The organism is Mucilaginibacter sp. A5337 (assembly GCF_059690695.1).
Window position 1 is genome coordinate 680,300 of the sequence record NZ_JCAWEC010000005.1, and the last position, 57,671, is coordinate 737,970.

Annotated in this window: 45 protein-coding genes, 2 pseudogenes and 2 riboswitches (1 of these 49 cut by a window edge); of the genes and pseudogenes, 37 read left to right on the forward strand and 10 right to left on the reverse strand. The window is 43.4% G+C overall.

Annotated elements, in window-relative coordinates:
• Positions 1 to 281 precede the first annotated feature (281 nt).
• From AC59JO_RS20065 to AC59JO_RS20135, 15 genes are all read left to right on the forward strand, one after another.
• Positions 282 to 878 carry an RNA polymerase sigma factor gene (locus AC59JO_RS20065; RefSeq protein ID WP_497307461.1) on the forward strand — a complete coding sequence of 199 codons (597 nt, stop codon included), beginning with the start codon at positions 282 to 284 and terminating at the stop codon, positions 876 to 878.
• A gap of 74 nt (positions 879 to 952) precedes the next feature.
• Positions 953 to 2,086 (forward strand): FecR family protein, encoded by a 1,134-nt coding sequence (locus tag AC59JO_RS20070; RefSeq protein WP_497307463.1) that lies wholly within the window; start codon positions 953 to 955, stop codon positions 2,084 to 2,086.
• Between the two features lie 163 nt (positions 2,087 to 2,249).
• Entirely contained in the window at positions 2,250 to 5,777 is a 3,528-nt protein-coding gene (locus AC59JO_RS20075; RefSeq protein WP_497307465.1) for a TonB-dependent receptor, read from the forward strand.
• Positions 5,778 to 5,788: 11 nt separating this feature from the next.
• On the forward strand, positions 5,789 to 7,192 hold the full coding sequence (locus AC59JO_RS20080) for a RagB/SusD family nutrient uptake outer membrane protein (protein WP_497307467.1): 1,404 nt from the start codon (positions 5,789 to 5,791) through the stop codon (positions 7,190 to 7,192).
• Between the two features lie 48 nt (positions 7,193 to 7,240).
• Positions 7,241 to 8,515: a ComEC/Rec2 family competence protein gene (locus AC59JO_RS20085; protein WP_497307469.1), complete on the forward strand. Its 1,275-nt coding sequence runs from the start codon at positions 7,241 to 7,243 to the stop codon at positions 8,513 to 8,515.
• 16 nt (positions 8,516 to 8,531) lie between these two features.
• Positions 8,532 to 9,437: a glycerophosphodiester phosphodiesterase family protein gene (locus AC59JO_RS20090; RefSeq protein ID WP_497307471.1), complete on the forward strand. Its 906-nt coding sequence runs from the start codon at positions 8,532 to 8,534 to the stop codon at positions 9,435 to 9,437.
• Between the two features lie 190 nt (positions 9,438 to 9,627).
• A complete protein-coding gene (locus AC59JO_RS20095; RefSeq protein WP_497307473.1) occupies positions 9,628 to 9,858 on the forward strand; it encodes a hypothetical protein in 231 nt (76 codons plus the stop codon).
• 99 nt (positions 9,859 to 9,957) lie between these two features.
• Positions 9,958 to 10,197: a zincin-like metallopeptidase domain-containing protein gene (locus AC59JO_RS20100; RefSeq protein ID WP_497307560.1), complete on the forward strand. Its 240-nt coding sequence runs from the start codon at positions 9,958 to 9,960 to the stop codon at positions 10,195 to 10,197.
• Positions 10,198 to 10,447: 250 nt separating this feature from the next.
• Complete coding sequence (locus AC59JO_RS20105; RefSeq protein ID WP_497307475.1) at positions 10,448 to 11,851, forward strand: S41 family peptidase; 1,404 nt, start codon at positions 10,448 to 10,450, stop codon at positions 11,849 to 11,851.
• A gap of 74 nt (positions 11,852 to 11,925) precedes the next feature.
• On the forward strand, positions 11,926 to 12,531 hold the full coding sequence (locus AC59JO_RS20110) for an RNA polymerase sigma-70 factor (protein ID WP_497307477.1): 606 nt from the start codon (positions 11,926 to 11,928) through the stop codon (positions 12,529 to 12,531).
• Between the two features lie 267 nt (positions 12,532 to 12,798).
• Complete coding sequence (locus AC59JO_RS20115) at positions 12,799 to 13,827, forward strand: FecR family protein (protein ID WP_497307478.1); 1,029 nt, start codon at positions 12,799 to 12,801, stop codon at positions 13,825 to 13,827.
• Between the two features lie 252 nt (positions 13,828 to 14,079).
• Entirely contained in the window at positions 14,080 to 17,220 is a 3,141-nt protein-coding gene (locus AC59JO_RS20120; protein ID WP_497307480.1) for a TonB-dependent receptor domain-containing protein, read from the forward strand.
• Positions 17,221 to 17,628: 408 nt separating this feature from the next.
• Positions 17,629 to 18,996, forward strand: coding sequence for a beta-helix domain-containing protein (locus AC59JO_RS20125; protein ID WP_497307482.1), 1,368 nt, complete (start codon positions 17,629 to 17,631; stop codon positions 18,994 to 18,996).
• A gap of 94 nt (positions 18,997 to 19,090) precedes the next feature.
• A complete protein-coding gene (locus AC59JO_RS20130; RefSeq protein WP_497307484.1) occupies positions 19,091 to 19,864 on the forward strand; it encodes a hypothetical protein in 774 nt (257 codons plus the stop codon).
• 466 nt (positions 19,865 to 20,330) lie between these two features.
• Positions 20,331 to 20,576 (forward strand): CBU_0592 family membrane protein, encoded by a 246-nt coding sequence (locus AC59JO_RS20135; protein WP_497307486.1) that lies wholly within the window; start codon positions 20,331 to 20,333, stop codon positions 20,574 to 20,576.
• On the opposite strand, the gene AC59JO_RS20140 is transcribed toward AC59JO_RS20135, so the two are convergent.
• Positions 20,562 to 21,170, reverse strand: a complete 609-nt coding sequence (locus AC59JO_RS20140; protein ID WP_497307488.1) for a TetR family transcriptional regulator — start codon at positions 21,168 to 21,170, stop codon at positions 20,562 to 20,564. The genes AC59JO_RS20135 and AC59JO_RS20140 overlap by 15 nt on opposite strands.
• Before the next feature lie 181 nt (positions 21,171 to 21,351).
• Here AC59JO_RS20140 and AC59JO_RS20145 point away from each other — a divergent pair, with 181 nt between their 5' ends.
• The 5 genes and pseudogenes from AC59JO_RS20145 to soxC all read left to right on the forward strand — a co-directional run.
• On the forward strand, positions 21,352 to 24,561 hold the full coding sequence (locus AC59JO_RS20145; RefSeq protein ID WP_497307490.1) for a SusC/RagA family TonB-linked outer membrane protein: 3,210 nt from the start codon (positions 21,352 to 21,354) through the stop codon (positions 24,559 to 24,561).
• A 36-nt stretch (positions 24,562 to 24,597) separates the two neighbouring features.
• Positions 24,598 to 26,388, forward strand: coding sequence for a RagB/SusD family nutrient uptake outer membrane protein (locus AC59JO_RS20150; RefSeq protein WP_497307492.1), 1,791 nt, complete (start codon positions 24,598 to 24,600; stop codon positions 26,386 to 26,388).
• Between the two features lie 7 nt (positions 26,389 to 26,395).
• Positions 26,396 to 27,316, forward strand: coding sequence for a metallophosphoesterase family protein (locus tag AC59JO_RS20155; RefSeq protein WP_497307494.1), 921 nt, complete (start codon positions 26,396 to 26,398; stop codon positions 27,314 to 27,316).
• Between the two features lie 10 nt (positions 27,317 to 27,326).
• Positions 27,327 to 28,568, forward strand: a complete 1,242-nt coding sequence (locus AC59JO_RS20160; protein ID WP_497307496.1) for an alkaline phosphatase family protein — start codon at positions 27,327 to 27,329, stop codon at positions 28,566 to 28,568.
• Positions 28,569 to 29,306: 738 nt separating this feature from the next.
• Positions 29,307 to 30,272 (forward strand): annotated as a pseudogene (soxC, locus tag AC59JO_RS20165) (sulfite dehydrogenase); the annotation flags it as partial.
• Between the two features lie 42 nt (positions 30,273 to 30,314).
• Here soxC and AC59JO_RS20170 read toward each other — a convergent pair.
• From AC59JO_RS20170 to AC59JO_RS20185, 4 genes are read right to left on the reverse strand one after another with little or no spacing between them, the layout of a single operon-like run.
• Positions 30,315 to 31,622: a cation:proton antiporter gene (locus tag AC59JO_RS20170; RefSeq protein WP_497307498.1), complete on the reverse strand. Its 1,308-nt coding sequence runs from the start codon at positions 31,620 to 31,622 to the stop codon at positions 30,315 to 30,317.
• Positions 31,623 to 31,634: 12 nt separating this feature from the next.
• A complete protein-coding gene (locus AC59JO_RS20175; RefSeq protein WP_497307500.1) occupies positions 31,635 to 32,453 on the reverse strand; it encodes a serine O-acetyltransferase in 819 nt (272 codons plus the stop codon).
• 17 nt (positions 32,454 to 32,470) lie between these two features.
• Entirely contained in the window at positions 32,471 to 34,399 is a 1,929-nt protein-coding gene (locus tag AC59JO_RS20180) for a family 2A encapsulin nanocompartment cargo protein cysteine desulfurase (RefSeq protein ID WP_497307502.1), read from the reverse strand.
• Positions 34,383 to 35,303 carry a family 2A encapsulin nanocompartment shell protein gene (locus tag AC59JO_RS20185; RefSeq protein WP_497307504.1) on the reverse strand — a complete coding sequence of 307 codons (921 nt, stop codon included), beginning with the start codon at positions 35,301 to 35,303 and terminating at the stop codon, positions 34,383 to 34,385. Before AC59JO_RS20185 ends, AC59JO_RS20180 begins: the two co-directional genes overlap by 17 nt.
• A gap of 145 nt (positions 35,304 to 35,448) precedes the next feature.
• Positions 35,449 to 35,557: riboswitch (SAM riboswitch) on the forward strand.
• 197 nt (positions 35,558 to 35,754) lie between these two features.
• On the opposite strand from AC59JO_RS20185, the gene AC59JO_RS20190 reads away from it, so the two are divergent.
• The 10 genes from AC59JO_RS20190 to AC59JO_RS20235 all read left to right on the forward strand — a co-directional run bounded on the left by AC59JO_RS20190 (position 35,755) and on the right by AC59JO_RS20235 (position 47,477).
• On the forward strand, positions 35,755 to 36,201 hold the full coding sequence (locus AC59JO_RS20190; RefSeq protein WP_497307506.1) for a protein-disulfide reductase DsbD domain-containing protein: 447 nt from the start codon (positions 35,755 to 35,757) through the stop codon (positions 36,199 to 36,201).
• Positions 36,202 to 36,343: 142 nt separating this feature from the next.
• Complete coding sequence (locus tag AC59JO_RS20195; RefSeq protein ID WP_497307508.1) at positions 36,344 to 36,532, forward strand: hypothetical protein; 189 nt, start codon at positions 36,344 to 36,346, stop codon at positions 36,530 to 36,532.
• Positions 36,533 to 36,631: 99 nt separating this feature from the next.
• A riboswitch (SAM riboswitch) is annotated at positions 36,632 to 36,743 on the forward strand.
• Positions 36,744 to 36,965: 222 nt separating this feature from the next.
• Positions 36,966 to 38,285: a peroxiredoxin family protein gene (locus tag AC59JO_RS20200; RefSeq protein WP_497307510.1), complete on the forward strand. Its 1,320-nt coding sequence runs from the start codon at positions 36,966 to 36,968 to the stop codon at positions 38,283 to 38,285.
• A 31-nt stretch (positions 38,286 to 38,316) separates the two neighbouring features.
• Positions 38,317 to 39,642 (forward strand): peroxiredoxin family protein, encoded by a 1,326-nt coding sequence (locus AC59JO_RS20205; RefSeq protein ID WP_497307512.1) that lies wholly within the window; start codon positions 38,317 to 38,319, stop codon positions 39,640 to 39,642.
• Positions 39,643 to 39,725: 83 nt separating this feature from the next.
• Complete coding sequence (locus tag AC59JO_RS20210; RefSeq protein WP_497307514.1) at positions 39,726 to 40,400, forward strand: YceI family protein; 675 nt, start codon at positions 39,726 to 39,728, stop codon at positions 40,398 to 40,400.
• Positions 40,401 to 40,591: 191 nt separating this feature from the next.
• Complete coding sequence (locus tag AC59JO_RS20215; RefSeq protein WP_497307516.1) at positions 40,592 to 41,554, forward strand: cytochrome-c peroxidase; 963 nt, start codon at positions 40,592 to 40,594, stop codon at positions 41,552 to 41,554.
• A gap of 102 nt (positions 41,555 to 41,656) precedes the next feature.
• Positions 41,657 to 44,425, forward strand: a complete 2,769-nt coding sequence (locus AC59JO_RS20220) for a TonB-dependent receptor (protein WP_497307518.1) — start codon at positions 41,657 to 41,659, stop codon at positions 44,423 to 44,425.
• Positions 44,426 to 44,435: 10 nt separating this feature from the next.
• Complete coding sequence (locus AC59JO_RS20225) at positions 44,436 to 45,278, forward strand: DUF4397 domain-containing protein (RefSeq protein WP_497307520.1); 843 nt, start codon at positions 44,436 to 44,438, stop codon at positions 45,276 to 45,278.
• A 101-nt stretch (positions 45,279 to 45,379) separates the two neighbouring features.
• The gene (locus AC59JO_RS20230) at positions 45,380 to 46,120 is read left to right on the forward strand and encodes a superoxide dismutase (protein WP_497307522.1); all 741 of its coding nucleotides are present in this window, start codon (positions 45,380 to 45,382) and stop codon (positions 46,118 to 46,120) included.
• A gap of 1 nt (position 46,121) precedes the next feature.
• Positions 46,122 to 47,477 (forward strand): hypothetical protein, encoded by a 1,356-nt coding sequence (locus AC59JO_RS20235; RefSeq protein ID WP_497307524.1) that lies wholly within the window; start codon positions 46,122 to 46,124, stop codon positions 47,475 to 47,477.
• A gap of 59 nt (positions 47,478 to 47,536) precedes the next feature.
• Here the strand turns inward: AC59JO_RS20235 and AC59JO_RS20240 are convergent, their stop codons facing one another.
• Positions 47,537 to 48,421, reverse strand: a complete 885-nt coding sequence (locus AC59JO_RS20240; protein ID WP_497307526.1) for a PhzF family phenazine biosynthesis protein — start codon at positions 48,419 to 48,421, stop codon at positions 47,537 to 47,539.
• A gap of 107 nt (positions 48,422 to 48,528) precedes the next feature.
• Here AC59JO_RS20240 and AC59JO_RS20245 point away from each other — a divergent pair, with 107 nt between their 5' ends.
• From AC59JO_RS20245 to AC59JO_RS20275, 7 genes and pseudogenes are all read left to right on the forward strand, one after another.
• The gene (locus AC59JO_RS20245) at positions 48,529 to 48,885 is read left to right on the forward strand and encodes a winged helix-turn-helix transcriptional regulator (protein WP_497307528.1); all 357 of its coding nucleotides are present in this window, start codon (positions 48,529 to 48,531) and stop codon (positions 48,883 to 48,885) included.
• A gap of 160 nt (positions 48,886 to 49,045) precedes the next feature.
• Entirely contained in the window at positions 49,046 to 49,642 is a 597-nt protein-coding gene (locus tag AC59JO_RS20250) for a hypothetical protein (RefSeq protein ID WP_497307530.1), read from the forward strand.
• 32 nt (positions 49,643 to 49,674) lie between these two features.
• Positions 49,675 to 50,091, forward strand: a complete 417-nt coding sequence (locus tag AC59JO_RS20255) for a hypothetical protein (RefSeq protein ID WP_497307532.1) — start codon at positions 49,675 to 49,677, stop codon at positions 50,089 to 50,091.
• Positions 50,092 to 50,100: 9 nt separating this feature from the next.
• Positions 50,101 to 51,324 (forward strand): peroxiredoxin family protein, encoded by a 1,224-nt coding sequence (locus AC59JO_RS20260; RefSeq protein WP_497307534.1) that lies wholly within the window; start codon positions 50,101 to 50,103, stop codon positions 51,322 to 51,324.
• A gap of 118 nt (positions 51,325 to 51,442) precedes the next feature.
• Entirely contained in the window at positions 51,443 to 52,354 is a 912-nt protein-coding gene (locus tag AC59JO_RS20265) for an SAM hydrolase/SAM-dependent halogenase family protein (protein ID WP_497307536.1), read from the forward strand.
• A gap of 75 nt (positions 52,355 to 52,429) precedes the next feature.
• Positions 52,430 to 55,150, forward strand: coding sequence for a TonB-dependent receptor (locus AC59JO_RS20270; RefSeq protein ID WP_497307538.1), 2,721 nt, complete (start codon positions 52,430 to 52,432; stop codon positions 55,148 to 55,150).
• Positions 55,151 to 55,398: 248 nt separating this feature from the next.
• A pseudogene (locus tag AC59JO_RS20275) lies at positions 55,399 to 56,112 on the forward strand (integrase core domain-containing protein); the annotation flags it as partial.
• A gap of 303 nt (positions 56,113 to 56,415) precedes the next feature.
• Here the strand turns inward: AC59JO_RS20275 and AC59JO_RS20280 are convergent.
• The 4 genes in view from AC59JO_RS20280 to AC59JO_RS20295 are tightly spaced (at most 30 nt apart) and all read right to left on the reverse strand, a layout consistent with a single transcriptional unit that may run on beyond the window.
• Complete coding sequence (locus tag AC59JO_RS20280) at positions 56,416 to 56,598, reverse strand: DUF2256 domain-containing protein (RefSeq protein WP_497307540.1); 183 nt, start codon at positions 56,596 to 56,598, stop codon at positions 56,416 to 56,418.
• Positions 56,549 to 57,037: a DUF4385 domain-containing protein gene (locus tag AC59JO_RS20285; RefSeq protein WP_497307542.1), complete on the reverse strand. Its 489-nt coding sequence runs from the start codon at positions 57,035 to 57,037 to the stop codon at positions 56,549 to 56,551. The genes AC59JO_RS20280 and AC59JO_RS20285 overlap by 50 nt, the downstream gene beginning before the upstream one ends.
• Positions 57,038 to 57,067: 30 nt before the next feature.
• Positions 57,068 to 57,604, reverse strand: coding sequence for a lipocalin family protein (locus AC59JO_RS20290; RefSeq protein WP_497307544.1), 537 nt, complete (start codon positions 57,602 to 57,604; stop codon positions 57,068 to 57,070).
• Positions 57,605 to 57,606: 2 nt separating this feature from the next.
• Positions 57,607 to 57,671: the final stretch of a YtxH domain-containing protein gene (locus AC59JO_RS20295; RefSeq protein ID WP_497307546.1), read on the reverse strand. The gene runs 178 nt beyond the window's last position; only the last 65 of its 243 coding nucleotides appear in the window; its start codon lies off the right edge, out of view; the stop codon is at positions 57,607 to 57,609.

Here is a 57,671-nt window from a genome sequence, read left to right on the forward strand (position 1 = left end):
GAATTCTGCTTAAATTGGTTAGTTGACACCGATGTGCTCTTGCAAGGATGTCGTTACTTCTTCTTCATGCTGCATTTAATATCAAAAAATCTATCGATTATCGTAAAGCATATGTAAACAATAGTATTAAGAATAATTACCATAAGTTTTATATTAAGGTCATGCGTTTGTTGCAGACAGCATCTTGGATCTAAATTAAGAGACTTTTTTAATAGCTTAACAATAAAGTAATATTATAAACCTTCTTTTGCGAGGGAGCAGCACACCACATCATTTCCAACATGCAGCCAGCACAATCATCATCCGACTTTGAATTGCAGCAATTACTTGCCTGCGGAGATGAGGTTGCTTATAATGAATTGTATGGCCGTTATGCCGTGCAGATAAACAGGTTTATGCAAAAATACCTGCATAGCGCGGTTTTAAGCGAGGATGCAACGCACGATGTTTTTATCAAAATATGGAATAAGCGTGAGCAGCTCAAAAATGTACAATCGTTTAAAGCCTATCTGTTTACCGCAGCCAGAAACCAGGCACTGGATAATTTAAAAGCCGCTTTTCGTACAGAAAGCGCTATCAGCCAGATTTCGGCTACTATTACCGAATACCGTAATACGGTAGAAGAGGAGCGTCTTACCAAAGAGTACTTGTTATTTATAGAAAATGTACTCGCCTCCTTGCCGCAGCGTTCGAGAGAGATTTTTGCACTTTGCCGGGAGCAAGGGAAAACTTATGATCAGGCTGCCAAAGAATTAGGCATTTCCCGTAATGCAATCAAAAATCATATGGTGCTTACCATGAAGGTGTTAAGTTCAAAAGTTGAAGCTGATCTTGGCATTTCTCTCAGTGTTTTGCTTGCCGTTGTTTTCAAACATTAATTTTTTTTGAAAAAATCATTTTTCTGCTACCCTGTTTTGAGCTTTTAAAGTCTTGGTATTAAAGCCACGATTAAATGGAAGAAGCGTACTACAGGCAACTGGTAAAAAGGTATCTCGAAAAGCAGATGAGCGATGACGAATTAGAAGTATTTGCGCATTTGCTTAATGTAGGAAAACTCGACGAATACCTGGCCGAAGCCCTGAGTAAGGATGCTCTTGCATTTGAAGCTTCATCTGAGGGTAGCGAAGATATTCCATCCATAACCAGGAAAAAAAGATACTGGCCAACCTTCGCCGCGGCGGCAAGTATTTTATTATGCCTTTCTGTTGGGCTTTATTTCTACCGGCAGTCTCCAAAACAAAATCTGGTAAATAACAATGTCGTTAAGAACGACTTCCTGCCGGGGAGCAACAAAGCGGTGCTCACGCTGGCAAATGGTTCAAAACTAAGTTTAACAGGCGGTAACAAAGGATTATTAGCCCATCAGGGTATAACAGCTATCAACAAAAAAGAAGAGGGCAAGGTTGAATATCGTCCCGGTACAGATAATCTGGCGGACGGTCAGGCTGCAGCTACTTTATACAATACAGTTAGTACCCCTAAAGGCGGTCAGTACCAGGTAGTATTGCCCGATGGCACCAGGGTATGGCTTAATACGGCATCATCAATCCACTTCCCTACAGCGTTTACCGGTAATGACAGGCAGGTAGAGATTAGCGGGGAGGTTTATTTTGAAGTAGCCAAAAACAAGAATAAACCATTTATCGTCAGCAGCGGAAATCAAAAGGTAACTGTGTTAGGTACCCATTTTGATATCAACGCCTACCAGGATGAAGGTACTGTGAAAACTACGTTGCTTGAAGGAAGTGTGAAAGTAACCAACGGAGATAACATGGTTTTACTTAAACCCGGGCAACAATCGCAGCTCAGCACCGAAAATAAACTGACCGTAAGCAATGACATCGATATGGGCGAAGTGGTTGCCTGGAAAAACGGTTTTTTTCAGTTTAATAAGGCTGATATTCAAACTATCATGAACCAGATTTCGCGCTGGTACGATGTGGAGGTCAGGTATGAAGGACAAGTACAGCCGGGGCATTATTATGGTAAAATTTCCAGGAATGTTAATGCCTCAAAGGTATTGAAGGTGCTGGAACTAAGTGGAATGCATTTTACAATTGAAGGGGGAAAGATTATAGTTAAATAGGAATATACCAAACAGAAAAATGTCCCGGCAAGGCCGGCGCTTTTAAAAGTTTGCCCATAAAAAAGCCGGAACGTGTTCGAGCACAATCCGGCAACGATTGGGGCAGGCTTATTCAAATAATTTGCCAACTAAATCAACAAGTAACCCTAACCATTACAAAGGTATGCAATTTTATACGCTTTGCCGCCGGTCTGTGTATTATCAGCCGGTACAAACAATGCCCGCAGGTGCAACACCTGTAAAGTACAATCCGGGTATGTCCCGGATACAATCAATGCTCATTCGCATGAAACTGATTACCCTGTTAATGCTTGCCGCCTGTTTGCAGATCAGCGCTGCCGGCTATAGTCAAAACATCAGCCTCTCTCAAAAGCAGGTTAGCCTGGAGAGCGTTTTTAAAAACATTGAAAAACAAACCAATTACAATTTCTTTTACAAGCTTGAACTGCTTAGTACCCTCAGCAAAGTCAGCATCGATGTAAAAAATGTTCCGGTAACCGATGTGCTTGATATGGTTTTAAAGAAACAGCCTGTAACCTATAAAATAGTAGATAATATCATTGTTATCAATGCCCTAAATTCAGGTACGGCTCAAAACCTTAAACCGATAACTGTAACCGGTACGGTGAAAGACGGTAAAGGTGCAGTGTTGCCCGGCGTTACCATAACGGTTAAAGATGGCAAATCATCGGCGGTTACTGATGGAAATGGCTACTTTAAGATTGTAGTTGAAGAACAAGCCATTTTACAAATTACCTCTGTTGGTTATAAAAAACAGGAAATACCTGTTAACGGCCGTACAGTGCTGGCTATCACGCTTGATGACGATGTTAGTCAATTAAATCAGGTGGTAGTTATTGGCTACGGCAAGCAATCGCGCGAAAAAATTACCGACGCGATAACCACCGTAAAAGGAGGCGAGTTAAACAGGTACTCTGGTGCCAGCTTTGCCCAGCAGCTTGCCGGTAAGGCCGCAGGGGTAGTGATCAATGATGCTTCGGCCCAACCCGGAACCGATCCGCAGATCGTGATCAGGGGCATCGGTACATTAACAGCGGGCCGGTCACCACTTATTGTTGTAGATGGGTTTCCGTTGTCAGAAGGCAGCAGCTTCAACTCTATCAATCCGCAGGATATAGAAACACTGGATATATTGAAAGATCCGGCTTCGGCTGCAATCTATGGTTCAAGGGCTGCAAATGGCGTTATCCTCATCACCACCAAAAAAGGCAGCGGCGATAAGGTGAAGGTTTCGCTGGATATATATTCAGGTTTCCAGGAAAGACATGATAACATGAAATACGTTGATGCCTACCAGGCGGCCACTTATTTTACAGAAGCCCGCGACTGGGGTTATGTATCAAAAGACCCGAATAACAGGAGTATTAATGATGACCGCGCCACCAGGGTTGCAAAGGGGGCATCGTTAAGGGAACTACGTTTAAATTACCTGCAACCTTACCTTGACGGCAAGCAGGGGCTTACCAACACCAACTGGCTCGACGAGGTATTTCGCAGGGCGCCAATGAGCAGTTATAATTTGTCAGTTTCCGGATCATCGGGCAAAACCAATTATTATACGTCATCCAATTACTTTAAGCAGGATGGTATTGTGATTAATAACGGCCTGGAGCGATATAGCGGTACCATCAAGGTTGAATCCAAAATCTCCAAAATGTTTACGTACGGTGTTTCGATAAACCCATCGTTTAACAAGGAAAAATACTTTAATAATAACGCTAATAACTCCAATGATGTTGTGAGTGATGTTACCATTAGCTATCCTTTTTTTCCGGCTTATAATGCCGATGGTTCGGTAGCTATAAGTCAGCAGATAAAAGGCAATACACCTGAAGACGGCGCATTGGGCGAAAACCCCGTTGCATTGGCTACCAAGATTAAAAATAACCTGAAGGATACCCGCCTGTTTGGAAACACTTACCTGATTTTTGAACCGTTAGCCGGGCTTAAATTTAAAACAGTACTGGGTACAGATATCAGGAGCAATTTTTATGATTATTACAGGCCATCAGATGTAGGCGGATACCGTGCAGCAGCGCCGCAACCGGCTTCGGCTATTGAAACTAACGGGCATACCTACAATTACATTACCGAAAACACGGTTGATTATTCCAAAAGCATCGGTCGCCATGATTTTGATATTTTGGCGGGTTACACTTTCCAATCCGAAAACGGTGCGAATACTGCTGTAACCGGCTCAGGAATCCCCGATGACAATATTACCAATATTGCGGGTGCCAGCGCGTTTAGCGTAGTGTCATCACGCTACCAGTGGACCCAGGTCTCATACCTGGCCCGTTTACAATACGCGTATGCCGATAAGTATTTGTTATCCGCAACCATCAGAAGGGATGGTTCATCACGCTTTGGTGATAACAATAAATGGGGTAACTTCCCGTCGGTAACTGCAGGTTATATTCTGAGTAAAGAATCTTTTTTTCCTGAAAACAAAGTACTGACCTTCGCCAAGATCCGCGCAAGCCGGGGATCGGCAGGTAACAACCAGATTGGATCATACAGTTCAAAAGCACTGATCGGTTCGGCATCTGCCAATGGCGGAGTTAATGAATATAACTACAATTATGTTTTCGGCAGTACGCTGAGCCCCGGTTTCGCTGCTACAACTACGGCTAACAACAACCTTACCTGGGAAACTAAAAACTCAACCGACATTGGTATCGATCTGGCTTTTTTCCAAAAGTTCAATCTCGTGGCCGATTATTATAAAAGCACCACTAAAAATCTGTTGCTGAATGTGCCTATTCCTGAGCAATCGGGTTTTACCAACTCCATCCAGAATATCGGCAAAGTGGCCAACCATGGTTTCGAGTTTGAGCTGTCGGGCAATAACCTTAACGCCGGGCCATTCAAAATAGGTTTTAACGCCAACCTGGCTACTAACGTGAATAAGGTACTGGCCTTAGCCCCGGGGCAAACTCAAATCATACAGGGGCCGGCAAGTAATTTTATTACCAAAGTAGGTGGCCCGGTTGCGGCTATGTATGGCTATAACGTTATTGGTATCTATAAAACACAGGATGAGATCAACAACAGCCCGCACCTGGCAGGTACCTTAACAGGTGATTATAAAGTAGCGGATACCAACCATGATGGCGTAATTGACAGCCGCGACCAGGTATCTTACGGAACATACAGCCCTAAATTTACCTATGGCTTCGGCGCCAATATTGCATACAAGCGTTTTGAACTTAACGTTGCTTTTAACGGGGTTTATGGCCGTAAAATATATGACAACGGTTTAGCCACCCTCGATGATTCGGGCGAAGGTTTTTCTATGCCGAGCGTTTATTATTTTGAAAACAGGTATCACCCTGTCGATAATCCAAACGGAACCTACGCGCAGCCCAATCTTGGTAATTTATCATCGGCCAGGAGACTTACCCGTGCGGCCAGCATCTTTTACTACAAAGGCGATTATCTGCGGTTAAGGAACGCGCAACTGGCCTACAATCTGCCGGAGGCTTTAACCTCAAAAGTTAAGATCAGCCATATCCGTTTATACTGCTCGGCCAATAACCTGTTTACCTGGACAAAGTTCAGGGGCTACAATCCTGATGCTACCAGCGGCAATGTGCTTACGGATGGCTTGTCGAATGCAAACTACCCGGTTGCCCGGTCATTCATTTTTGGCGCTAATGTTACATTTTAATTGTTACAGACATGAAAATTAAATACATCATCATAGCGGCAGTGCTGACGGTAACTGCCTCATCATGTAAAAAGGAGCTTTATCAAAATCCAGTTACCTCTAAAGACCTCGGCAAATTCATGACCAACCAGGCCGAAACCGAAGAGTATGTAACCGCCGTTTACGGAACATTGCAGTCAACCGGCCTTTACGGATTGTATCTGCCTGCATTTGCCGAGATTCCTTCCGATAATACTTATGACCAGGTACCATCTAATGATAGTGGTAATTACGGCCAGCTTGATCAGTTTACAACCATACCATCAAACGATATTATAGAAACCACCTGGCGCGATGCATACCAGGGGATCCAGAAAGCCAACGTGGTATTAAACCGGATAGATAAGATCACCTATACGGATCCGGCGGTGAAACAGGCCCGCAAAGGCGAAATGTTATTCATCAGGGCATTGTTGTATTTTAATATAGTGCGGTTGTACGGCGATGTGCCATTGGTAACCACCGAAACTACCGACCCTAACCAGTACTTTGGTTTAGGCCGTCAGCCTGCAGCCAAAGTGTATGATCAGATCAAGGCCGATTTAACAGCCGCTATTCCTTTACTGCCGGAAGTGCCCGGCCAACCTGGAAGGGTGATTAAAACCGCTGCAGAAAGCTTGCTGGGTAAGGTTTACCTGACACTGAAGGATTATGCTAATGCCGAAACACAATTGCTGGCAGTTGTTAATTCGGGTAAACACGCGTTGCTCACCCGCCCGCAGGATGTGTTTGCAGTAAGTAATGAAAACAATAAGGAGATCATTTTTGCCGTGCAATTCACATCGGGTCTAAATGGCAATTCGGAGGGAAGTATCATGTTTCAGCAATTTAGCCCATCTGCTACGGTTACCGGTGCCAAAGGTCATAACCTGCCTACTTTAAGCCTGTACAATTTGTACGCTGCCGGCGATCTCCGGAAAGGCGTGTATGTTACCCTGGCCCCAACCGGCGCTCCATTTGATAATAAGCTTACCGCACCAACCACGATCATCACCGATGGTCCGAGCGATTTTGTGGTTTTACGCTACGCGGATGTGGTACTGATGATGGCCGAAGTAGAAAACGAGTTAGGGAACACCGCCCAGGCGGCAACTTACCTGAACAGCATTCGCACTCGTGCCGGTTTGTTAAATACGACGGCTACTAACCAGGCCGATCTTCGCGATGCCATTGCACTGGAACGCAGGCTGGAACTGATAGGAGAGGGGCATCGCTGGTTCGATCTGCTTCGTACCGGAACGGCTGTCACCGTGATGAACAAATGGTTTAAGGACAATAACATCCTAATCACTATCGATCAGCATAACCTGCTGATGCCGGTTCCTCAATCACAGGTCAATACCGATCCGGCTATCAAACAAAATTCCGGATATTAAATTAACAGCGGGTTATCTTAACGGGTAACCCGCTTTATAAAAAGCTATATGAAGAAATTGGTTTTAGTACTTCTTGCTGTGCTTTTTATGATGAGAGGCTATGCACAGGAAAAAAACGTAAATGAGCATTTGCCCGCCTGGCAGGAAGGACAAATGGATATCCACTTCATCAATACCGGCAGGGGAAATTCAAGTTTCCTGATTTTTCCGGATGGTACAACCATGCTCATTGATGCGGGGGACATGAATGCCCATGAATTTGAAAGCACAAATTCTCCCTTGAAAGTTCCACCCGCGTTACCGGATAGCTCATTAAGGCCGGGACAATGGATTGCCGCCTATATCAAACAGGTGAGGCCAGAAGGGAGAAAGGCTGCTATCGATTACGCGTTGATCACGCATTTTCATGGAGATCATTATGGCAATATCGAAAAGGGCAGTCCAAAAGCGGCTAATGGAGCTTACCAGTTATCAGGCTTGACCGATGTAGGCGATATTATCCCGATTAAAAATATGTTGGACAGGGGCCATACCTATCCGGTTGATCTTTTAACTTATTATCGCGATAACGCTACCTTTAATAACTACCTGGCCTTTGTAAAGTATCAATCAGTCAATAACGGGATGAGGTATGCGGCATTAAAGGCAGGCAGCGCAAGCCAGGTTATATTGTTGGCCCATCCGGAGTTGTATCCAGGCTTTGAAGTACGCAACATCAAATCAAACGCCATGATCTGGTCGGGCAAAGCAGAAGAAACAAACACCTGCTTTACAACAGGGCAGCTACAGGAAAATGGCAAGTTTAATGAAAACCCGCTCAGTAACGCTATTAAAATAAGTTACGGCCCTTTTACCTATTATGCAGGGGGGGACAATACCGGGTATGAAGGCAGTAACTATCCTGGCCGGAGAGATGTTGAAACGCCTATGGCAAAAGTAATTGGCCGGGTAGACGCCCTCACGTTAAACCATCATGGTAACCGCGATGCCACAAACGACGCGTTTTTAAAAGCGCTTGCCCCAAAAGTTGCTGTTGAACAAAGCTGGTGTTCAGATCAGCCGGGGCAGGAGGTTGCGTTTAGGTTGATGGAAAAAACAATTATAGGAGATAGAACGGATGTATTTGATACTTATATGCAGCCAGAAACCAAAAGCTACCTGGGTTTTTGGATTGCCAAAGGATTTAAAAGCTTTGAAGGGCATGTGCTCATTCGCGTTTTAAAAGGAGGGGAATCATATTCTGTTTTTATCATGGATGATAAAAGCCCTTTAATTAAAGTGAAACAGGTATTTGGTCCTTATTTAACACATCAAAAAATATAACATGTATTTAAAAAGTATGAAAGCCGTTGCAACTATTGTTTCGGCAATATTAATGTATAGCACAAACAGCTATGCGCAAGCTACCAGGGTTGATAGTTTGGTGAAACAATTGCATCAGCCGCTTGATAAGCATATTATGGTGGCGGCTCACCGTGGCGATTGGCGTGATGCCCCGGAAAATTCCTTGTTGGCATTTAAATATGCCATAAGCATGGGCGTAGATGTTATCGAACTGGATTTGAACAAAACAAAGGATGGAGTTGTAGTGGTCATGCACGATCCAACTATCGACCGTACAACCGATGGAAAAGGAAGCCCGGGCGATTACACTTTAGCCGAGTTGAAAAAATTCCACCTGAAAAATGGCCTGAATAGGGTTACCATTAATACTATACCAACGCTTCAGGAGGTTATGGAATTAATTAAAGGCAAAATTTTAGTAAACCTTGATAAAAGTTACCCTTACTACAACGAAGCTTACCAGGTTTTAAAAGCTACGGGCACTTTAAACCAGGCTATTTTTAAAACAACGGAAGCGTATGAAACGGTGAGGAAGCAATATCCTGCAATTATTGATAGTATAACGTTTATGGCCGTAATTGATTTGGATAAACCCGGCGCAAAACAATCCATCGAAAACTACCAGCATCATATCAAACCGGTAGCTTTTGAACTGAATTTTGGCAGAGATACTTCAGCTATCCTTAAAAATAATCAGTTCATCAACCATAATGGCTCCCGCATCTGGATCAATTCGTTGTGGGCGAGCCTTAATGCCGGTCATGATGATGATACTGCGGTCGACCTCGGAAATACCAAAGACAGTTGGGATTGGATCATCGCGCATGGGGCCACCATCATTCAAACTGACAGACCGAAAGAGCTGTTATCCTATCTCCGCAAAAAAGGGTTGCATTTGTAATACAAAACTTTTATAACCTGTCGCAGGTATAAAATGTTGCCGGAGAAAACTGCTGATAGGACATTTGGAAAAGTACAAACAAAATTACGTCAAACCGCCGCTAAATATGGTTTTCATAAACCAGGTACCGTTTGAATGGACCACACTGAATGGCCTGGATCGTACTATTATTAAATGATTTTCCTCTAATGTGGTTAAAGAAGAGTCCAAGGGCACCATGATCAGCTTCCCGAAAACAAACGATATGCAGGCCACGCGTGACCATACCAGTGGCAAGATCCTCGACGAAGAGGGTAAAACACAGGTTAGAGTGGAATATGACAAGCCGCAAAATACGACGGCCTTTTTTGTTCAACGCTTCCCGGATAAACCGAATCAAACTATTGGAAGAATATTTAACGGAAAATATACCCGCAAATGACCTTTCATTAGTAGAAAAAGCCACTACACTGATCGCTGAAAGTAAAGCGTTCAGTGTCTGTGAAGGACAGGCGGCATTTTATGATAAGTAAAAGATGAGATCCTTTTGCCAGAGAAAGGAAAATTTGAAAATAAGGAGACTTATTATCATGCCGCAGTAGATCAACTGATGCACCGGACGAGACATCAAAGCCGCCTGAAGCGCCCAATGGGTGGATCCTTTGTTTCAACAATCAGGGCTTCCAGCGTATCCAATTGCTTAGCCACAAGTCGAAATCTTGTAGTAGTATCTGTAACTGCACCGAATGGTGTGGTGCCAGCGTTCCATCAAGGGCCTTGATCAGGCCATCTTTTTAAAGTTTATACGGCAAGCGACCAACTGCTCTTTGTAATTCACTCCGACGGCCAGCAATCGTATCATAGTTATGCCGACTTACTGCCTATAGCAGAGTGTAATTTAATATTGTGTTTTCCAGTTGATTTTTTCAGAGAACAATACATGCTAATATTCAGAACAACTGAAATTTAACCAATTATTAATACTGTAAGAATATATCTGCTTTAAATTGGTGAATATATTTTACAGTAGTATGCAACCAATTTTTAAACTTTATAATCAAAGTTGCCATAACCTGATCTTTTTCATGGTTATATTGCTTTTACAAAGTTCCTGTAAAAAAAATGCCACAAATCCTAACTACCCAATCGGAAGCAACGAAAATATAAATACCTGGATACTTGATAGCTTAAAGCGCTATTATTACTGGAGCGATAATCTGCCGGCAAAACCCGCTCTTGATCTTAAGCCGCTTGATTTTTTTTCGGCTGTACGGAATTCCAGCGATCGCTTTTCCTATATTTTGCTACCTGGTGATCTCTCTACTATTACTCCTACAACCCGGAGCCAGTACGGCTTTGATTACACCACCATTAAAGAAAAAAATACAGGCCTGGTTATCGGAATAGTTAAGTTGGTCCTGAACGACTCGCCCGCCTCCAGATCCGGCCTGAAACGTGGTGATTATATTAGCAGAATTAATGGCAAACCATTAACTCAGGAAAATGCCGCAATCCTGCAACAGGAAATACTCTCGGGTAGCCAGGTTATAATTACGCTGACAGAAGTAAGCGGGAATGAATTAAAAGATACCCGCTTGGTCGAGTTAACAAGTGGTTTTACCTTTGAACAACCCGCCGTTAGCAGAATTATTGAGAAAGGCGGCGTCAAAACCGCATACCTGTATGTGTACGATTTTAGTCCCGGGTTGGCCGCTTCACTTTATGACACCTTTACAGGTTTTAAAAATGCGGGCGTATCTGAACTTATTCTCGATCTTCGCTATAATTCTGGTGGGCAGGTTGCCGAAGCCGCGGGGCTTTGCACCATGATTGCATCCGGCATAAATTATAACACCCCTTTTATTATCTACAAAGGGAATAAAAATGGGGGAACACGCACGGAATCTTTAGGAGATGCGGCGTCCTTTGACCGTACTTTAAATTTCACCGCACTTTTACAAGCCAATCTGAACTTAAAAAGAGTATTTATATTAGGGACCAGCACTACGGCTTCTGCTGCTGAAGTGATGATCAATAATTTAAAACCTTACCTGCAGGTTGTACTGATCGGTGAAACAACGCGTGGTAAAAACGAAGCGTCATTTAAGATAGCTGACTTGAGAACGCCTAAACAGGTTAATTGGGAAATGCACCCTATTATCTATAAGCTTTTTAACGCGGCAGGAAGCGGCGATTACAGCGGCGGCATCAGTCCGGATATTACTGTCTCTGAATTGGCGAACCTTCCGCTGCAGCCTTTAGGCGCTGATAGAGATCCTCTGATTGCTGCGGCTATTTTTAGCATTTCGGGTAAGAAAGTAATAAAAACTTCTGAACAAAAGGAATCAGATAGGTTAAGTTTTGCTGATGGGCTTGTGTTGGCTGATTCGCGGGCAATGGCCGCTTCTTCAAGTATTGTAATTACACATCGGTAAGCTGATAGATTTTTCCATAGTTAACATTAACTTTAAATTAACAGATTAACTTGCGGTGTTTAACCTCCTGCCGTATGAAACATTTGGAAATCTTATCTGCCAAAGAACTCTTGTGCCTTATCCAGGCTGGGAATAAAGACGCTTTTGGTGAGCTTTATAAATTATACAGGAGAAAAGTATACAATTTTGCTTACCGCTTTGTGCGTAGTTCAGAAGAGGCCAACGAATTAACACAGGATGTATTTGTGCGCTTGTGGGAAAATAGAATGAAAATCGATCCTGATAAAAATTTTGAAGCATACCTTTTCAGCATGGTACGCAGTAATTTTTTAGATGCCCTAAAAAAACAAACCAGGATGTCGGTTTATCGAAAAGCAAATACCGACGAGCCTGCTTTTAACTCCACGGAAAGTTATATGGACTTTACAGAATTTAGCCAGATTGCGAAAAATGCAATTGAAACACTTTCCCCGCAAGTTAAAATAGCTTATTTATTAAGCAGGGAAGATGGCCATTCGCACGAAGATATCTCCAGGCAAATGGGGCTTTCAAAAAATACAGTCAGTAATCATATAAAAAAATCGCTGAACCATATCCGTACCCATATCCGTTATATGTCTCCTGATACCGTTATTCCGTTCGTACTATTATTACTGGCATCTTTTTCTGAATTGGGATAATCTCCTCTCGCCATCACTTCCTAAACGTATTGTTCGTATCATTTATATGAACGGTTGCCATTATTACTCCAGGTAAGTTCATTTAATATTAATTGATCAGCATCAATATATTTTATCGGTAAATGCTTAATATGAATAAAAAAATAAAATTGCTGATTATCAATGATTTGATAGGGTATCAAAAAAATATCTCCTAATCCTATAGCCATTACACCCTTCCCGATCTTATATACATATATAAGTTGAAAAAATATCTGCGTCATAAACGTGAAGCATAACGAGGAAATAAGAAGATTATTTAAAAATTATCTGGAAGGCAAAACGAATGCCAGCCAGGATGAAATTTTGTTTTACTATTTAAACAAGAACAAGAACGCGGAGCGGGAATTGGCTGATTTGATACAAGATGCGTGGGAGCAGGAATCTTCAATAAGGGACGATTCTTCCGACGCCGATAAAGAACTGGAGCAGCTTTGGGCAAAAATTGAACATAAAAAGGTAAAAAACATTCAAGGTTTCCGGTTGCTTAAATACGCGGCTTCGTTAGTTGCGATATGTTCAGCGGTTTTTATATACCAGGTTAGCCGCAAAATGCAAGCTGAAACCACAAAACCATTAGCGCTTATCACCAAAACAACTGCGCGCGGTGAAAAGATCATGATGATACTGCCGGATAGTTCTGTTGTTTACCTGGGTAGCTTAAGCAGGATTTCATGGCCCGAGCGTTTTGAAAAAGGAAAAATTAGAAATGTTTCACTTGAGGGCGAAGCCTTTTTTGAGGTGAAACATGATGCCACCCGCCCATTTATTATCCGATCAGGAAAAATGGAAACCCAGGTATTAGGGACTTCATTTACCGTTTACGCCTATCCGGAAGATCAAATATTTACCGTAGCTGTACGCACAGGTAAGGTAGGTGTAACCGAAAAAAATCAGGGAACAAGTAAGTTACTTTCTTTCCTAACACCGGGAATGAAAATAGCTTATGATAATAATAATGGAAAGTTCAGTGTAAATACGGACCACGATAACAACGCCGACAGCTGGACAAATAATCGTTTTGTATTTCACGATGAAAATTTAGGAGCCATGCTGCTTAAGCTTGAACGCTACTACAACGTATACTTTGATTTAAAGAGCCCTAAGTTGAAAGCGTGCCGGTTTAACGCCACATTTTCTGACATAAGCATCAGCGAAGTTATGAAACAGTTGAAGATCATGAGCGGTGGTCATATCAAATATAAAATCAATGACGATAAAACAAAAATAGTCTTATGGGGGGAGACTTGTGAATGAAAAGTTAATCACGGCTAAGCCCCATATCAAAACCTTACAAAAACAGCATTATCGATCATAAAGAAACCGCCCTGCGCCAACAGAACGGTTTCAAAAAATAGTTTTTAACTCGTGAAAATTAAAAATCGTAGTAAACTTATGAATATAAGCTTTTACAAAAAAGTAAATACACATTTTTTCAAATTTAGTTATCGAACAGTTCAGTACATTTTATTATTAGTTTGCCTTGTTTGCGGCCATTCATTCGGATCGGTGTTAAAGCAAGAAGGCCAGGGTACCATCAGTTTGAAATTAGTATCAGTAAGTATTCCTGATGCCCTTTCTATATTGGAACGTAAGGCCGGGTGCGTAATCAACTATAACAAATCTATTTTCAATGAAAGTAACCGTATCAATATTGATGTAAAAGAGGCAACCTTAAGCCAGGTATTAAAGCAAATACTTGCCGGAGCCCGAGTAACGTTCAAATTTGCAGATGAGCATACGGTGCTCTTATATAAATTGCCCGCAATTGTGAAGCCCGGCAAAATCAGCGGCAAAGTGTTCGATGAAAAAGGTGAAACACTCCCCGGCGCCTCTGTTAGAATAATTGAAACCGGACATGGTACCCAAACCAGTATTGACGGCGGATATATACTAAGCTTAACTCCAGGAGTTTACACATTGGAAGTTTCTTATATATCATATCAAACGTTGCGCATCAGCGGAGTAAGCGTAGCTGAAGATAAAAACACTCCCTTAAATATTACATTAAAACCGGCTGGCGCAGCCTTAAAAGAGGTTGTTGTTACTGCAAGTTATCAAAAGGCATCCGTTGAAGGATTACTAACAAAGCAAAGAAATGCTTCGCAGATCACCAATGGCATCAGCGCCGAACAACTTGCCCGCACACCCGATAAAAACATAGGCGAAAGCCTGAAAAGGATTAGCGGTGTAAGTACTGTTGACAATAAGTTTGTACTGGTAAGGGGTATTGGTGAACGTTATAATACAGCCGTGATGGATGGAACCATATTGCCAAGTACAGAAGCTCAAAGCCGTAACTTTTCGTTCGATGTAATCCCGGCAGGTTTGGTTGATAACGTGGTAGTTAGCAAAACGGTAACACCCGATATGAATGCCAGTTTCGGCGGCGGCCTGATCCAGGTGAATACAAAGGATATCCCGGCCGAAAATTTCATGAGCTTTACCGCCGGGGCTTCCTATAATGACCAAAGTACAGGTAAAGATTTTCTAAGCCACAAGCGCGGGAAATATGACTATTGGGGTTTTGATGACGGACGGAGAGATTTTCCTGCGGGCCTGGTTCATACCAACCGAAATACGGCCCCTAACGCCACGCTTACTGACGCGGAGTATCAAAAAAAGGTAGTTGATCAAAGTAAAAGATTTATCAATGACAACTTTACCATGTATAAATATAAAACGGCCCCTTCGCAAAATTACCAGTTCTCTATAGGCCGTTTATTAGCGTTGGATACTACCAGAAACAATAAGTTTGGTTTTACAGGCGCGATAAGTTATCGTAACACACAAAATATTAATGTTATTGATGATCAGTCAAGGGGAGGCTGGTATATTCAGCGGCCTGATTTAAATACCGGTTCGGCCTATGTATTTAACACCACCTTAGGGGCATTACTGAATATGGGTTTGCAATTGGGTAATAACCGGTTTGGCCTGCGCAATATCTATACCCATGTGTATGATAATACATTAACAAGAATTGCCGGATACGAGCCCGATAACGGGGCGGGTGATATAGCTGCAGGCAGGCCGCCGAGGCGGATTTTAGAGGCCGATGACCCCACTTATACCTCTTTGCTGCAAAATAAATTAAACGGACAGCATCAGGTGGCAAAATTAAAAATAGAATGGGACGTAGCCAGAACTTCGGTAAACAGACAGGAAAAGGATGCGGGGGTTGCCAGCAGCGGACCTGTTTTGGTAGGTGACAGCTATCAGTACTTTTATAACGGCAGCAAACTCACGGAGCCCAGAATATCGCAGACCTCCCGCCAGCATGCTGCTAATAAAGAAAGCCATTATTCATGGAATCTCTCGGGCACAATGCCTTTCACATTTGCGGGTATCCGCAGCAGCATAAAAGCCGGCTATTTCGGTACTCATAAAAAAGCGGAATTTGACTGGCAGATCGCGGCCCTGGCAACAACAGAAAAGTATGCCGATAGTTCAGGATACAAACCCGTTGGGCAATTGATCAGTCCTGAAAATATTGCTTATGATAAATATGTATATGCTATTGATCCTTCATTTGTTGATAATTACAAAGGCAAAAGCCAAACACACGCGGCCTATGTGATGCTGGATAACCGGCTATTTGATAAACTCAGGTTGGTATGGGGCTTAAGGGGAGAATATTATAAATATACCGAGATCAAACCAGGTGCGATCATTAAGGGCGGCGGAGATAATATATTCACGGTAAAACCTGATAAAAAATGGCAATGGCTTCCATCGGTTAATTTAACTTATAGCCCTATATCTTCGCTAAACATCCGGGGCGCTGTTTCCAGCAGCGTGGTACGGCCCGAACTGATGGATAATAATCCCTTTTTGAGATACAGCCCAACGCTTGATGCTTTATATGGTAACAAAGGCTTGTACAGCACCAGAATCAACAGTTATGATCTTAAAGCAGAATTATTTCCGGGCCTGGGTGAGATTATTTCGGCAGGCGGCTTTTATAAACGGTTTGATAGCCCCGTAGAATTAAACGCCATTATGGTGAATGGTAACCCTAATTATTATCTTCAAAACGCCGATTGGGCAAAAGTATACGGCCTGGAATTTGAATTACGAAAAAACCTTAGTTTTATAGCTGACAAGGAGCTTTTCAAAAATATAACAGCCTACGGTAACCTTACCTTTCAGAAATCAACTGTTCAAAATACCTATACCGTAGACCCCGGAGGCGGTAAACCTTATATACAGGTTCCTACCCAACAAAAGCGATCCCTGTACGGGCAATCACCTCATTTGTATAATATTGGCCTTCAGTACCTCGGCAATCATCTTGGCTTTAACGCCACTTATAATAAATCGGGACGTAAAACTTACATTGTTAGCGACGATCCTACTTTCATTGAGTACGAAAGGCCAAGGGAGCAACTGGATATTCAGATCAGCTATCGTTTCCTGAAAAATAAGATGGAAGCCAAGTTCAACATGGCTAATCTTACCAACAATATATTTAATGTTTATCGCAATACGGCCAGTTATGAGGTTATCTCAGGAGATAACGGTGGAGATAAAAGTAAAGCATATCGTTTAAAAAACGGATCTAGTAATAATTATGAGAACGGCGACCAGGTTATGTTTCAACAGCGTTTTGGACGAACCTTCAGTACCTCGCTTACTTACAATTTTTAACAGAATGAATACATCATGCATGTAGATATATAATGGTTTAACAAAAGAAAGGAGTAGAAACAGAATCCTGCTGTGCTATAAAAGTAAAACGAAGGGTGCTCGACAACCCTTCGTTTAAAAACCGAATTAGCTTGCTTGCTACCGGCACAACCAGGACAAGCCTGAAAGTATTATTAAGTTCCCGAAAGGATGCCTGTTTTAAGCCTGGGGCCTATAACAGAAGATCAATACAGGTGAATTTTGTTCAATCCTGTAAAGATAATAAAAAAAGCAGTCCTGAAAAGCACTTCTCTTTTCAATCTTGAAAAAGGTGAGACCTTGTTATTCAGAAATGCACAAATTCCAGAATAGACCAAATATTGGGGGTAAAAAAACAAAACACCTCTCTGAAAAACAAAAAAAATAAAAATGAAAAAACTATCATTAGCTGCCATGTGCCTTGCAGCAGGTATTTTAGTAACATCTTGTAAAAAAGAAGCCGGTAATGGCGCTTCATTTGATAACCGTAGCACTTCGGCTACTGATTATCCAGCTTCTGTTACATCTTTGCCTGTAACTACAGTAAGTGGCGATATCACCACCAACACTACCTGGGACGCTGCCCACGTTTGGGAAATCAGCGGAGTGGTTACCGTTAAAAACGGAGCTACGCTTACTATCAACGCCGGTACTTACATCAAATCAACTGTAAATACCCCAAATGTTCAAAATGGTGTATTGGTAATTTCTAAAGGTGCTAAAATCAATGCAGTAGGTACTTCTTCTAATCCTATTGTATTTACCAGCCGTTACCTGTTAGATGGTAACAACAGCACTGTTGGAAAACCTGGTGATTTTGGCGGTGTTATCCTTTTAGGTAATGCCCGAATTAATGCACCTGGTGGTGATAAATTAATTGAAGGCCTGGCCGATGATCCTAAATTTCACTACGGTAGCAATACTGATGCAAATAATGCCCAAAGCAGCGGCACTATGCAGTTCGTCCGTATCGAGTTTGCTGGCTATGTATTGGCTCCAAATGTTGAAGTGAACTCTTTAACGCTTGGCGGCGTTGGCAGCGGTACTGTTATTGATCACGTACAGGCTTCCTATGGTCTTGACGACGGATTTGAGTTTTTTGGCGGTAAAGTAAGCCCTAAATACCTGATTTCGTTTGCAAACGATGATGATCAGTTTGATTTTGATAACGGCTATACCGGGTCAATTCAATTTGCCATCGCGGTAGCAGATGCTTACTCAACACATAGCAGCAGCAGCGGTTCAAGCGATTCAAACGGTATCGAGTCTGATAACAATGCACCTGCTGAAGATGCGACTTTCAGCTTATTGCCTAAAACTCACCCAACATTATCAAATTTCAGCGTTGTAGGAACATCGGCTGCAACTTTATCTCCGGCAATTACTTCTCCCGGATTTAAATATGGTTTCCGTAACCGTCGTGGTACTGAAGTTGCTATCAGCAACTCATTATTTACCGGTTACCCTTCAGGTATCGTATTTGATGCTGATGCAAACGCAACACTATCAACATTAACTAATGTTTCTGTTCATGGTTTTACTGCGGCAACTTCAGTGCTGGGTACTTCAGGTACATTTAGCTCAACAGGTTTAATTACTTCAACAGCTGCCGCTGCTCCTACCTGGGGTATGAGCCAACCGTTCTACAACTCGGGCGCGGTTAATTTCGCTACAGGCTTAGGTGTAACAAGAGGTGCTGTAACTTCAGCCTCTTCTTCTGCCTGGGCTATTTCTTCATGGACTAAATTTACTTTCTAAATCGAAAGTTTAGGTTTTAATTATAAACCAGGGCATCAAATGATGTCCTGGTTTATTCATTGAGATATAATTACCGTTTTTATAATTACGTGATATGATTAAATTTAAATACATCATTTTTCTTCTACCCCTCTTTTTATTGGCTTGCAAAAAGGAGCAGCTATTAAACAAACAACAAACAAACCCTGTGAGCTTTAACGTGCAGGGTGCAGTACTCACAACAGATACCCTCGAGTTGATATTTAACAATAAAGTGCTGGGTGAATTCCCCGATAACAAACTAAAGTTTTCGGGGGCTTTTTTTAATCCCGGAGATAAATTATGGTTGCGTAAAAAAGAAGATGGTAAAACGCTAAAAGAATTTGATGTCGCCGCTACGCCGTTTAATCAGGTCAAGAAGTTTTTTTACGATGGCACTACCTTATCTGACAATATAACACTTACACCGGTTAGCAACCCTGATAATGTTGGTTTCCGATTTAGGTTCAGTACTTTGTTCAAAGATTTTTACGGAGGGCCGGTTGATCTTGAGTTTTTGGACGTAGACGATAATACATTTGAAATTGTTCCTTTTATGAAGGTGAAAAATGTTACCGGAACTTTTGGCGATTTTGTAGAATTCTCCCCTTTAAAACCAGATCACTCTTATTACTTACTTGTCTACAAAGCCGGTACAGAAGAGTTACCTTATACCAGTTTGGAAAACGTAACCGAAGAAGCGCAATCGAACCCCTATCATAGATTCATGACTTCATCTGAGTTTACAAAAGGATCTAGCAAATTAATAACCATTTCTCCTAATATTGTTGATGGCGATAAAATAGGTCAGGGTTACACACAATCCGATCTTTCATCGGTTTTTAAATAGATGATTAGCAGGTGAGATTTGGCATTTCAGAAAAGATATGGTGAATTTTCCAAAGTTATTCAACTTTCTCTCAAAGCCAATCCGACAAATCACACTATTATTGTGCAAAATAAATGAGATGCAGGAATAATGAAGAAAGGATAAAATTTCCATGAATATGTCACTGATCTGAGCTGAAATTGTGATACCGGCTAACGATATTACATACATTGATGGCATCCCGGAGAGATCTTACCGGGATGTTTTAGTTTTTAACGAGATTTCTTAGTGAGCTGCTTGCTACCGAAAAACGAAACCGATCGTTGCAATTTATACAATTTAAGTTCTGCGTTGTGTCTAAAAGTGGTTCGAATCCTTGCAGGAAAAGCCAATGAATATTCCACCTTAACATCATTCAACCGATAGCACGTTTTCCAAATGTGAAATGATATTTTGTATATTTTGGCAAAATAATTCGTGGTGTTTTATGTCGAAGATTGTCTTCACTATTATAGGTTGGGCGGGCGTTGTGCTATGTACCCTTGGCTATCTTTTATTGAGCACAAAAGTGCTCAGAGCCGAATCATGGCAATTTCAGATGCTCAATATTCTTGGCGGCCTTTGCCTGGCGGCAACAGCCGTTAATTCGCAGGATCTTCCTAACGCAGCGGCAAATCTGCTATGGATGTTTATCGGTATGTATGCTTTAGGCCGGCAGTTACGCAACGGTTAATTGAGGGATCGCTAAAAACTCATAAGCTTTTTGCTTGTAATAGTTCAATCTTTGGCTATAGGCTGCCATGTCATTCTCCAGCGAAAGATAGAAATAAGCACCATCAACTAATACAAAAATAAAGTCAGCGGCTGTTTGCGGGGCCTTAATTGTGGTTAGCCCTTTTTCATTGCACTGTTCAATAATCGCGGCCAAGCCTTGACGCAATGAATCGAGAATGACCTTGTATTTCGATTTGATCTTTTCCTCGCGGAAAGCCAGGGCATAAAAAGTGTAGAAAAGCCCGTCGTCAAAAAGCAGGTTCCATTCTTTCGAAAATAACATTTCAACCGTACGTTGCAGGTTTTCTATCGTTGCCTGTTCCTTATCTTTAACGGTATATATAGATAAATAACTTTCAAGGATATGATCGATGAGCGCGTAGGTAAGGTCTTCCTTGGTTTGGAAATAATGTAGTATTAGGCTAGGATTAATATCCATCTCCTTGGCAATTTTAGCTATCGATGTGTTTTCGTAGCCCTCCTTTTTGGCCACTTCATAAAACATTTCTATTATTTCCTGTTGTCTTGTTTCCTTAAGACTTTTACGGCCCATTGTGTTTGTAGCGATTTTGTTGCAATACTACTAAAAAGAAATCTGTATAATCAAAATATTAATAAATTGATTGACTGTTCAATCAATTTATTAATCCGCACTTAACCTCGTATTAATATCGGATAGGCAATTTAGCGGGCGGTTAAATCACCCCGCTAATTAAGAATTAACTATCAAGCAAATGAAAAAAAAGCTACTTTGGATCTTCCTGCTCCTGCTTATCTCGGCCGGTGGCTTTGCACAGGGAATTACCGTAACCGGTATCGTATCTGATGCAAAAACAAAAGAAACACTGCCCGGTGTAAACATTAATGTAAAGGGCACAAACGTACGTATCGCAACAAACAAAAACGGCGCGTATACGCTTAGTGATTTGAAACCAGACGCCGTGCTGGTTTTTTCATTTATGGGATATAAGCCCGTAGAAACCCCAGTGAACGGGCAAACAAAGATCGACGTTTCCCTGTCGGACGATTTTGCCAATCTGAACGAAGTTGTTGTGGTTGGTTTCGGTACCAAGAAAAAGATCAACATTGCCGGTGCTGTCGATCAGATTTCCGGGAAACAACTGGAATCGAGGCCGCTGGCTAACGTGATACAGGGTTTGCAAGGTTTGAGCCCAGGCTTAAATATTACCTATCCGGGTGGCGCGCCAGGGACAGTACCTACCATCAATATCAGGGGGTATACGTCAATAAATGGTGGTTCGCCTTTAATCGTTATCGACGGTATCCCGGCAACCAGTAATGATGACCTGCTGAGATTAACGCCATCTGATATTACCTCCTTCACCGTTTTGCGCGATGCAGCATCGGCAGCCATTTATGGTGCCAGGGCTGCGTTTGGTGTAATATTAGTAACTACCAAGCAAGGTGTTGCTGGCCATAATACCATCAGCTATAATACTTATACCTCATGGGCTAAGCCAACGCTGTTGCCTAAACCGGTAACCGACCCTTACATTTTTTCGAGGGTACTGGAAACCTCTACCGATAATACCCCATGGGATTACGTAAATTACTCGGACGAGTATTACCGCTGGGCTAAGGAAAGATCGGATAACCCATCAATTGCCGATACCCGCATTAACCCTGCCGACCCAACCAAATGGGAATACATGGGTAGCAACGATTGGTACAAATACTTTTTTAATAATGCCAGCTTATCAAAAAGTCACACCCTAACATTTTCGGGCGGCGCTACGGTAAACAACAAACCGCTTACTTATTACCTCTCTGCCGATTATACTAAAGATAACGGCTTAAATAAATTAACCGATGATTACTGGAGCCGTTACGGTTTGCGTTCGAAAGTGGGCTTTTCGCCAATATCATGGCTTAAAATTGATAATAACCTTAGTGTGTATCAAACCAAACGCGCGCTGCCAAATTCAAGCATTACCGATCTGTATTATCTGATGCCTACCGATGTGGCTACCAACCCTGATGGCACCTGGGCAAATACATCGGCCGGCAGGTTGGCTGCCAAGCTTAGCGATGGTGGTAAAAGTCTGCAAGACATGTTCGGTTTTCAAAATATCACTAGCGCTACCGCCTTATTTTTAAACGGCGATTTGCAAGTAAATGCCGACGCATCATTTAAACGCGAGTTGTGGAAAACACATGCCGATACAAAAAAATATAAAATCGGCTACGGTCCTAACGATGTTCGTGAAGAAGGCGGCACCGGTTCGGTAAGCGAAGCCAACGGCTATTTATATAATAACGCTTTCAACATTTACTCAACCTACAAAAAAACATTAGGCGATCATTTTTTCAGCGCCATGGTGGGTTTTAACAGCGAAGATTACAGCTACTCGACAGTTAACGCCGGCCGGGATGTGCTGATCTCGTCTTCACTACCATATTTATCACTTACCAACGGTACGGCTACGGCAAGCGGCGGCTATTCGGCCTATGCAACTAACAGCGTGTTTTCAAGGTTGAATTATACTTTTAAAAACAGGTATATCCTCGAAGCTACCGGCCGTTACGATGGTTCATCTCGCTTCCCGGTTACCAAAAGGTGGGGCTTTTTCCCGTCGGTGTCAGGAGCCTGGATAGTAAGTAACGAGAATTTCTTCAAACCGCTGGCACCTGCCGTATCAACATTTAAATTGCGTTCATCATACGGTGCCCTGGGCAACCAGAACGTAGGCGACTTTGGTTATATCCAATCCTTAGCTACCGGAACTTCCGGTTACCTGATTGGTGGTGCCGGGCAAAACCAGATCATTACCGGCGCGCCGGGCCTGAACGTTGACCCGCAAACTTATACTTGGGAGAGGGTATCTACCCGTAACTTTGGTACCGACATCGGTTTGTTGAACGATAAGCTGTCCCTTACATTTGATTATTTCATCCGCGATACCAAGGGGATGTTAACAGCAGGGCAGGAGCTTCCGGGGGTATTGGGCACAGGCGTACCGCGCCAAAACGCAGCCGACCTACGTACCAAAGGCTGGGAGTTATCGCTATCGTACCGCGACAGGTTTGAGCTTGGTTCGAGGCCATTTAACTTTGATGCCAAAATAACACTTGCCGATTCGAGATCAAAGATCACCAAATTTAAAAACGACCAGGGTTTGTTTTCCAGCTACCGTGTAGGTCAGGATATCGGCGAGATCTGGGGACTTGAAAATGACGGTCTGTTCCGCAGTAAAGATGAGATCGCCAAACTTGATGAATCGGCAATTATTCCATGGGGCGCTTTATCTATTGTTGAGGGCTGGCCTAAATACAAAGACCTTGATGGAAACGGAAAGATTGAAACCGGCCTGAGCGCTAAAAATCCTAAAGATTTAAAAGTTATTGGTAACAGTACAGATCGTTACACCGTAGGGGCTAACATCAATATGGACTGGCGTGGCATCGACCTGGCTATATTTTTGCAAGGTGTTTTGAAAAGGGATTTCTATCCACATCATTACCTGTTCTGGGGCCCATATCAGCAACCTTACGCCAACGTATATCCATGGAACCTGAACTATTACCGCGGTACGGCCGATTCGCCGGAGCAAAGGGCTAAACACTCGGCTTCTTATATAGCTGCCGGTTTGGCCGATGCCAATACCAATTCAGAGTACCCTGTATTACAATCATGGCTGGCCGATGCCAACTATGGCAGCGGTTTGGATATCCCGCAAACCAAATACCTGCTTAATGGTGCTTATCTGCGCATCAAAAATGTATCTGTAGGTTACACTATCCCAGCTAAATGGACTAAAAAAATCGGTATCAGCCGCCTGCGTCTTTACGCTACCGGCGAGAACCTGTATGAGTTTTCGGCCATTAAAAAATATATCGATCCGGAAGCTGTTAACCAAGGTCCGAGCGCCTGGGCGTATCCATACCAACGCAGGTATGCCCTGGGTTTAAACCTGGATTTTTAACAACCTGATGTTTCATTACATTTCAAATTAAGTAAAATGAAAAAGTATCTATATATATTAGTTATCGCGGCGGTTAGCACGCTGGTAGCCTGTAAAAAGGGCGGGCTTGATCGTTTCCCGCAAACTTCCATTTCGCCTAACCTGTTTTTTAACAACGAGCAGGACCTTGCTTTATACGTAAACGGTTTGTTATCACAGCCAGATCGCGGTACTTATCTTAATGATCAAAGCTCGGACAATGTGGCTACAACCGCCGCTGTTGAAGTGAAGAATATTATGGTTGGAAGCGCCAATTCACAAAATATTACAACCGGCTGGGATTGGACAAGATTACGTAACATCAATTACTTTCTCGAAAATTATCAGAAAGCTCAGGTTACCCAAACCATTAAAAACCACTATGCCGGTTTGGCACGTTATTACCGTGCCGCGTTTTACCTGGATAAGGTTAAACGTTTTTCTGATGTGCCATGGTATTCCGGTACTTTAGAGCCTTCGAGCAAGGACCTGTACAAAGGTCGCGACCCGCGCAAGCTGGTTGCCGACAGTATTATGGCCGATCTTGATTTCGCCTACAAAAATGTAAGGGAAAGCGTGCCATCCGGTACGCCAGGCAAATGGGCTGTGGCTACCTTATACGCCCGTGCTGCCCTATACGAAGGTACTTTCCGTAAATATCATGATGAAATTAATTTGAAAGAATCGGCCAATACCTTCCTGGAAACTGCTGCAAGAGTTGCAGGTGAGATCATGGCCAGCGGTAAATTCAGTATTTTCAATACCGGAAAACCTGATCAGGATTACGCAACTTTATTCTCGAGCCAGGATCTTACCGGCAACGGCGAAGTGATCCTGACCAATATTTTTGATTTAACCAAAGGTAAAGGCCAAAATGTTAATTCAACCGTATTCGGCGATTATGAGCAAGCCCCGGCTAAAGACCTGATCCAAACTTACCTGATGAAAGATGGTACCCGTTTTACCGATGTGGCCAACTACGCGCAAATGGGTTTTGTTGAAGAGTTTAAAAACCGCGACCCGCGCCTGGCGCAAACCATGGTTTACCCAGGTTGGGTTAGGGTGCCTGATGCAACGCCTTACATCCAGCGTTTAAATAAAAACTTTACAGGTTATCACCAGTTAAAAGGTTATGTAAACAGTACCGATAATAACACTTTAAATGGTGTGGATTTCCCGGTATACCGTTATGCTGAGGTATTGTTAACATATGCTGAGGCCCTGGCCGAACTGGGTACTTTAACCCAGGGGCAGTTAGATCAATCGGTTAATTTATTAAGGAGAAGGGCTGGTTTACCTGATCTTAACCTGGCTGTGGCCAATGCTAATCCTGACCCTGTTTTAAAACAGCAATACTCCAACGTAACTGCGAACATCGGTGTGATTCTCGAGATCAGGCGTGAGCGCAGGGTAGAGTTTGCTTTTGAAAATATGAGATATGATGATTTGATGCGTTGGAATGTAGGTAAATTGCTTGCCAAAAGCCCCGAAGGTGTGTACTTTAAAGGTTTAGGTAAATATGATTTAACCGGCGACGGCGTAGATGATATCATTTTGATTGACAGGGCTTCTACAATCCCCGCCGAAGATCAGAAAGAGAAAAACTCGTTGGGCGTAAAACTGGTATACTACCGTGCCGGAACCATTGGTACCGATGCTACCGTTTACCTTAAAAACGGAAATACTGGTGGCAACATCGTAACCGAAAACGTAGTAAGGAATTTTGAAGAGCCGAAATTTTATTATCGCCCTATCCCACAACAACAAGTTGTGCTTAACCCTAATCTGAAACAGATTTTTGGCTGGTAACATCACCATGAAAATAAAAAGAAGAGCATTACTAAAAGCCGCAGCAGGTATAGCCGCGGGTATGGCAGCCACGGGCGCCATGCCCGCTATGGCCGCATCTGCCAACAAAAAAGGCGGCAAAGGCAAACCCGTATTAACCGTAGCGCATATTACCGATGTGCATATCAGGCCCGGCGACAACGCCCCCGACAGGTTTAAGAGTTGTTTAAAACAGATCATCAGCAAGCACAAACCCGATTTCTTTTTAAACGGCGGCGACTCGATCAACGATGCATCGTACGATAACGTGGTACGTGACCAGGTTACCGAACAATGGGGGATTTGGGATGATTGCATGCAATTGCTAAGTAAATACGAATTATACAGCTGCATAGGCAACCATGACCCATGGTGGAAAGCCCCTGCAAAGACCGATGAAATGTACGGCAAGGATTACGTTGTCAAGCGCCTCAAAGTCCCGAACCGTTATTACAGTTTCAGCAAAAAGAATTGGCATTTTATTATCCTGGATGGTAATAACAGCAATATTTCGCTGGATGCCGAGCAATACGCATGGCTGCAGCAGGACCTGGAAAAGCTATCTGCGGGTACGCCGACCCTGTTGATGTCGCACTATCCTATACTCGGAACAACGCAGGTGCTGGTAGGCGGCGGCCATTCGGATTGCAAAAAACTGAAAGACCTGTTTTATAAACACAAGGATAAAGTAAGGATCTGCCTCAGCGGGCATAACCATCTATCAGATCATACAGTTTACAACGATGTATTGTATTGCTGCAATGGCGCTATGAGCGGTTTTTGGTGGGGTAAAGGCGACGCCGAATCGGCCGGGCCTGGTTATTACCTGGAAACTCCGCCCGGATACGCCATCCTGAAGCTTTATGGCGATGGTACAGTGGAAAACGAATACTACCCGCACACATTTTAAACAAACAACAATGAGGTTAATATCAATTATTTGTGTTGCTGCCTGCCTTTCGCTATCAGTGGTAGGTTTTGCACAGCAAAGGCAAAAAAAGGTAGTTTATATTATTGCCGATGGCATCCCCGCCGATGTAATAGAGCGTTTGGAACTACCAAACTTTAAAAAGATCATCGAAGCTGGGTCATACCTGCGGATCCACGTAGGTGGCGATAAAGGTACTTATAACGAAACTCCGACTATATCGGCAGTAGGTTACAATAGTTTACTTACCGGTACCTGGGTAAACAAACACAACGTGCCCGATAATGATATCAAAGAGCCAAACTATAACTACAAGCACATTTTTGAAGTTTTTAAGGCTCAGTATCCTAATAAGAAAACCGGTATTTTCTCGAGCTGGACAGATAACCGCACTAAATTATTAGGTGACGGGTTGGCCGCAACCGGCAATTTTAAACCTGATTATGCTTTTGATGGCTACGAGCTGGATACCGTTAATTTTAAGCATGATAAGGAATCCAATTATATGCACCAGATTGATGAGGAAGTTGTAAAACAAGCCGCAAATACCATTCAAACCAAAGCACCTGACTTATCATGGGTATATCTCGAGTATACCGACGACATGGGCCACCGCTATGGTGATAGTCCCGAGTTTTATAAAGCTGTTGAGATGTTGGATATACAGATGGGCAAGATTTGGGATGCCAATACTTATCGTGAGAAAAACTTTAAAGAAGACTGGCTGATTGTGATTACGACCGACCATGGCCGGGACGAAAGAACCGGCAAAGGCCACGGTGGCCAATCTGACAGGCAACGATCAACCTGGATGGTGAGCAATTATAAAAACCTCAATACCTATGCGCAGTATTTCGATGTGGGGATAGTGGATATTATGCCATCGATAGCCCGTTACCTGGATGTGAAACTGCCCGAAAGCGTTAAGCAGGAAATTGACGGTACGCCTTTCATCGGCCCAGTATCGGTAACCGCCCTTAAGGCCAACTACGTGCAGGATCATCTGGACATTAGCTGGAGAGCTCTTGAAAAAACAGGTAAAGTAAAAATCTGGCTGGCCACCACCAACAATTTTAAAACCGGTGGAAAAGATGAATATCATTTACTGGCCGAGCTTGACCTTACCCAACAACATTACCTTGCCGATTTGAAAAATTATCCTTCGGCCTTTTATAAAGTTGTTGTTGAAGGCGCTGATAATAGCGTAAACAGGTGGGTTATTTTGAAGAAATAGATTATGGTTCGTGGTAACAGTATCCAGATAAATTAACAGAAAATGTTAATACTGGAAAACTGTCTAAATGTTCCCAACGTCATTACGATGTGAATAGCAATCGCACACGCAACAACTTCCTGGTTCAACCAAAAACGGGTTAGATATTGCGATATCGGCCTTAACCATCGAATAAAGCGACAAATCGCTTCAGGTCATTTATGAATTGGTTCGTTAGGACGTCGGGTTTGAGTACTATTTTAGGCAAGTTGTCAACTTTGTTGGCAACTTTTTTTATAGATCTATTTTTGGTACGTACAGCTATTTTTTCTTGTTTTCCGTGATGGTTCTCATAGTTTGCTGTTAATGCTTTTCAATTCTCTGTTAATTTTCGCTAATTACACGCTCGTCGTTTTTGATGCGATCTATCTGCCTCCGCTAAATCACCAACAAAAGAACAGCACGACGGCAACAATTAAAAATATCAGCAGACCTATCAACAGCTTATCCCTTTCAAGTTGTTTCTGATCGATAACCTTTTCGACAACAAGGGGCAATATTGATTCTATCTGCACTTCCCGGCTCCGTGCTCCGTAAACCTGGCAGGTGCCGCAGCTTTAAGCTTGTATCGAATGATTAATGTAGCTTATAATCCGAGTTTGGCATGTAAAAATACGAACTTGGCAACAAGTAATACAGTAGGGTAGTGTTTAAAATGGGGCTTAAGATGTTTAACGGCCAGCGAAATCTGGTTTTCGACAGCCCTCCGATCTGCATTTTGAACGCCATCATGCCGGTGTGCCTGCTATCGATCCAAATCAATACGAATTACTGATTCATGGCATGGTTGAAAGGCCGATGAAGTTTAGCCTGCACGATCTTAAACGCTTTCCATCCGTAACCCGAACTTGCTTTATTGAATGTGCGGGTAATTTCCGCACAGGGAAAGAGGACATGACCGTACAGGAAATTCTCGGCCTTACCAGCCAGAGTGAGTGGACCGGGGTAATGCTTTCAACCTTATTCCGCGAGTTGGGTGTTGACCCGAGGGCCACCTGGTTTTTAGCCGAAGGTGGAGACGCGGCAGTACTTACCCGGAGCATCCCGATGCATAAAGCCTGGGATGATGCCATGATTGTATACGCTCAGAACGGCGAAGCCATTCGTCCGGAACAAGGTTATCCTGCGAGGCTGCTGCTTCCCGGATGGGAGGGAAATACAAATGTAAAATGGCTCAGACGAATAGAAATTTCTGATGCGCCTTACTTTACCCGCGAAGAAACTTCGAAATACACGTACCCGGTTAAGGACAAAATAAGGATGTTTAGTTTTGAAATGGACGCACGCTCTATCATTACCTACCCATCTTTTCCGCAAAAAGTTGAGCTCGGCTGGATCGAGATCCGCGGCATAGCCTGGACCGGACGAGGAAAAGTGACTAAAGTTGAAGTAAGTACCGACGCCGGCAAAAGCTGGAGTGAAGCCCGCCTGCAGGGGCCGGTTTTAGAAAAGGCCCATACTTATTTCCGTTACTTATGGCAATGGAGCGGTGCCGAAACCGAGATTATGAGCCGGGTTACTGACGAAACCGGTTACACGCAGCCAACACTAAAGCAACTGATTGATGCCCGCGGGAAAGACATTGGCGGTTATCATATGAACCCAGTTACGGCATGGAGGATTAAAAGGGATGGTAGTGTTGTGTTTAAGCCGGAGAAAAATTAGGCTGTATTGACCTATATAAATGTTGCTTAAATAGCGTCAGCCTCAAAGAGCCTGTTCGTCCGGGACGGCTTCTTTGAGGGTTTGATGAGTTATCCCGCCCTCATTCAATTTCGCTTTCTGCTCTTTTAAAAAGTAATATTTCATTATAGGTCCAGATATAATCATGGTGGCCACGGTCATTACCACCAAACCTTCAAATACCGGTCCGCTGATGATCTTCGCCTGTAAGGCCAGCAATCCTAAAACTATCTCCTGCGACCCCCTTGCATTCATCCCGAAAGCAACAGCTATCGATTCGTTCTTGCTCATTCCGCTCATGGCGCTGCCAATTCCTGCACCTATCAGTTTGGCGAGGCAGGCAATCACCAGGATGATCACTACCACTTCCAGATCGAAATTGGCTATGAAATTTAAGCGAAGTCCCACCGAGGCAAAAAATAACGGCGCTAAAACATTGATGGTAAACTGGTGTAAAACATGCTTGTGCTTTTCGCTGAAATAAGGGGAATCATTAATGCCGATACCAACCAAAAACGCACCGAATATACCGCGTACGCCAAGACCTTCGGTAATGCAGGCACTGATCAGGCAAAGGCAAACAGCCATGGTAAGTACTCTGCCCGGTTTTTCTCCCTTACCGGCTATCGCCAGTAGTTTATGGATGATCCAGCGTCCGCCCGTCAGCATAAAAGCCGCGTAAATTACAACGATGCTGACGGCCCAAAACGAAGCATCACCTTTGCCTACGTTCATCAACTGGATGATAATAGAAAACAGGATCCAGCCCAGAAAATCATCAACCATTGCTGATGTGAGCACAATGTTACCAATACGGGTATTAAGCAGGTCGAGGTCAAGCAGTATCTTCGTGATAACAGAGAGCGCGGTAATAGATAACGCTGTACCAAAAAACAATGAGGTAACCAGCTGGTTGTTAACTCCATTGGCAAAGTGGCTTTGGTACAGGAACCATACCGCGCCAAAGCCGATGGCGAAGGGGAATAAAATACCTGTCAGGCTGATACTGATAGCCTGTTTGCCGTTCTGCCTGATCTGTTTCAGGTCGACTTCAAAGCCGGCAATGAACATCAGTAAAATGATACCGATGTTGGCAATACCATCAAAGGCCTGGAACGCGTGAGGCGTTGACAGGAATATATTATCAAAAAGACCGGGAGCTAATGCGCCCACCACTGTCGGACCAACAATAATCCCCGCGAAGATCTCGCCGATGATAGCCGGGAGTTTATACCTGCGACATAGTTCGCCGAGTAATCTCGCTGGGATGAGGATGATCAGGAGGATGAGCAGAAAATGTATGATCTCTGATGAGCTGAGTTTAGATACCATGATATTTAAAAATTATTGCAGGCCTTCCTTAACCTCTATTCTTAATTGATGCGTATTGAACACATGCGAAAACGGCTGTACGCTTTTGGTTAAAAACACACTACCTCCAATTACACTGTGATGGCCAATTACCGTTCGGCCACCTAAAATGGTGCTGCGTGCATAGATCACCACGTTATCCTCAACGGTGGGGTGGCGCTTTGTTTCCGACAGATCTTTGCTTACCTGCGAGGCCCCTAATGTTACCCCCTGATAAATAGTTACATTTTTACCGATAACGCTGGTTGCGCCGATCACGATGCCGGTTCCATGATCGATACAAAAAGGTACATTAATTTCGGCTTTGGGATGAATATCTACACCTGTTTTACCGTGCGCGTGCTCGGATAAGATCCGCGGTAAAATAGGGATAGCTAACCGGGTAAGCTGATGTGCTATGCGGTAAACAGCGATGGCGTAAAAGCCTGGATAAGATACAATTACCTCGTGCACGCTGGTGGCCGCCGGATCTTTCTCGTAGATCATAGAGGCATCGTGCCGCAGATTTTGATAGATCTCGTTCAACGAATCATAAAACGAGACAACCGCGCCTTCTATATCAATGTCTTTCGGATCCAGATAACTTAACAGGATGTTCTCCAGATCTATTTGGTTCTTTTTCAGGTGTCCACCGTATATGGATAGTTTGTTAGCATGGTTGTTCGGAAACAAAAACTCAAAGAGGTCGGACAGCCAGCCAACACATTGCCTGATTTTCGGCGTTGCTTCCCATTCGGCTTTATGGGTTTGATAAAGCAATTGAATAAAACTGTCGAGCTTATCGTCTTTCATTGTGGTGGTTTTGGTGGTTATCGTTTAAGACTATGAAGCGTGTTTACAAGTAAATCAATTTCGGCACAGGTATTATAAAATGCCAATGAAGGCCTAACTGTTGCTTCAACACCAAACCGCCTGAGGATAGGCTGGGCGCAATGATGTCCTGAACGTACCGCAATGCCTTGCTCATTTAAAGCATGACCAACCTCTTCCGTTTTGTAACCATCCAGCACAAATGATAATACGCTTGCCTTTTCATGCGCTGTACCGATCAACCTTATGCCTTTCACCTCTTTTAACAGCTGAGTCGCATAAACAAGCAGGTAATGCTCATATTGAGCGATGGCGGGCATCCCCAAACGGGTTACATAATCAATGGCAGCGCCAAGGCCAACGGCATCGGCAATATTACCGGTACCGGCTTCAAGCCTGCCGGGAGCATCATGGTACTGGGTGTACTCGAAAGTTACATCCTTGATCATGTTGCCGCCGCCCTGCCATGGCTGGGTTTGGTTTAACAGATCTTCCTTACCGTAAAGCACACCGATACCCGTAGGGCCGAATACTTTGTGACCAGAAAATACAAACCAATCGGCATTTAAAGCCTGAACATCAACAGGCATGTGCGACACGGATTGAGCGCCATCCACCAGTACTTTAGCACCTGCCAAATGCGCCAGATGAACAATTTGCGCAGCTGGAGTAACTGTACCTAACGCGTTTGATACCTGGGTAAATGAAACCAGTTTGGTTTTAGGGCCAAGTAGTTTTACATATTCATCCAAAATGATCTGACCGTCGTCATCAACCGGGATCACTTTGATCTTCAAACCTTTTTTAGCGGCAAGTTGCTGCCACGGAACAATGTTGGCATGATGTTCCAGTTGGCTTACAATAATTTCATCTCCGGCAATCAAATTTTGCTCGCCCCAGCTTTTGGCCACCAGGTTAATGGCTTCGGTAGCCCCACGCACAAAAATGATCTCGTTGATGGAACGCGCATTCAAAAAGGTTTGCACTTTTTTGCGCGCACCTTCATAGGCATCCGTCGCCCGTGCAGCTAATTCATGCGCGGCACGGTGAATGTTCGAGTTTTCGTGCTCGTAAAAGTAGCTGATACGGTCAATTACCTGTTTAGGCTTTTGGGTAGTGGCGGCATTGTCCAGCCATACCAACTGTTTGCCGTTCACCTGTTCCTGCAATATCGGGAAATCGCGCCGTACGATGTTTACATCAAACGGTGGGCTGACGATACCACTGATACCAACCTGTTTAGTTTTTTCCCTGTCAGATTTTACCGCAGGCAAGCCATGTTTATCCGACAAAAAGTAAAAAGGGACCTCGGTAGCTGCAGGCGCTCCGGTAAACGGCAAGGCGTTTGAAGGGCCGGAGGTACTGATATCACTCAGTATCCTGTTCAAATCAAGATCAAAAGGCTGATCATGCTGATACGGCAGGTGAAGCAGGTTTTCGGGAGCGGTTGAAAGTTGCTCAACCTTGAAATTTTGCTTTAGATCAACATCTGGTATCAGATCGGTTTTCACCAGATAGGAGTCATAACCAAAGCCGGGCTTGGCAGGCAATTGCCCACCGAAAGCATTAACCGGGCTGTGCTGAACAGGTTCCGAAGCATTAGTATGCGCGTTTAAATTAGGATCAGCAAAACTGGTTTGCGGATCTTTAAGATTGATCGCGTTATTCTGGTTAATGGCCGATGGCGATACGCCACCACCTCCAATAGTACTTGAAGGCGGTGCAGCGGCAGGCGCACTTACCTGCTGCTGCACCGCATTAAATAAGGTTGCATCAGCCACATTACCCGCCAACGGAATTGACCCGGGGGCCTGCTGATGGGGTAATTGATTGACGATACCTCCCGGTCCGGCTTTAAAAAACTGGTTGGCCAGTTGTTCAAGCGCCTGCAGATCGGGTAGGTTGTCCGGATTAATATTTGTACTCATGGTAGTTACTTAAATCAACATCCTCTAAAACAGCTATAGCATCATCAACCAATACAGCTAAGGAGCAATAAAGCGATACCAGGTATGAGGCAATGGCTTTATTATTAATGCCCATAAACCGCACTGATAAACCTGGTGATTGCTCGCCCGGTAAGCCCGGCTGGAATAGGCCAACCACGCCCTGACGGCTCTCGCCGGTGCGTAAAAGGATAATTTTAGATTTGTTGTTAACGATAGGTAATTTATCAGAAGGGATAAGCGGAATACCTCTCCAGGTAATAAACTGCGAACCAAATAAGGAAACGGTTGGCGGCGGTACACCACGGCGGGTACATTCACGACCGAAAGCAGCTATAGCCAAAGGGTGCAGCAAGAAAAACCCTGGCTCTTTCCAAACTTTGGTGATCAGCTCGTCCAAATCATCAGGGGTAGGAGGGCCAAGCCTTGTTTTTATTTTTTGAGATGGTGCTACGCTGCTCAGCAAACCATATTCGGTATTGTTGATCAGCTCGCTTTCCTGGCGTTCCTTAACGATCTCGATGGTAAGGCGCAGCTGCTCGCTGATCTGGTTGTAAGGTTTGCTGTACAGATCAGATACGCGGGTGTGTACATCTAATACTGTATTTACAGCGCTCAGGTTGTACTCGCGTGGATTTTCTTCGTAATCAACATAAGTTGACGGCAGTTCGCGCTCATCTCGGTTTGAGCAATCAACCTCCACATTATTGGCATCAACAACCTTATTTAAGCGGTAAACACCCGATTCAACAGGGATCCAGTTTAATAAATGAGTTAACCAACGCGGGGTAATGGTTGATAATTGCGGAACGGTACGGGTGGCTACGGCCAACTGCCTGGCTGCTACATCGCCAAGGGCTGTTTGTTTTGGTTTTTGATCGGGCATTTTTAGATAAATGAATAAGTATTTAAGCTGATTTGGTGGTGCTTTGTCAATGTTTAACACCTGCGTTGCAATGATAAAAAATAAATTATATAAAATCTATAGGATTTATAGATTTTATCGTATGTTTGCATCATCAGTTCTTTAACACTTATCCAGAAAAGACGGAGGGAAAGGCCCCATGAAGTCTTGGCAACCTGTACAACCAATATGTAAAAGGTGCTAATTCCTGCTCCTGTAAAGGAGAAAGATAAGATGCTACAGGTTTTACCAATATCTCCACAGCTCTTTTCCAGGTAAGTTTTATTGAAAATGAAAAACAAGAAAAGAGATGAAAACCTGCTTATACACTAAAATTTTAAAAAACTTGATCAATACCTGCTCTATAGATAATTGTTGTTGCTGATCGTTTACCTGTTAGGCTATCAACAAAAACAACATCTATCTATAACAAATGAAAAAAATCATACTTACAGCTTTAACCTCCATTATCGGCACGGTTGCTTACCCGCAGATCCTGGCACCGGTAAAATGGTCGTACGCGGCAAAGAAGGTCAATAAGGAGCAGGCTATTGTTTTTATAAAAGCAACTATTGATAAAGGCTGGCACATTTACTCGCAAAACGTAGCTGATGGCGGGCCTGTAAAAACCTCGTTCAGATTTGATAAAAGTGATGATTATATATTGAACGGCAATACATCAGAACCTAAGTCGGTTAGCAAGTACGAAAAGGCATTCAGTATGAATGTGCAGTATTTTGAGCAGTCGGTTATCTTTCAGCAAAAGGTAAAGCTTAAAAACGGGCAGGCGTCTGTTAACGGTACCCTAAATTATATGGTATGCAGTAACCAACAATGTTTGCCGCCCGAGGATGTGGAATTTAGCATCCCGGTTAAATAAAAACATTAACATAGTTTAACAGTTCATTAGCCACCAAATTGATCTGTTAAGTGTTTGCGGCCGGGTACAAACCTTGGGCATGCAACAAAAACAAATACCATGAAACCGAAATTGAGTTCTATCACTAAAGCCCGCGTACAGAATGGTGGCATCCTTTTCTGTAGTTACCATTGTTTTTAATTCGCGCAGTTTATACCGGAAATTGATCCTGAATAAGATCAACATCCTGGCTGTACTAAGTGCGTTGCTTTGCTATGGTGGTAAAACAGGCGTGTGCTGTACAGACCAGGATGTTAATCCTTTACAAGATAAGAAATTAATAAAAGTATAAATAATTAAAAATATTCTACTAAATCTATAGATTTTATTGCATTTATCATATTTATTGCTATCTTTACAGCATTCTAATTAACCCCACCATTAATTAGTTGATTTATAAAGAATAAGGGAGAGGAAGTCTCGATGATCTTATAGCAACTTTTCAGCAATGAAATAAGTGCTAAACTTTTTCCGATAGCGATTTTGCTGCCGGAATATAAATTAACTAAAAACCATGAACACATTAAAGTATCCGTATCTACACCTGCAGTCTGTCGTTATTAAGCGATGTTGCTGTTTGGTTCAGTACGCCTTTTGGTTTTAAACAAAAACCAGTCCCCTGAAATTTACTGCTCTTTTTTATTGGCATTAACCGGGCCGGGGGGATTCTTTGTGTCAAATTTTTAGCCGTGGAGCTTAATTAACAACAATTAAAACTTATAAAAATGAAAATCACAAACTACTTCTCTAAAGCTAAATTGCTTTCTGTTAGTTTTTTACTGGGAGGTGTTGCTGTAGCCTCAGCGCACGACGGCCCTAAACCAAAGTTTATTAAAGAAGGTAAATGGCGCGGCGAGTTCACGGTAAGCGAATCTAAAGTACCATTCAATTTTGAACTGAAAGGTAAAGATGCAGAGCATGCCACATTTACCCTCATTAATGGTTCACGCCGTGACGATTTCCATGTAAAATCGATCGGGCAAGATTCGGTGTATATTAAAATGAATACCTATGATGCAGCGTTGGTTGCAAAAGTGGAAGACGATGGTTCGTTAACGGGTGAATATCGCAGTCTGGTCCCCGGTTTCAGAGGCAATTCGTTACCCTTTACTGCTGAATATGGCAAAACCTACCGTTTTGTTGAACCGGGTAAAGATGTTGCCCCAACAGCCGACCTGAGCGGTAAATGGGAAATTAAAACCTACAGTAAAGAGGCCGTCCCTGCATCTATCGCCCTGCTAAAACAAAAAGGCAATAAACTTACCGGCGTGGTAATGACTGTAGTAGGTGATACCCGCGAACTGGAAGGCACCGTGCAAGGCGACGAATTTGCGTTAAGCGGTTTCACCGGCCCAAGCCCGTTTATTATTAAAGGTAAAATCAACGCTGATGGCTCATTAAGCGGCGAACAGGGTTTCGGCATCTACAAAAACCTGAAGTTCGATGCTACCAAAAAGGCCGAAGTTGAGCTGCCGGATCCTTATAAGCTTACTTTTTTGAAAGAGGGCTATAAAAAGCTTGATTTTTCTTTCCCGGGGATTGATGGTAAACAGGTATCGTTAAGCGATGATAAGTACAAAGGCAAAGTAGTTATCGTGGAGATCATCGGTACATGGTGCCCTAACTGTACAGATCAAACCGTGTTCCTGTCGCCCTGGTTCAATAAAAACCATCAGCGTGGAGTAGAAGCTATCGCTTTGGGCTTCGAACAAAAAGACAGCCTGGAGTATGCCAAATACACTTTAGGTAAGTTACGCGATAAATACGCCATCAATTACGACATCGCTTTCGGTGGTTTGGCCGATAAAAAACTGGTTTCGCAAAAGCTTCCGGCACTTAACAAATTCATCGCTTTCCCTACAACCATCATTATCGACAGAAAAGGTGATGTAAGGGAGATTTACACTGGTTACACCGGCACAGTTACCGGCAAATACCACGAAGATTACGAAAAGAAATTCAACAAACTGTTAGACGAACTGATTGCCGAACCGGCACCTGAAACAGCCGCTGTTGTTGATCAGCCTGCACATCAAGGTAAATAAGCTACTATCAACTAATCCTATAATTTATCAAATGAAAACACTCAATTTAATCACCTCATTCAAATGCCTGACGGCTGGTTTGTTGCTGGCCGGTACCGTGCACGCGGCGGACAAAAATCCGCCGGTGAAATTTATCAAAGAAGGCGTATGGCGCGGCGTGTTCACCGTGGCCGAAACCAAAGTGCCGTTCAATTTCGAGCTTAAAGGTAAAGATGCGGAGCATGCGGTATTTACGCTGCTAAATGGCTCGCGCCGTGATAATTTTCATGTAAAGCAGGTCGGCAGAGATTCGGTATTTATTAAAATGAATACTTACGACGCCGCTCTTGTGGCCAAAGTGGAAGATGACGGTACGCTAAGCGGCGAATACCGCAGCCTGGTACCGGGCTTTAGGGGCAATTCATTACCCTTCACTGCCGAGTACGGTAAAAGCTATCGTTTTGTTGAACCCGGTAAAGATGTTGCCCCGGCAGCCAACTTAACAGGAAAATGGGAGCTGAAAGTGTACTCGAAAGACCAGGTGCCTAACAAAATTGCCGTTCTGAAACAAACCGGCAATAAACTTACCGGCGTAATTATGCAGGTAACAGGCGACAGTCGCGAACTGGAAGGCACCGTACAGGGCGATGAGTTTGAGTTGAGTGGATTCACCGGTCCAAGCCCAAAGATATACAAAGGCAAGATCAACCCGGATGGTACGCTGAGCGGAGAAATTGGTCAGGGTATTTATGACAACACCAAATTTGACGCTGTAAAGGATGATAAAGCTGAGTTGCCAGATCCGTACAAGTTAACCTACCTGAAAGAAGGTTATAAAAAGCTTGATTTTACGTTTCCCGACTTGAACGGCAACCCGGTTTCATTAAGCGATGCCAAGTACAAAGGCAAAGTTACCATCATCGAAATTGTTGGTACCTGGTGCCCTAATTGTACCGATCAAACCGTGTTCCTTTCGCCATGGTTCAACAAAAATCATAACCGTGGGGTTGAGGCGATAGCCATTGGTTTTGAGCAGAAAGATAGCTTGAAGTATGCGCAATACACTTTAGGTAAGCTTAAAGAAAAGTACAATATCCAATACGATATTTTATTTGGAGGCCTTGCCGATAAAAAGCTGGTATCGCAAAAACTGCCTGCCCTGAACAAATTCGTAGCATTCCCAACTACTATTATCATTGATAGAAAGGGCGATGTAAGGGAGATCTACACTGGTTACACAGGTACTGTTACCGGCAAATACTATCAGGACTACGAGAAAAAGTTTAACAAACTACTCGATGAACTGATAGCCGAACCGGCCCCGGCAACAGAAGCAAACGCTGGCGACAGCAACAACGAAACTTTAAAAGGAAAATAAACAATAAACTAAATCACCTAACCCGGCAAAGGGTAAAAGCTTTGCCGGGTTTAATTAACACAACTTTAAGACCATAACCCACCATGACAAAATTTTCAGGCACTGTACTGTTTACAGCTTTTGTATCGCTAAGCGCATTGGCATTCACCTATCCAACCATTAAAACTGTTAAACTTACCAAAGGCAAAGCCGTTAACATCAGAACGGTAGAAGAAAAAGGAAACTTTAAAGCTGTAGCATTTAAAGTTGATAACGATGGCAGTAAACTTACCTGGGCCGCCAAAAAAGCTACCGGCGATCATAATGGCGAAGTAAAGATCAGCAACGGCAACTTTTCGGTAGAAAATAATGCCCTTAAAGGCGGCAGTTTCGATATCGACCTAAATACCATTACCGATGCCGACGTAGCCGACCAGGCACAAAACGAAAAACTGGTTAGCACGCTTAAAAGTGAAACCTTTTTCAATACCGGAAAATTTCCTAAAGCAACTTTTGTGATTGGTTCTGCAACTAAAACCAGCGGTAACCAGTACGATGTTAAAGGTAAGCTCACCATAAAAGGTATTACTAATGATGTAAGCTTCCCTGCAACGGTTGTTGTTAACGGCAAAAAACTAACTGCCAACGCTAAAATCACCATCGACCGTACCAAGTACGATATCAAATTCCGATCGAAAAACTTTTTCGAAAACCTGGGCGACAAAGTGATCTATGATGATTTTGATCTGAATGTGAACCTTGCGGCTAATGCGCAGTAATCCCCGGTAAACAAGTTACTAAATTGAATTTTATTCAATAGCTAAACCACTATAAACAGGTGGCTGGCTATCTCTTTGACTAATAAAAGCATTTAAAAACTCTTGTAAAGTTGGAGTAGGTCCGGAGCCGGGGTTTATTGGGAACCCCGGCAATGGGCCGAATTTAAACCGCAGCTTAAATGCATATTGATATGAAAAAAGGAAAAATATTACTGGTTTTAGGGGTGGGTATTGTATTTATAAGTTCGATGAGTTTTGTTGGCTCGAAAGATGATGTGCAAACCAAAGAGCAACTGGGCGAAAAACTATTTTTTGATCCGATACTATCGGGCGATAATACCATCAGTTGCGCCTCATGCCATAAACCGGAATTTGCTTTTGCTGATAACGTCGTATTCAGTACGGGTATTAAAGGTCAGCTTACCACCCGTAACTCACCAGGGCTTACTAATCTTTCGGGAAGACCGCACTTGTTTTGGGATGGTCGGGCTGCGTCTCTCGAAGAGCAGGCTTTAGGCCCGATCACTTCAGCTGCAGAAATGGGCCTCCCGATTGAGGATGCTGTAAAAAAATTAAACGACAATAAATACTATGCCGATGCTTTTCAAAAAATATTTAAATCAGCACCCACCAAAGATAATCTGTTGAAGGCAATCGCTTCATTTGAGCGCACGCTTGAAACATCAAACAGCCCTTACGACAGGTATGTAAACGGCGACGACCACGCCATATCAGAATCGGCCGCACGAGGCAGGCTCCTGTTTATCGGCAAAGCTGCTTGTAACAATTGCCACTCGGGCGAGGATTTTACGGCCGACAGGTTTAAAAGTATTGGCCTATACAACGGTAAAGATCTGAATGATCCGGGGCGTTCGGCCATTACCAAAAGCAAAACCGAAGAGGGGGAGTTTAAAATTCCCGGGTTGCGTAATGTGGCTGTTACAGCTCCTTATATGCACAACGGTAAGTTTAAAACCCTGAAAGAGGTGGTTGAATACTACAACAACCCGTCGCTGGTGGTAAAAGATGGTATCAACCGCGATCTCGCTCTTGAAAAACCGCTTAATCTTACTAATGGCGAGATTGATGATATCGTAGAATTTTTAAAAGCCCTTACCGACGACCGTTTCAAGTTAAAAACCGCCTCAAACTAAATATTCCCAACAAATAATTAATTAACCGTAACCGGCATGCATTGCCGACGGGGCGTTTTTTGCCCCGCCGTTGCCACTGCTTTGCCCTTTAACTATTGTAAAATGAAGAAAATTGTACTCCTGCTGATGTTCTTCGCCCTCATTTTTGGGCAAAACGTATTTGCACAAAAACGAACGGTGACCGGGGTGGTCACCTCTGCCGATGATAAAGCACCTTTGCCTGGCGTATCCATAACTGTAAAAGGATTGAACGAAGGCGCTGTAACCAAAGCCGATGGTAGTTTCAGCATCGTGATCCGCAACGGTAAATACCTGGTGTTTTCATTTGTAGGTTTCGAAACACAGGAAGTTGAAATTGATGGTGTCAAACAATTCCAGGTCAGCCTTAAACCATCAAAAAATAATTCGCTAAACGAGGTGCAGATAGTAGGCTCGCGCAATGCTAATCGTACCAAACTTAACTCGCCGGTAGCGGTAGACGTGATCGATGTGAAACCATTACTGGAATCGGCCCCGCAGGTGAGTGTAACCCAAATCCTGCAATACATCTCACCTTCCTTTCATTCGGTTAACGGCAGTAATGCCGGCGATGCCGGTTCGGCATTAAGCCTTGCCCAATTGCGGGGTTTAGGTCCCGACCAGGTGCTGGTTTTAGTGAACGGTAAGCGCAGGCATAAAAGCGCGAATGTTAACTATGGCGGTTTGGGTAACGGATCAACCGGTTATGACCTTAACTCTATCCCAACCGGATCAATCGACCGGATTGAGATACTGAGAGACGGCGCAGCTGCCCAATACGGATCCGATGCGATCGCTGGCGTAATCAATATCGTACTTAAGAAAAAAACGGATGATTTTGCCGTAAACACTTCCGGAAGCGTACGCAGGCGCGGAGACGGTGCTGTTACCCGTACAAGCGCCAACTACGGTGTTGGCATCGGTAATAATGGTGGCTACATCAACGTAACCACCGAATATGCTACCCAGGCAATTTCATTACCTGCCGGAAAGAAAGATGCAGGTTTATATAACGGCCCCATTTACGGCGGCGGCGCAAATACCCGCGGTTACGATGCGATATACACCAAAGAAATTGACGATGCTATTTTGGCAAGCCGTGGTATCGATCGTCATTTTTTTGATCAACGTGGCGGCGGATCTAATGCAGGGCAGGATGCGTTGTTGTTTTTTAACGCGGGTTTGCCATTAAAAAGCTCGGCCGAGTTGTATGCCTTTGGTGGTATCAGCAGCCGCAACTCGCAGTTTACCGCTGTTTATCGTTTACCGGGTTGGACATCAAGAAACAACAATTTTATTTATCCCGATGGTTTTTTACCAGCCATGGAGAACAACATTGTTGATGAATCGATAGCGGTGGGTATCAAAGGTAAGGTCGGCGAATGGAATGTAGATTTCTCCAACGTATATGGCAAAAACATCTTCGGCAACCGGGTTGATAATTCATTGAATGCCAGTCTGGGTTTAAAAAGCCCGACCAGTTTTGATGCGGGACGTTACAATGCCAGTCAAAATACTACAGGATTAGATTTCACCCGTTACTTCGGCAACCTGCTAAAAGGCCTGAACGTGGCTTTCGGCGCGCAGCACCGTGTGGAAGGTTTCCAGATCATAGCCGGCGAAGAGGCTTCTTATTCAAAGGCAGATCAGCGCAACATTGTTGATATTGATACTACCGCGGGTGGTTTGCCGTATCTATCTAATGCCGGCGTAACTTCATTAAACGGTTTGGCAGCAGGTTCACAGATCCACTTAGGTTTCCGCCCCGAAAACGCGGTGAATGTTAGCCGTTCGGTTACCGCCGGTTATGCCGATTTGGAGTTGAATGTAACTAAAGAATGGCTTATTTCCGGTGCCGGTCGCGCCGAGTATTTTTCTGATTTCGGTAATGTATTTACCTGGAAGGCGGCTACCCGTTATTCTTTTGCAAGGTGGTTGAGCCTTCGTGGTTCGGCAAATACCGGTTTCCGCGCGCCCGATTTGGCACAGTCTTATTATACTTCGGTATCAACAACTTTTCAGCAGGGCAGGGGTGTTGATATTCTTACGGCATCTAACCAAAGTGCCGCGGCACGTGCCCTGGGCATCCCTAAATTATCGCCCGAAAAATCAAAAGGATATGCTTTGGGCTTAACCTCGGCACCTGGTAGTAATGTGGAATTAACTGTTGATGCGTACCTGATCAATATTGATAACAGGGTAGGTAATACCGGCAACTTTACCTCGTCGGACAGTAACCTGCCTACAGATGTTAAAACTTTGTTCCAACAAACAGGCGCAGCGCAGGCCAATTTCTTTTACAATGAGTTCAGTACCCGTACAAAAGGTATTGAGTTTACCGGCAGCTATAAGTTATTGCTCGATAAAGGAAACATTAATTTCCTGTTTGGCGGCAACTTCGAAAAAAATGAAGTGACCAAAATAAACACACCTAAAGGCCTCGAAAAATATAAAAACGTGATCCTGAGCCCAGGCGAAAGGGCAAGGGTAACTACCAATATCCCGGCACAAAAAGTAAACCTGCAGGGTATTTATAGCGTGGATAGATTTACATTCCTGGCACGTACCGTTTATTTTGGTAAAGTAACCACCGCTTCCTTAGTAAGCGCTGCAGATCCGCTTAACCCGGTTTACTTTTATCAAAACCTGAAACCTATATGGGTAACTGATATCTCTGTCGGTTATAAATTCACCAGCAAAATTCAGGGCACAGTAGGGGTAAACAACGTATTTAACGTTCTGGGCGATTATAACGACCCTTCTTTAGCAGGTTTACGTAACCCAACAGTTGTCGGCATCCAAAACGGCAGTGCAGGCATTCAGCCATTTGTCAAATTATCAGCTCATTTATAACAGCTTAATCATGAACAGTATTTTTAAATCAACCTATAAACCGGCCTTCAATAAGGCCTATAAGTTAAACCCCGGCAGACTCTTGTTGCTTGGGAGCGTAATTGCCGTAGTCGGATCATCCTGCAAAAAAACGGATTACCTGGATATTAACGCCGCAGACAGGCCATCACTTGCCGCACACATTAGTTTTGTGAATGCCAGGCCGGTGAACGTGGGTATCCAGTTTTGGGCCTACACAACCCAGGTAACCAAAACGGCAGTAGCTATCAATACTAAAAGCGATTACCTGGATACCCAGTTTGGCGATGTACAGATCAACGTTACAGAAGGCACAAATACCTCCTACAAAGCCTCAAGGCAATTTGGTAATAGTGCAAGCTTTACTTCAACCGGTGGGCCAAACGGGCCGATAGCCAATTACTATCACACCGTTTTCGCAGTGAAAAATACCAAAGCAACGGCCGACTCACTAATTCTTTTTTATGACGATCTAAGTGCTCCAGCCGCCGGAAAAGCAAAAGTGCGTTTTGTAAACCTTGCACCGGGCACGCCTAATGTTGATTTTGGAGTGGCCGGACAAACCGCGCTTTTTACCAATACAGCTTATGGCAGGGCAGGTGGTTCTGTACTGTCGGGCGTGGGTTTAAACACCTGGTCGTTAGGGCCGTTTATTGCTGTTGATGCAGGTACGGTGAATTTTGCCGTAACCCAAACCTCCGATCATTCAGTAGTAAATATCACCGATAACAAATTGAACAATGTGGCACTTGCCGCCGGGAAGATCTACACCATTTATATCAACGGCACTCCCGGCTCAGCGGCAATAGGTGCAACCATATTAACACATAACTAAATCAAGATAAAGCACAGCATGGTGGAATGAGTTGTGCAAACAGGCTGTCCCGGTTTTTAAAAAGCCGGGCAGCTTCATTATTTAACAACCAATTATGTATTATGAAAACTAACAGCAGACGACAATTTATTGAAAATAGCCTTAAAGCAACTGTAGCGGTTGCGGTAACCGGTCCCCTTTTATTAAGCGCAGATAAAGCATTAGCGGCTTATAAAAGCGACGAAAAGCATTTGCAAACGGGCGAGGTTTTAAAATTTAGCCAGGTGCCGCTCGGTTTTGATTATAAAGCCTTGGAACCTCATATTGACGGCCTAACCAACGAGATCCATTACACCAAACACCACGCCGCGTACATAAAAAATGTAAATGATGCAATTGTAGCCGAAAAGCTGACTTTTACTACGGAGAAAGAATTTTTTGACCATGCTTCGGAATTATCTCCCAAGGTGCGCAACAACGGCGGTGGTGCCTGGAACCATAATTTTTTCTGGGAGAGTTTGACTCCAAACGCTGCCGGGCCGGATGGGAAGATCAAAGATGCTCTTACAGCATCGTTTGGTTCTTTAGATCAGTTTAAAGATCAGTTTTCGCAGGCCGCGCTTGGTCGTTTTGGATCGGGCTGGGTGTGGTTGCTGAATCAAAATGGTAAACTTATTATTACATCAACGGCCAATCAGGATAACCCGCTGTTTGATAACGCTGCAGTAAAAGGTACACCGTTGCTGGCTTTGGATGTTTGGGAACATGCCTATTACCTCAAGTATCAAAACAGGCGCAATGAATACATTGCCGGCTGGTGGAATGTAGTTAACTGGAACGCGGTAAATAAACGACTGGCTTGATATGACCAATGTTGTAGATATTTCGCCGACCAATCCGGGGCTTTTGCAAAAAGTGTTGCTGCGGGCAGGTATTGTGTATTCGGCCATCACCGTAATTCCGTTTGTGCCTTCTTTTTATCAACAGGATTTTGATGCAGGGTTTTCGGTTAAAGGATATCCTTATCGCTGGCTTGATGTGATCAGCCAGAATAACCCATGGTTCTTCGCAAGTGAGGGCGGTAAAAACTATGATGGTTGGTTTATTACTTTACTGGTTTGTTTATTTGCCGGAGTGATATGGGCGTTGATAGAAAAGCAAATTAATAAGGACCGGAACGCGTTAATACAAAACAATGTGGATAGCCGTCTTTACAACTTTTTTTTTATATTGGCGAGGTACCAGATAGCATTACGGATGTCCTGGTTTGCAATTGCCAAGGTTTTTCCTGTACAAATGCCGTTTCCAACCTTAAGCCAGCTCAATACTAACCTGGGCGATTTTACACCCGGTAAACTTTACTGGTTAACAACGGGCGTATCGCCTCTTTTTGAGGTATTTGCCGGAATATTTGAATTGATAGCTACGGTGCTGATCTTGTTCAGGCGTACAGCTACGTTAGGGGCATTAATGATGGTAGCTATCCTGTTACCCATCTGGTTTGTAAATATTGGCTATGATGCCGGGGTTGAGCTGGCCAGCCTGCACCTGTTATTTCTTTCGCTGGCTCTGTTGGTAAACGATGCAGATAACTTTTATAATATCCTTATCAGGCATAAGCAGGCGGCTATCAGCTATATTCAATTCGTTGGCAATGCAGGTCAATGGAAGAGGGTTGGGCGCATAATATTGAAAGTCATTTTTATTTTTCTATTTATCATATATCGTGGATATCATTATGAGCAGCTTTATGCGGCCGGTAAAACTTTTAAGTTACCACTGGACGATGGCATTAGAAATTTTACAGGCTTTTACAACGTAAGCGAGTTCAGGCTTGATCACAAAACATTGCCCTATTCTCCGGATGATACAGTTCGCTGGCAAAATGTGGTGTTTGAAAAATTCAATACCATCAGCATTAAGATAGCAAAACCGTTTAAGCTCAATACACAAAACAGGATCCGAACCACCGAATATTATGGTAATGTAGGGAGGCTATTTTACGGCTATCAGGCAGACACGTCCAAGCATGTTTTTACTTTGAAAAACCGGGCGGATACAGCAGATAAACTTGTATTAAAATACACAATTCCTTCGGCAGGAAAGTTTATTATCAAAGGGGTTAATGATCAAAAAGACTCACTTTACATCGTGCTTGACAAGGTTGAAAAACAGTATCCGCTTAATTTAAAGAGGAGTGCCAATATGGGTGATCGATGACGAGCAACGTTAATCGGCGGGAGCGAATACCCCTGATTAGCGTATTTGTGGCGTTATAATTACAGGGAAAGCTTTCCCTCCATTACGATGACCGATGACCCGCTGATCCATACGCCGTTGGCAGATACATTTGCATGGATAACCGATGGATGTTCAACATACGCGCCCTGAAGGATCTGATAATCCACATCCTGCTTAATATAGCCGAGTTGGTGAAGATAGCCGGCAAGTGGGCCTGCTGCCGTACCGGTAGCCGGGTCTTCATCAATGCCGATGCCTGGATTGAAAAATCTGGATTCGGCGAGCAGCTCCGGTGCTATGCCGTTTATAGTGAAGAGATAGAAACCTTCAAACCCGTATTGTTCTGATATGCTCTTTAATATTGCTTTGTTGGATGTAGCTTTTTTCAATGCTTCCTGGTCGCGGACAGGTATCATAAGATGCGCGACCTCTGTTTTTACAATGCTGATTGGCCATCCGTTCAAATTAAGTTCATCAGTGCTTAAACCGATTGCCCCGGCAATAACCTCATAAGGTATAGTGCCCGTTATATTGGCTGGCATTTGTTTCATCCCTACATAAGGGATGCCGCTCAATTCGGTTATTTTTAAAGTTATATCGGTGTCTTTGATCCTTACTGTTTTTTCACCGTGCTGATTTTTAAAGATATCCCATTTTTTGATCAGTGCCAGGCAAACAGCGCCCAACAGGTTGTGCCCGGCCCCGGCAACTTCAAATTTGGCAGGCGTAAATGAGCGTACTTTAAGGATGTTTTCATCCGCGGTATAATGGATAAACGAAGTTTCCGAATACCCGAATTCTCTTGAAATATCGTGATACTGTTGAAGATCAAGTTCTTTTTCGATTTGAACCACCGAGAGCGGGTTTCCTTTATAGCGTTGGTTGGTAAATACATCCAACACGTAGTAGTTTAGCTTGTTCATTGTTTTGATATTTATTATCAATAAAGTTAGATAGGAACATTTAGCTATTTTCATGGGTTAACAAGAGGTAACCGGTTACCTCTTGTTAACTATGTTATATTTGAATAATGGAACTGAATGCTGAAAATAAAGACATTACCTGCGAACAGGAGCTTGCTGCTATCCGCGACAGCCTGGAGATTCTTGGCGGTAAATGGAAGCTGAGAATCATGAGGCATTTGAACAACCACATTCACGAAACCAATACGTTTAAGAAAATACAGCGTGAGGTGGAGGGGATTTCTGCTAAGATGCTTTCAAAAGAGCTGCACGAACTTGAGATCAATTTACTGGTTACCCGCACTGTTTTAGATACACGCCCCATTACCGTAAGTTATGCCATAACCCCGTATGGTCTCAGCGTTTTCCCGGTAACCGAGAGCCTGGTGAAATGGGGACTAAACCACCGGGAACAGATCAAATAATGTAGGCTTTTTTAATCCAATTTGATATTTATTCTTTGTTGTTATGTTGTGAATATTTCTTTATTAAAATACACTATAAAGTCTATAGATTTTATAGTGTATTTATTATATTAGCCCCGAATAGTTTGCGGTAAACTACGAAGAACTTTAATGTAATTATATGATGTGTAAACCTGGAGAAAAATACCCCGAATTTCATAAAATTGAGATCATTGCCGAATTGGAAAAGTCAGCTGGGAAAAAAAACGGGCTTAGTGTTGTGGAAGAGGTAGGTGACGCACGTATTGGGGGACAAGAATATTTTGAACATCTTATTCCTCAATTACTATACACTCCTGATACCTTACTGATCAGAAAGCTATCGGAAAACTCAATGGTCGTTAGCTTTTATGGTAACAGAAAGCTTTCCTATAGTATGAAATGTCTTAGGCAGATCGACCAGCTTCAATACATTGTTAGCGCTTCAGGTGGGCAATTTACCGTTGTCGAGTCAGCTGATATAAATACCTGCCCTGAATCAAATACGAGCGGCTGTACGTTGAATTTACACTTCTACTTTGATCCAGCCGATCTGGTTGCCCGAGGGTATCATATTTGTTCAAATGATGCTGATGAGACTAACATCCATTTTGGAAAACGGGGTCGTATTGTAAACCTTGCGAATCTTATAATTGATAGTTTTTATAAAGTGGCATTTTCACAGATAGATATCGGGCGGGGAGCCTTTTCGCGTTATCCGTCATTGCGATATGCCTGAATATGGTATCCTGTTTTCTTTAAGATCAGCAAATGAAAAAAATTAAACTTTTAGCAATATTGTTGCTGTTGGGTACCGTTGCATTAGCTCAGGATAAGCCGTTAACCATCGAAAACTATTATAAAATAAAATGGGGCCATGCCGAAGAATTTATTGCGCTCTGGAAAAAGAACCATTACCCACTGCTTAAGAAACTACAGGAAAAAGGAGATGTGCTCAGTATCAAAGCCGAAGCACCCATATTGCACAGCGGCGAGGATACACGCTGGGATTTCAAAGTGACGCTCACTTTTAAAACAGAGCACCTTGCGCTTGATTACAGCATTGTTGACCCTTACAAAAAACAGCTTTTTCCCGATCAGGAAAGCTACTCAAAAGCCGAACAGCAACGATTTGAACTGGTTATAGCCCATTGGGATGTACCCGTAGAAACCATACCCTTAAATTAAATGATACCTATGAAAAAGAAATTATACCCGCTGATGTTTTTAGGCCTCTCTGCCGCTGCAACTACCGTAAATGCCCAAACTTTTATTGCCGAAGGCCCATGGCGGGGCGTTTTTCATCAGCCTAACGGCAGCGATGTGCCTTTTAATTTTGAAGTTAAGGGGAAAACGGCTGCTACCGCCAAAGTTTTCCTGATTAACGGGCCCGAGCATTTTGCTACCAGCGGGGTAAGCCAAAAAGGCGATTCGCTGTTCATTGCTTTTGATCAGTTTGATAATGAGCTGGCACTTCAGATAGGTGATAAAAAATTGAGCGGTGTACTCCGGAAAAAAGACCTTTCGGGCAGAACGGTTGCTGTTGATGCTACCTTTGGTGATACTTATCGCTTTGCCGATAATGGCGAAAAGGCAGCTTTAGATCTTTCAGGTAAATATGATGCAATATTTAAAAGCCGGAATGGTACAGACGAAAAGAAGGTAGGGATCTTTAAACAACAGGGAAGTAAACTATCGGCTACTTTTTTAAGTATCACCGGCGATTCGCGTTACCTTGAAGGTGTAGTACAGGGCAATAAATTTTACCTATCATCTTTTATAGGCAGCGGCGCATCCTATTATACCGGTACATTTGATGATTCGGGACAAATTACGGGCATAGCAAACGGCACCTCATTTACCGCTACAAAAAACGCCGGGGCTGCATTGCCCGATCCATATAAATTAACTTACATGAAAGATGGCTACAAAACATTTGATTTTTCGCTGCCGGACGCCGACGGAAATAAAGTTTCCCTGAAAGACGATAAATTTAAAAACAAGGTAGTTATCCTTACCATTGGCGGTACCTGGTGCCCCAACTGTATCGATGAAGCGGAATTTGTGGCCCCGTGGTATCAAAAGAATAAAAGCCGGGGTGTTGAGGTTATCGGTGTGCAGTTTGAACGTAAAGCCAATCAAGCCTATGTGAAAAATGCCATGGAGAATTTTAAAAAGCGTTTTAATATTGGCTATACCGAGGTATTTGGTGGACTGGCAGATAAAAAAGCAGTGGCCGAATCATTCCCTGCCTTGAATACTTTCCTCTCATTCCCAACTATACTGTTTATTGATAAAAAGGGGAATGTTGATAAAATATATACAGGCTTTACCGGCCCGGCAACAGGAGTTTATTATACGCAGTTTATCAGGGAGTTTAACGAAGAGGTAGATCAGCTGTTGAAAAAGGATGCTATTTAATGTGGTTTCATAGCTAAAAAGGCCGTACATGGAAGACCGTCATTGGGAGGTACAGCTTGTCCATTTCTATTAATGCATTCCATAAAAAATAGTTCACCACCACATTACATACCTTATTATGAAAAATCTATTCAAACTCTTCAGTGTTGTGTGTTTAGCAACACTTAGCTACGTAGCCGCGGCTCAAAATAAAATTGTTGTTTTTCAGTCCGATTTCGGGTTAAAGGATGGTGCCGTTTCTGCCATGAAAGGTGTGGCCAACGGCGTATCGCCCGATTTGAAATTGTATGACCTCACGCATGAAATACCGGCATACAACATTTGGGAGGCATCATACCGCCTGTTTCAAACGGTAAACTACTGGCCAGCAGGTACCGTGTTTGTTTCGGTAGTCGACCCTGGCGTGGGCACCACCCGCAAATCGGTAGTGTTGAAAACCAATACAGGGCAGTTTATTGTTACGCCGGATAACGGAACGCTCACCTTGGTTGCCGAGGCCTTGGGTATAGCCGAGATCAGGGAGATTGATGAAGCCGTTAACCGCCGCAAGGATTCGGGCAAATCATATACATTTCATGGTCGTGATGTTTACGCTTACACTGCTGCCCGTTTAGCCGCTGGGGTCATCAGCTTTGAACAGGTTGGGCCTGCATTACCTAAACAGGTTGTAAATATCCCTTACCAAAAAGCGGTTTTTGAGGGTGGAAAGCTTAAAGGCACTATAGCCATTCTGGATATCCAATATGGTAATATCTGGACAAACATAGGCGATGATTTAGTTAAACAGCTTAACCCCGCTTATGGCGATGCTTTACACCTTGTTATTTACCACAACGGTAAAAAAGCCTATGAGGGCGATGCGCCATACAGCCAAACCTTTGGCGCGGTAGGAAAGGGGCAACCATTAAGCTACCTTAACAGTTTGCTGCAACTATCTTTTGCGCTTAATCAGGCCAGTTTTGCCGATGTACACAAGATAGCCAGCGGCAGCGACTGGAGCGTAGAAGTATCGCTGGCTTCAAAAAAATAAATTAAAACCGTTGCACGGGCATTAGGTACAGCAACGGTTTTAATCAGTTATTCACTGCTACCTAATACTATCCTTATGACAAAAAAACTTACTTCCATTATCCTACTATTCCTGTTAGTCAATAAGTTTGTTCATGCACAGGATAAGGTAATTACAGGGCACATTACCGATAATACAGGCAAACCTGTTAATGGAGCCACCATTATTGCCCACCCGTCGGGCAGGGGCACAGCCAGTACTGGCGACGGATCATTCCGCCTGGCAGCCGCTAATACCGATAAAGCCATTAAAGTTACACTTGTGGGTTATGAGGCATATGTTAAGCCTATAACAGCATTGCACAAGTTGGATATTGTTTTACAGCCAGCTGCCGGTAATGTACTGAATGAAGTCGTGTTGGTAGGGACCCGTAGCGCGGGGCGTACGCGCTTAAATACTACTGCCCCGGTTGATGTATTTGATATTGCCAAACTTCAGCAGCAAACACCTCAAAATGACCTCAACCAGTTGCTGCAATATGCGTCGCCCTCATTTAATTCCAACAGGCAATCATCATCAGATGGTACGGAACATATTGATCCGGCAAGTATTCGCGGTCTTGGGCCCGATCAGTTACTGGTGCTTATCAACGGTAAGCGCCGGCATACCACATCGCTGGTAAATAACCAGGGAACTATTGGCAATGGTTCCGTCGGTACCGATTTGAACGCTATCCCCGCCTCGGCAATTGAACGGATAGAGGTTCTGCGCGACGGAGCATCGGCACAATATGGGTCGGACGCTATTGCGGGTGTGGTAAACATCGTGCTCAAAAAAAATACCGACAACCTGTTTGCCTCTGCAACGGGCGGGGTAAGCTCAAAAGGCGATGGTGGATTAGGGCAGCTGAATCTTAACTACGGTACGGCTTTAGGTAAAAATGGTGGCTATATCAACATCACCGGCGAGGGCTATATCCGCGACCGCACAACCCGCGCGCAAAACAACAACCTTATCATTTTTGATCAATCGGCCCTGAACAATTATTTCGCCTATGATTTTACGGATGATCCCGCGGCTTCGCGTAAGTACGACGACGATATGCTGAAGCAGAAAGGGTTGAGCCGCGATAAGTTTAACTTTCAGATAGGGGATGCCAAGATCAAAAACATTGGCTCGTTCTTTAACCTGAGCCTGCCGTTTAACGATGGTAGGGGAGAGTTTTATGCCTTCGGTGGATACAGCTACCGCCAGGGCGAGGGTTACGGTTTCCGCCGCCTGCCAAGCGATTACACGGTAAATGTTTACAGTATATTTCCGGATGGTTACCAGCCCAACACCACATCGCATATCAGCGACAGATCAATTGCCTTTGGCTTTAAACACACGCTGGGCAGCTGGAAGGCTGATTTGAGTAATACGCTGGGCGGTAACCGGTTTGATTATTTTGTAAATAACACTGTAAATGCTTCGCTTGAGGATAAATCGCCAACCAGCTTCAAGGCTGGCGGTCACGAGTTTTTACAGAATACTACTGATTTTGATATCAGCCGTAAATTTGACGTATTGCGGGGTTTTAACCTGGCATTTGGGGCCGAGTTTAGGGTTGATAAATATCAGATCCGTGCAGGCGAAGAGGTTTCATGGAAAAACTATGCATTGGTAACAGCACCGGATGGTACGGTTTCAAATCCTTCGGGATTGGCCGGCGGGTCGCAGTCGTTTCCCGGCTTTTCGCCGCAGAACGCCGTAGATAAAAGTCGCAACAATACCGGCGTTTATGCCGATGCAGAGCTTGATGTAACATCGAAATGGCTTATTAGCGGGGCTACCCGGTTTGAGCATTACAGCGATTTTGGCTCGGCACTGAGCGGTAAATTTGCAACCCGTTATAAAATAGCCAACGGTTTCAACCTGCGCGGCGCCATAAGTAACGGTTTCAGGGCGCCATCATTACAGCAGCAGTACTTTAGTTATGTAAGTACTGATATTTTACCCGATAATACGTTAGGCGCATCGGGCTTTTTTACCAATAGCAGCCCTGTAGCCAAAGCCCTGGGCATCCCTAAATTAAAACAGGAAAAATCGGTTAACTATAGCTTCGGTTTTACAACCCAGCCGGTAAAAGATTTAAATATTTCTGCCGATGGGTACCTGATCAATATTAAGGATAGGATAGTACTAACCGGAAGCTTTGGCTTTGACCCGGACGGAAACCCGGTGCAATCGATACAGGATATTATTAACCCGCTGGGAGCAAGTTCTGCCCGGTTTTTTAGCAACGCGGTTGATACCCGCACCAAGGGCGTTGATGTAGTGGCCGATTATACCCTGAGCAGCGGCAACAGCAGGTTTAATGCATCATTAGGCTTTAATATCAACACCAATAAAATAACCGGCATTCATGTGCCCGGCCAGTTAAAAGGGCAGGAGCGGATCTTCTTTTCGCCTAACGACAGTACGCTGATTGTAAAAGGTACGCCGCATACCAAAACCAATTTATCGCTCACCTACAGCTACAAAAAATTCAGTGTGCTGCTGCGCAACGTGTACTTCGGAGCGGTTGACCGTAATAACTTCCCATTTGGCGAAGAACAGCAATTTAAAGGGAAAGTAGTTACCGATATTTCATTCAGTTATACGGTCAACCCGCTTACCTTCACTATTGGTGCCAATAACCTGTTCAATATCTTTCCGGATAAACAGATCTATGATAATAGTTATTTCGGTGTGTTTAAATATGCGCCGGTACAAATGGGCACTTTAGGTTCATTCTTTTTCGGAAGGTTGACACTCAGCCTCCCTACATCGAAGTAGAAAAAATGGAAATTTGAGGTTTCGATATTTATTAGGCGAATAATTATTAAATACTTACTCATTCGTTAATTAATTTTTGTATATTGCAATTATGATGACCAAACCGAAACTAATATTCTTTTTTGATCTTAATTATAATATTTTTTGTCCATGTTGTCTTAGAAAAGATTAGAGGAGGCTTAGGATTTTATTCGAACTATATAATGATATGGCCTTTTCCACCGGGAAAGGCCATTTTTTTTACCTATCTACAAACCTTTAAGCTTCGTTTAAAGGCATTAGAAGCCAAGTCGGCACAGGAAGGATTGGTATTAACCGAAGCACAGGTAGTTGCTTTGGAGAGGGCCAAAGAAGAAAAGAAAGCGCATGGCGAAATAGAAACACACCATCCCGGCTATCTGGGTGCGCAGGACACTTATTATGTCGGTAACATTAAAGGTGTTGGCCATATTTACCAGCAAACATTTATTGATACTTACGCTAAAGTGGCCTTTACCAAGCTATACGACCGCAAGAATGCACTCGTAGCAGCAGAGATGCTCAATGATAAAGTGGTGCCGTTTTACGAACAACATGACCTGCGCTTATTACGGATACTCACCGATAGAGGTACAGAATATTGCGGTGCAAGAGAGCAGCATGAGTTCCAGTTATACCTGGCTATCGAAGATATAGACCATACTAAAACAAAGGCTAAAAGTCCGCAAACCAATGGTATTTGCGAGCGCTTTCACCGCACCATCCAGGATGAATTTTATGCTATTGCTTTTCGTAAAAAGGTTTACCGCAGCATAGCTGAACTACAAGCTGATCTGGACAGATGGATGTACAATTACAACAATGAACGGACGCATAGTGGGAAATACTGCTTTGGCAAAACGCCTATGCAAACGTTGATTGACAGCATACCAATGGCACAAGAAAAATTATTGGAGCGTCTCGCCGAAGACCAGATTCTTTAGGGCCCTCACAAAAAGGGCTCAGAAGAATCTGAGTCAGTGCATTTAGAAGAGAAAAAGCTATATTCACAAATTACATCTGACAACTTATAAAACCACCCAACTGTCAGATCAAATAGTGGCTATTACAAATAATACCAGAAATGTTTTCAGCGAAATACGTCACTTATTCAGATTGGGATTAAAAAGAAAAATGACTTCAACTAAAATTAAAGGTTTGTTCATGGTGCCAAGGCCCTCCCAGGTAGGTCCAGAGATCGAGGCCTATTGCTTTTACAGTAAATTGTCGGAACCCATCCGTAAAATTTAAAGGTTGATCTTCTTTTGTCTGCACTTATCTGAGCAATATTTAACTTCATCCCAAACTGTTTCCCACTTTTTTCGCCAGGTAAAAGGCCGTCTGCAGGTCACACACTGCTTTTGAGGCAGATCTTGTTTTTTAACCCCTTTCACGTTTCCACTGTTTTTTTTGCAGAGCATAATGCTCATCGAACTCAGCAGATTTCCATTTTTCGTAAAAAATTTGCGCTGCCGTTGCTTTTTCACGATGGCCAGTTTCGCGTTCTAACAATTCGTAATCGTTATCTGCATTGTATTTTTTTCCACCCTTGTAGTTTGCATATCGGCGTGCCCTCGTGTAGCCCATTTGCAGATATTTGCGGGCCATGTCAGCCCCAACGAAATCATTGGTTTTCATGAATGACTTAAACAACTCATAAATTTTTGTGCTGCTTTCAATGGCAAAGTTTTCGTTACGGAAACGCCAGAATTGGCCGATCTCACTCTTATAATGTTCACAGATCAATACACCCTGTTCTCCTTTCCCCACGCAGTAAAGGTGGGGGTGGCACCGATAATCAATATCCGGTTTCCGCGGGTATTGACCGATTTCGAAATTGAGGTAGTTGGGTTTATCATTGTTAGCCATAAATAGAACCGGAGGCGTCGAGTCAAAAGCTTAATAGTCCATCCATTCCAACCGGCTGATCTCAAATCCGAGATCCATTGCTTTAGCCAGGAATCGTTGTTTCATTTCTTCAGGCATACTGCTTTCACGTGACAATAGCCAAAGGTAATTCAGGCTACTGCCTGAAACCAAAGCATACTGATAATTATCGTCAATATCGAGAATATTATAATTGAGATAAATGGGCAGAAAGTAAGCGACTTCTAACTGGCCGCGGGTTTCACGGCCTTTAAATTTGATGGTGCCGGTAGCTTCAACCGGTTTGTTTTTAGCCTTATTAAAAGCACGGGTGATAACTTTTATAGTGCCATTCTTATTGAGCACATATTCCTCGGTCAGGTCGCGCAGATCTTTCTCGATCAGATTGGGCATGCGGGCCACTTCGTTCCATTTACCGAGATACCTGTCCTTGTTAAAAGGGTCAACAATTGCGTTGGCAGGGATTTTACGTTTCGGCCAAAAGGCATAGGCGATGCCGGCAGCACCTGCTACCGCCGTCATCGTGATCAACGCTTTTCCTTTTTTCATGATTAATCTTTGATAACAGCATCAGTTGCTACCTTCGCTGCTTTTTTAGGAATGATGGTTTTTTTAT

Bases quoted from the DNA above. Each gene is read 5' to 3' on its own strand.
- AC59JO_RS20125 (WP_497307482.1), top strand. From the start codon at position 17,629: ATGAAAAAACTATCATTAGCTGCCATGTGCCTTGCAGCAGGTATTTTA.
- AC59JO_RS20195 (WP_497307508.1), top strand. From the start codon at position 36,344: ATGGTGGCATCCTTTTCTGTAGTTACCATTGTTTTTAATTCGCGCAGT.
- AC59JO_RS20065 (WP_497307461.1), top strand. From the start codon at position 282: ATGCAGCCAGCACAATCATCATCCGACTTTGAATTGCAGCAATTACTT.
- AC59JO_RS20250 (WP_497307530.1), top strand. From the start codon at position 49,046: ATGATGTGTAAACCTGGAGAAAAATACCCCGAATTTCATAAAATTGAG.
- AC59JO_RS20210 (WP_497307514.1), top strand. From the start codon at position 39,726: ATGACAAAATTTTCAGGCACTGTACTGTTTACAGCTTTTGTATCGCTA.
- AC59JO_RS20240 (WP_497307526.1), bottom strand. From the start codon at position 48,421: ATGAACAAGCTAAACTACTACGTGTTGGATGTATTTACCAACCAACGC.
- AC59JO_RS20260 (WP_497307534.1), top strand. From the start codon at position 50,101: ATGAAAAAGAAATTATACCCGCTGATGTTTTTAGGCCTCTCTGCCGCT.
- AC59JO_RS20140 (WP_497307488.1), bottom strand. From the start codon at position 21,170: ATGGGCCGTAAAAGTCTTAAGGAAACAAGACAACAGGAAATAATAGAA.
- AC59JO_RS20265 (WP_497307536.1), top strand. From the start codon at position 51,443: ATGAAAAATCTATTCAAACTCTTCAGTGTTGTGTGTTTAGCAACACTT.
- AC59JO_RS20130 (WP_497307484.1), top strand. From the start codon at position 19,091: ATGATTAAATTTAAATACATCATTTTTCTTCTACCCCTCTTTTTATTG.
- AC59JO_RS20200 (WP_497307510.1), top strand. From the start codon at position 36,966: ATGAAAATCACAAACTACTTCTCTAAAGCTAAATTGCTTTCTGTTAGT.
- AC59JO_RS20075 (WP_497307465.1), top strand. From the start codon at position 2,250: ATGCAATTTTATACGCTTTGCCGCCGGTCTGTGTATTATCAGCCGGTA.
- AC59JO_RS20280 (WP_497307540.1), bottom strand. From the start codon at position 56,598: ATGAGCATTATGCTCTGCAAAAAAAACAGTGGAAACGTGAAAGGGGTT.
- AC59JO_RS20145 (WP_497307490.1), top strand. From the start codon at position 21,352: ATGAAAAAAAAGCTACTTTGGATCTTCCTGCTCCTGCTTATCTCGGCC.
- AC59JO_RS20285 (WP_497307542.1), bottom strand. From the start codon at position 57,037: ATGGCTAACAATGATAAACCCAACTACCTCAATTTCGAAATCGGTCAA.
- AC59JO_RS20105 (WP_497307475.1), top strand. From the start codon at position 10,448: ATGCAACCAATTTTTAAACTTTATAATCAAAGTTGCCATAACCTGATC.
- AC59JO_RS20150 (WP_497307492.1), top strand. From the start codon at position 24,598: ATGAAAAAGTATCTATATATATTAGTTATCGCGGCGGTTAGCACGCTG.
- AC59JO_RS20085 (WP_497307469.1), top strand. From the start codon at position 7,241: ATGAAGAAATTGGTTTTAGTACTTCTTGCTGTGCTTTTTATGATGAGA.
- AC59JO_RS20070 (WP_497307463.1), top strand. From the start codon at position 953: ATGGAAGAAGCGTACTACAGGCAACTGGTAAAAAGGTATCTCGAAAAG.
- AC59JO_RS20235 (WP_497307524.1), top strand. From the start codon at position 46,122: ATGACCAATGTTGTAGATATTTCGCCGACCAATCCGGGGCTTTTGCAA.
- AC59JO_RS20230 (WP_497307522.1), top strand. From the start codon at position 45,380: ATGAAAACTAACAGCAGACGACAATTTATTGAAAATAGCCTTAAAGCA.
- AC59JO_RS20270 (WP_497307538.1), top strand. From the start codon at position 52,430: ATGACAAAAAAACTTACTTCCATTATCCTACTATTCCTGTTAGTCAAT.
- AC59JO_RS20155 (WP_497307494.1), top strand. From the start codon at position 26,396: ATGAAAATAAAAAGAAGAGCATTACTAAAAGCCGCAGCAGGTATAGCC.
- AC59JO_RS20110 (WP_497307477.1), top strand. From the start codon at position 11,926: ATGAAACATTTGGAAATCTTATCTGCCAAAGAACTCTTGTGCCTTATC.
- AC59JO_RS20180 (WP_497307502.1), bottom strand. From the start codon at position 34,399: ATGAGTACAAATATTAATCCGGACAACCTACCCGATCTGCAGGCGCTT.
- AC59JO_RS20185 (WP_497307504.1), bottom strand. From the start codon at position 35,303: ATGCCCGATCAAAAACCAAAACAAACAGCCCTTGGCGATGTAGCAGCC.
- AC59JO_RS20245 (WP_497307528.1), top strand. From the start codon at position 48,529: ATGGAACTGAATGCTGAAAATAAAGACATTACCTGCGAACAGGAGCTT.
- AC59JO_RS20080 (WP_497307467.1), top strand. From the start codon at position 5,789: ATGAAAATTAAATACATCATCATAGCGGCAGTGCTGACGGTAACTGCC.
- AC59JO_RS20160 (WP_497307496.1), top strand. From the start codon at position 27,327: ATGAGGTTAATATCAATTATTTGTGTTGCTGCCTGCCTTTCGCTATCA.
- AC59JO_RS20290 (WP_497307544.1), bottom strand. From the start codon at position 57,604: ATGAAAAAAGGAAAAGCGTTGATCACGATGACGGCGGTAGCAGGTGCT.
- AC59JO_RS20215 (WP_497307516.1), top strand. From the start codon at position 40,592: ATGAAAAAAGGAAAAATATTACTGGTTTTAGGGGTGGGTATTGTATTT.
- AC59JO_RS20220 (WP_497307518.1), top strand. From the start codon at position 41,657: ATGAAGAAAATTGTACTCCTGCTGATGTTCTTCGCCCTCATTTTTGGG.
- AC59JO_RS20205 (WP_497307512.1), top strand. From the start codon at position 38,317: ATGAAAACACTCAATTTAATCACCTCATTCAAATGCCTGACGGCTGGT.
- AC59JO_RS20170 (WP_497307498.1), bottom strand. From the start codon at position 31,622: ATGGTATCTAAACTCAGCTCATCAGAGATCATACATTTTCTGCTCATC.
- AC59JO_RS20225 (WP_497307520.1), top strand. From the start codon at position 44,436: ATGAACAGTATTTTTAAATCAACCTATAAACCGGCCTTCAATAAGGCC.
- AC59JO_RS20135 (WP_497307486.1), top strand. From the start codon at position 20,331: ATGTCGAAGATTGTCTTCACTATTATAGGTTGGGCGGGCGTTGTGCTA.
- AC59JO_RS20255 (WP_497307532.1), top strand. From the start codon at position 49,675: ATGAAAAAAATTAAACTTTTAGCAATATTGTTGCTGTTGGGTACCGTT.
- AC59JO_RS20175 (WP_497307500.1), bottom strand. From the start codon at position 32,453: ATGAAAGACGATAAGCTCGACAGTTTTATTCAATTGCTTTATCAAACC.
- AC59JO_RS20190 (WP_497307506.1), top strand. From the start codon at position 35,755: ATGAAAAAAATCATACTTACAGCTTTAACCTCCATTATCGGCACGGTT.
- AC59JO_RS20090 (WP_497307471.1), top strand. From the start codon at position 8,532: ATGAAAGCCGTTGCAACTATTGTTTCGGCAATATTAATGTATAGCACA.